Source organism: Geobacter sp. PheSNFMC (assembly GCF_059620965.1).
Genome location: NZ_JCAMRN010000004.1, coordinates 1 through 56,489 on the forward strand (window position 1 = coordinate 1; position 56,489 = coordinate 56,489).

The following is a 56,489-nucleotide window of genomic DNA, read 5'->3' on the forward strand; positions in this document are numbered from 1 at the left end:
CGGCAAAGGAGATCAGGTCGTCCCGGCATTCCCGGTAGCTCTCGGTCTGCCACGGCTTCACGGCCCCGTCCGCCAGGGACCTGGATTCGTCCGGAATCACCAGCCCCAGGTCGATGCCGATCACCCGGCCGAACCCCCGGCAGGTGGCGCAGGCCCCCACCGGCGAGTTGAAGGAGAAGAGGTGAGGCGCCGGGTCCTGGTAGGAGATGTCGCAGTCCGGGCAGTGGAGGTCGCTGGAAAAGCGCCACGGTTCCGCCACGGAACCTTCGCCGGCGGGACGAACGAACACCCGCCCGTGCCCGACGCGCAGCGCCGCCTCCATCCCCTCCACCAGGCGGGAACGGTTCGCCGGTGCCAGGCGGGTGCGGTCCTGGATCACCTCCAGGATGCCTTCCTCCTCCCGGTGGATGCGGGTGTATCCCTGACCGGCCAGAAACCCCTTCACCTCGTCGGTGGAAAAATTGGCCGGCACCGGCACCGGGAAGGTAACCAGCACAACGGTCCCGGCGCCGGCATCCCGCGCCAGCAGCTCATCCGCGATGCTCTCGGGCGTGTCCCGCCGCACCGACCGGCCGCAGCCGCGGCAGAAGAGCCGCGCGGCCCGGGCGAACAGGAGCTTCAGGTGGTCGTTCAGCTCCGTCATGGTCCCCACGGTGGAGCGGGAGGTGCGCACCGGGTTGGTCTGGTCGATGGCGATGGCCGGAGGAATCCCGTCGATCCGGTCCACGGCCGGGCGGTCCATCCGCTCCAGGAACTGACGGGCATAGGGGGAAAAGGTCTCCACGTAGCGGCGCTGCCCCTCGGCGTAGACCGTATCGAAGGCGAGCGACGACTTCCCCGAACCGGAAACGCCGGTGACGACAATCAACTCGCCCAGGGGAAGGTCGAGATCGAGATTCTTCAGGTTATTCTGGCAGGCGTTGCGGATGGAGATCGATTCGTGGGCCATGGGGAGAGAGTATAACAGGCAAACGGGTGCAACGCGATGGAAACGATGGGGACACCGAATACCGACGCGACGGTGTCAGGACGGTGCCTCCCCTTCTGCCGCCGTGACCGGCGTGCGCGTGCCCCAGGCGTGGTCATGATGCGCATGGTTGGCGGTGCGGTCGCCGGCCAGCAACTGCTCCTGGAGCCCGGTCGCGTCCCCGTAGAAAACCTTGAACCCCAGCCGGCACGGGTTCAGGCTACGGGGTACCGCGCCGGCGCGAAAGCTCCGTTCCCGGTTCGGGCAAAAGGGGCCTCACTCTGGCAGGTAGCCCCCGGCCAACGTGGTGAACGCGGCAACCTGCGCCGCCTGCCAGGCGCTGTCCCGCCCCAGCTCGCGGGCCATCAGCTCCGCCACCCGCGGGGCCGCGGCCACGGCGGCGCGGGCATCCAGCAGCAGCGCCCTGGTGCGGCGGGCCAGGACATCCTCCACCGTGCGGGCCCACTCGTGGCGCACCCCCCAGACGACCTCCCCGGCTCGGTAGGGGAGCGCCGGATGCAGGGGCTCACGCCAGGCGGAGTTTTCAGCCAGGAGCTGCTCCAGGGCTGCGGCATCGCAGCCGTAGACCTGCAACGGCCCGTCCGCCGTACCCTCCTGCCAGCCATGAATCCGCAGCGTCTCCGTGACCGACGGCCGATGATCCAGGCCGGCCACCTGGGCAGCGGCGGTAACCGTGTCCTCCCCCATCTTCCGGTAGGTGGTCCACTTGCCGCCGGCAATGGTGACCAGGCCGCTTCCCTCCACCAGCAGGGTGTGGTCCCGGGAAAGGGAGGCGGTGGTGCCGCCGCCGTCGCTACGGACCAGGGGCCGGATGCCGGCGAAGGTGCTCAGCACGTCCCGGCGCTCGGGATGGCGGGTCAGGTAGCGGGCCGCATGGGACAGGAGAAAGTCGATCTCTTCCGGCAGGGGGCGCGGCTCCAGCCCGGCCGCCGGGATGGGCGTATCGGTGGTGCCCACCACGGTCCGGCCGTGCCAGGGGACCGCGAACAGGACGCGCCCGTCATCGGTGTGGGGAACCATGATCGCGCTGTCGCCGGGCAGGAACGAGCCGTCCAGCACCAGGTGCACCCCCTGGCTCGGGGCAATGAGGTCCCGGGCCGCCGGGTCGGCAAGCCGCCGCACCCCGTCCACGAACGGACCGGCGGCATTGATCACCGCCCGCCCCATGATCCTGAAGGCGCGGCCGGTCTCCCGGTCCCGCGCCTCCACCCCGGCCACGAGACCGTCATGGCTGATGATGCCGGTCACCGGGAAGTGATTGAGCGCCACCCCGCCCAGGTCGGCTAGGGTCAGGGCCAGGCTGATCGCGAGGCGCGCGTCGTCGAACTGGCCGTCGTGGTAAATCACCCCGCCGCGCAGGCCACGGGGCTCCACGGTGGGGATGTGATCCAGGGTTTCTTCCCGGGACAGCAGGCGGGACGGCCCCAGCCCCAGCGTGCCGGCCAGGACGTCGTACAGCTTGAGCCCGATCCCGTAGAAGGGCCCCTCCCACCAGTCGTAGAGCGGCACCACAAAGGAGAGGTTGTGCACCAGATGCGGGGCGTTGCGGATGAGCAGACCCCGCTCCCGCAGTGCCTCCAGCACCAGCGAAAGGTTCCCCTGCTGCAGGTAGCGAACCCCGCCGTGGATCAGCTTGGTGCTCCGGCTGGAGGTCCCCTGGGCAAAATCCCCCTGCTCCAGAAGAAAGGTCCGGTAGCCGCGGCCGGCCGCCTCCACCGCCGTGCCGAGGCCCGTGGCGCCCCCGCCGATCACGATCATGTCCCAGACCTCGGTCTCGGTCAGGTATCGCAGCAGATCCTCGCGCTTCATGGCTGAACCCACCCTTGGGACCGCTCCAGGGCCCTGCTCCAGGTGGAGCGCAGCTCAGCCGCCCGGCCCCGATCCATGGCCGGCTCAAAGGTGTGCTCCGCCTGCCAGAGCCGGCCGATCTCGGCCCGGTCCCGCCAGTAGCCCGCCGCCAGCCCGGCCAGGTAGGCCGCCCCCAGGGCCGTGGTTTCGCGCACCCGGGGCCGCACCACCGGCACGCCAAGGAGGTCGGCCTGGAACTGCATCAGCATGTTGTTGGCCGTGGCGCCGCCGTCCACCCGCAGCTCGGCCAGGGGGGTAGCCGCATCGGCCTCCATGGCCTCCAGCAGATCGGCCGTCTGGAAGGCGATGCTCTCCAGGGTGGCCCGGGCGATGTGACCGGCGGTGGTGCCGCGGGTGATGCCCAGCAGGGCGCCCCGGGCGTAGGGATCCCAATGGGGAGCGCCCAGCCCCGCAAAGGCCGGCACCAGGTAGACCCCGCCATTGTCCGGGACCGAGGCGGCCAGGGTCTCCACCTCCGCCGAGGAACGGATGATGCCGAGCCCGTCCCGCAGCCACTGCACCGCCGCGCCGGCCACGAACACGCTCCCCTCCAGGGCGTACTCCGTGCGGCTGCCCAGGCGGCAGGCCACGGTGGTCAGGAGGTTCCGCCCCGAGAGCACCGGCCGCTCGCCGGTCTGCATCAGCATGAAGCAGCCGGTGCCGTACGTGTTTTTCACCATCCCGGGCCGGTCGCAGAGCTGGCCGAACAGCGCGGCCTGCTGGTCCCCCGCGATGCCGCAGATGGGGATGCGCGCCGCCAGGAAGCGGGCGGCAGTCTCGCCGTAGACCTCGCTGGAGGCCACCACTTCGGGCAGGATCGCGGGCGGGATCCGGAGCAACTCCAGCAGTTCCGGGTCCCAGGCGCCGTCGTGGATGTTGAACAGGAGCGTCCGGGAGGAGTTGCTGGCATCGGTCAGGTGCCGCTCACCGCCGGTCAGGTTCCAGACCAGCCAGGAATCGACCGTGCCGAAGGCCAGTTCACCCGCCTCGGCCCTGGCCCGGGCCCCGGGCACGTTATCGAGCAGCCAGGCCAGCTTGGTGCCTGAGAAATAAGGGTCCAGCACCAACCCGGTCCTGGTGCGGAAGGTCGGCTCCAGCCCCTTGGCCCTGAGCCGGTCGCACTCGCCGGCCGTGCGCCGGTCCTGCCAGACGATGGCGTGGTGGATCGGCCGACCGGTACGGCGGTCCCAGACCACCGTGGTCTCCCGCTGATTGGTGATGCCAATGGCGGCAATGTCCGCGGCGGTAATCCCGGCCCGGGCAATGGCCTCGACCACCACCCCCAACTGGGAGGCCCAGATCTCCTCGGCATCGTGCTCAACCAGCCCGGGCTGGGGAAATATCTGGCGGAACTCCTTTTGGGCGAGCCCGAGCACGTTCCCGTCATGGTCGAACACCAGGGCGCGGGAACTGGTCGTCCCCTGGTCGAGCGCAAGGATGAAGCTCATGGCAGGGCTCCTTTGCCGGATGAATGAGGCGGGGGCGCCGTCTCAGGCGTTGGGCTGACCCCTGTCCGCCAGCCGCCCGCGCAGCTCTTCGAGCATGGCGTGCACCTCGGCGATCGCGGCGTTCTGGGCGGCGAGGTTGTCGAGAATGGCCCTGATTTCCGCCTCGGCCTTCTGGTTGACTTCATAATCGTTGTGGGCCTCGATCCGGTCGCGGGCGGCCTGCCGGTTCTGGCTCATCATGATCATGGGCGCGGTGTAGGCCGCCTGCAGGGACAGGACGAGGTTCATCAGGATGAAGGGGTACGGGTCCCAGTGCCTGATCCACGCGGTGATGTTCAGGATCACCCACAGGGTGAGAAGCACCGACTGACCGATGATGAACTGCCAGGAGCCGACCCTGGATGCGATCCAGTCGGCCGCCCTCTGCCCTGCCGTCAACTGCTCCCGGACGACTTCATTGACGTTCTTTACCGGCGCGTGCTCGTGCCGATAGGGTGCCGGGAAAACGGGGCGGTGCATGGGGACCTCCTTGGGCGGGGATAACGGTTCTCAGGTACCTCTCGCAAGCCATGCGACGGCCTTGTCGATCGAGTCGAACGCACGGAGCTCAAACCCGCGATTGGCCGCAGCGGTTTTGAGGAACTCATCGTCTTCCGCAAAGTTCTGGCGCACGGCCTGCCCCATTTCATTGGGTCCGTGCCGCCCCATGCCCGCGGCGACCACCGGGAGAAGCCGCCGGTCCGCCCATGGGCCAGCCACACGGGATCCGCGGCAGCAGGCCTCTTGCGGCTCACACATTGTTCAGCTTCAATGCCCATTCTGCCTTGTCCGGAGCGGGTGGACGGCAGAGGCGCATCGTCTCCAGCAGTCCGGCCGGGTCCCGGTCCACCAGCAGTGCCTCGCGGCAGCGCGACCGGACAAACCCTTCTTCGGCCATGCGATCGAAAAAATCCAGCAACCGGTCATAGTAGCCGGCACTGTTCAGCAGGCCGCAGGGTTTGGCGTGAATGCCCAATTGCGACCAGGAGAGCACCTCCACGAACTCCTCAATGGTGCCGATCCCGCCGGGCAGGGCCATGAAGCCGTCCGACAGCTCCGCCATGAGAGCCTTGCGCTCATGCATGGTTTCCACCACGTGCAGGTCGCTCAGGCTGGTCAGGGCAACCTCTTTGTCCACCAGCAGCCGGGGGATGACGCCGGTGACCCGGCCGCCGCCCTCCAGCACGGTCCGGGCCAGGACCCCCATGAGGCCGATGCTTGCCCCGCCGTAGACCAGCTCGGTCCCCGTTGCCGCCAGCAGTCGCCCGAGCTCCCGCGCCGCCTCGGCATAAGCCGGCCGCGCGCCCGGACTGGAACCGCAAAACACGCAAATGCGCTTCATGTATCCTTCCTTTGCCCGTACCGCCCACTGTCACGCTGGCGCGGGCATGTAGATGTAGCGATCGCCACGGCATCGGCATTCGCGGGCCATCGGCCGGCTCTGCCCCGGTGGCGCACGTGCCGTCGGACTCGTTACCGCCCTGGTCCGCCGGGTAGCCGACTGGGCGTCCGGGGCACTCTTCCCAGCACGGCAAGGGCAACACAAAAAAACTTAGCACACGCCCGCTTGCCGGCAAAACGCTTTTTCAGCAAGTGATCCCGCTATCACAAAATATTGCCCCCATGGAAGCATCTGGTTTTTCTGCTACCGCAGCCGTTGCCGGCCTGTTTCACATAACCCGCGCTTGCAAGGGGCAGGCCGTTTACTTTCCACTGACAGGCATTATGCCTAGAGGCACGTACTGTCCGCACGGACTGGCAACCCGCGCTTCAGGTTCACGCCACCCCCAGCTCTTTCAAGGCAGCGAGAGTCAGTGCGCTCACCAGCACCCACAGGATAGCCGCCTGAACCAGAGGTCTTATTCCGACTGTTCTCAACACCTCCCTGCTCAGTCCCGCGCCAACCATAAAAAGGGTCATGACAAGGCATTGCCTTGCGATGGCAGCCAACTCTCCCCAGTAATGCTCATACATCGGCAACAGTGTCCTGAGTGTTGCCGCCGCCATAAACCCGACAATGAACAGGGGAATGCTGACTTTTTGCTCCCCGCCCTTGATCAGAGACACTACCATTACGACCGGTGCGATCCAGACGGCCCTGGTAAGCTTGACGGTAGTTCCGACAGTCAATGCCAGGGCGCCATATGCCGATGTAGCGCCAACGACGCTGCTGGTGTCGTGAATGGCAAGCCCCGACCAGACGCCGAACATGTTCTGGTCAAGTTGCAGCCAGCGCCCGATCAGCGGGAACAGCAGGAGAGCCACGGAGTTAAGGGTAAAGACCGTTGCCAAGGCTACCGCAATTTCGTCATCCTTTGCTTTCAGGACCGGTGCCATGGCTGCGATTGCGCTGCCGCCGCAGATTGCGGTGCCGAACGAGATAAGGGCGGATGTGTTTTTGTCTGTCCGGAACAGCTTACCAAGGACGCTCCCGAGGAGCAGGGTGCAAACGATGCCAACCGCGCTGTACCAAATGGAGTCCTTCCCGGTTTGTATCACCTCACCCAGGCCTAGCCCGAACCCAAGTCCGACGACTGAAATCTGCAGAAGCATTTTACTATAATGTGCGGTCTGTTGCGGCCACGGGTTCCCCACTGACAGGCTGAAAAGCACCCCCATGGCCAGAGCCGGGGCAGTACCAACCCAAGGGGTTGCACACAGTACCAGCAGGATGACGAATAGCGTCTTGCGTAACCGATCGATGTCCATGGCATACTCCTGTGATCAGAGGCTCTTGCAAAACTACTGCGGGGCCGGTCTCCGGTGGGGCCGGTCACTCGAAAGCCCACCGTACCGACGGCTACGCTTCGCGTCCTCGCTCGCTTGCGCCCGGCACCCCGGCCTCCCCATAACGTTTTTCAAGAGCCTCATCTACATAGTCAATTGCATCATACGCCACCTTGTATATAATAAAAAATGAGTAATATGCATTATTTTGTTCAATACACGTTATAAGGACTGACACAATGGCGATAACCCTGAGGCAACTGGAAATCTTTGAGAAAGTAGCAAAATGCGGACACGTGACCCAGGCAAGCAAGCAGCTCTTTATAACGCAGTCAGCAGTAAGTATGGCTATTGCCGAGCTGGAGCGATTGGCAGGGGCCCCCCTCTTTGAACGGCACGGAAAGCGTCTGATCCTGAATGATCGGGGGCGGAAAATACTGCCGGGAGCAGAAGAGGTGATCAGGAAAACCGGAGAGATAGAGCAGTTTTTGAATGATTCTGTCGGTGAGCCGAGGGGAACTCTTAATGTAGGGGCAAGTACCACCATTGGAAACTATATCCTGCCTGGCATCGTTGCAGAATTTTCGCGGGAATATCCCAAGGCAAAGGTATTGTTGACCATCGGGAATGCCCGGCAGATAGAGAACGCCCTGGAAAATGGCGACCTCGACCTTGGGTTGATTGAAGGGATTCCGCACTCCGGCGTTCTCGATACAACTGCCTGGAAACACGATGAGCTTGTCGTCGTGGTCGGCAAAGGACATCCATGGGCATGTGATAGGTCCGCGTCCGTGGAGATGCTGAGAACAGCCCCATGGATCATGCGGGAAAAGGGATCCGGAACGAGGGAAGTGTTTGAGGCCGCAATGGCCGGCAGAAACATCGAGTTCTCAATTTCTTTGGAACTGGGACACTCTGAAGCCATTAAAAAAGCGACTGAAGCAGGGTTGGGAGTGGGATGCCTTTCGAGAATCGCCGTCGGGAGAGAACTGGAACATGGCTGGCTGGTAGAGATCGAATGTCCACTGGACCTGAGAAGGACCCTTTCAATCCAGACAAGGACATGTGGATACAAGACGAGGTTGTTGCAGGAGTTTTGCTTGCTGCTGAGCCAACACCGGGATGCTGGCGCTGACATGTAGCTGTGCCCGCCTGCCGGGTGGCACAGATGACATGCACCCCACATGATGCTTGCGGGCGGGGGATTCACATTCATGTCTCATGGAAAACTGACCACTTGACTCAGCGCCCTGCTTCGATGGGCCACGGTTACCCTTTGCACGCCGGGGCTCTGCGGTACAATTGATCAGGTATGGCAGCCCCACAAAGGAGGTACCCCATGAAACAGATGTTCGCAGCCCTTGCCCTGACCCTGGCCGGCGCGGCCGTAAGCGGCGCCGGGGAGCTTCCGGTGGCGCCCAACGGGATCGCCTGTCTCACCGACTACCGCGCCTGGGAAGCGGTGGCCCCGTCCTGGCGCGACGACCGGGGACAGATCCGGGTGATCCTCGGCAACCCCACGGCCATGAAGGCCCTGCGGAGCGGAACCCGCCCCTTTCCGGACGGCTCGACCTTTGCCAAGCTGGCCTGGAGCGCGAAAAAACACCCGAAGTTCCCGCTTGCCACGGTGCCGGACGCCTTCGCGCAGGTTGAATTCATGGTAAAGGACGGGGAAAAGTTCAAGCCCACCGGCGGCTGGGGCTTTGCCCGTTTCGTGGGGCAGGAGCTGAAACCCTACGGCAAGGATGCCTCCTTTGTCCAGGAGTGCTTCGGCTGCCACACCCCCGTGAAAGACAACGACTTCGTCTTCACCCACCTGGCCACCATCCCCTGAACGCACGACGGGGGAGCCGCCGCAGCGGCCCCCCCGTCTCTCTTCCCTCTTGTTTCGAACTAGTGCCGTTACGCCCCCTCGATCCTGCCGATCAGCCGCAGCAGTCCGTCCAGGATGGTGGCCGGATGGGGCGGGCAGCCGGGGATGAAGAGGTCCACCGGCAGGATGTCGGCCACGCCGTTGTGGGCCTCGGGCGAGCCGGCGAACGGGCCGCCGCCGATGGCGCAGGCGCCGCAGGCCACGACGATCTTGGGCGCGGGGATCGCCTCCCAGGTCATGAGCAGGGCCTCGCGCATGTTTTCCGTGACCGGGCCGGTGACCCAGAGGCCGTCGGCGTGGCGGGGGGAGGCGACGAACTGGATGCCGAAGCGCCCCAGGTCCCAGCCGATGGTGGAGAGGACGTTGGTGTCGGCCTCGCAGGCGTTGCAGCCGCCGGCGCTCACCTCGCGGAACTTGAGGGAGCGGCCCAGCAGGGAGCGGAGCGACGGCTCCAGGGGCCGGGCCAGGTGGTGCTCGCCGCCGGGGCGGACGATCAGGTGCTCGCGTTTCGTGGCGGCCAGCCGGTGGTCGGTGGTGAAGCTGACGAGCCCGCCGGCGGCGCACTCGGGGCAGAAGAGGCAGCGGCCGGTGTCCAGGGCCATGCCGTTGTCGCAGACGATGGCGCCGTGGGGGCAGGCTGCGGCGCAGGCCTCGGCGTCGACGCGCCCCACCGTGGCGGGAAACGCCGGGTAGCCACGGAACCGTTGGGGAAGGCTCACCGGCTCCTTCGGATAGGCCATGGTCCGGTGTCCCTGCTTCAGCCGTGCGATGATCTCTCTCAACACATCGAATCCCTTTCGAACGCCTACAGATCGAACCCGCAGTACGACAGGTTGAAACTCTTGTTGCAGAGGGGGAAGTCGGAGATCTGCTCTCCCCGCAGTGCCATGGCGAGCCCCGGCCAGTTGTGGAAGGAGGGGTCGGTCACCTTGTAGCGCAGGAAGCGACCGTCAGCGCCGGTAATCGCCACGTGGCAGACCTCGCCCCGCCATCCTTCGGTGAGAGCCACGGCGATCCGGTCCGGCTGCAGGGGGCCCGCCTCGTTCCGGCAGCCGCCTCCGGGGAGTTGCTTGAGCTGCTCCCGGATGAAGTCGAGGGATTTCCCCGCCTCCAGCCAGCGCACCGTGGACCGGGCGCAGACGTCGCCATGGTGGGCGGTGACCACCGGGATCTGGGCCATGCGGTAGATGCCGTAGGGGTGGTCGCGCCGCACGTCGCGGTTGAGGCCGCAGGCCCTTGCCGCAGGTCCCACCAGCCCCAGCTCCCGGGCGGTGTCGGCCGGCACGGTGCCGGTGTTCTCCAGCCTGCTCATGACCGACGGCGCGTCCCAGAGGATTTCCACGGCACCCTGCAGGTCCGACTGGGCGGCGTCGAGGCGGGCCAGGAGGTCGTCGCGTTCGGCCGGCCCCAGGTCGAAGAGGACCCCGCCGGGACGCACCAGCCCCCGGCCGAAGCGGCTGCCGCAGAGGACCGCGCTCATGTTGAGGAAATCGCCCCTGATCCGGCCGCAGAAGGAGGCGGTGGGGAGGTAGCCCACGTCGCCGGCAATGGCCCCCAGGTCGCCGGTGTGGTTCGCCAGCCGCTCCAGCTCCAGGGCGATGCCGCGCAGGGCCTCGGCCCGGGCCGGAACCCGGGTGCCAGCCAGAGCTTCCAGGGCCATGCAGTATGCCTGCATGTGGCCGATGGTGGTATCGCCGGCAATGGTCTCCATGCGGAAGGGGGCGCGGGGGTCGGGACCGCCCATGAGCCCCTGCTCGATCCCCCGGTGCTGGTAGCCCAGGGAGATCTCCAGGTGAAAGACCTCCTCCCCGTGGCACTGGAACCGGAAGTGGCCCGGCTCGATGATCCCGGCGTGGACCGGGCCCACCGCCACCTCGTGGACCTCGTCCCCTTCCACCCGGTAGTACTCCATGACCCCCACGGGGATCGGCTCGCCAACGGCGCGCCCCCAGGCGTCCCGGCCGGGAACGAAGGAGCGGTGGAACCGGACCGGCTTGAACCAGGGGTGATCCTCGGCGGGAAGGCCGCACTGCTCGGCGATCTCCCGCTCGAAGAGCTGCACTTGGGGGCAGAACCGGGCGATGGACGGGAACGACCCGGCCGCGTCTGCCGTTGCCAGGGCGATGCTGCCGTCGGACGTGGAGGAAAGGGCGCAGCAGAGGGTGGCCCCGGCCTCCGTGGGGATGCCGAAGTAGGAGGAGACGCGCCAACCCCGGTCCACGGCGTCGATCATCTGCTGGAGGAAGGCGGTCAACTCCAGGCGCGGCACCTCGTGGAAGGGGACGGCTGAACCGTTGTGCAGGGTGAGGAACCGGGCGCTCATGGTTTGGCCTCCAGCAGGGCGGCCCCTTCGCCCAGAAGCCGCAGGAGCGGCTCAGGCAACCAGACCCCCAGCATCAGGATCAGCCCCAGCAGGGCCAGGGGCGGCCCCACGGTCAGGAGCCGGTCGCGGTAGTCGGTCCGCTCCGCATCGGCCGGGGGCTCGCCCATGACCAGGGGCAGCACCGTGAGGGCCATGCCGATGAAGATCACGGCCAGGAAGAAGAGGAACAGGCCCCCCACCAGGTAGCGCCCCTCCACGAAGGCGCTGCTCACGATGGAGAACTCACTCACGAAGGGGGAGAACGGCGGCGAGCCGGTTATGGCGATGAAACCGGCCAGGAAGAGCCCGGCGGACCAGGGGAGCCGGGCCAGGGCGCCGCGCACCACCTCGGTGCTCTTGCTGTTGAAGCTGCGGTGGATGTTGCCCGAGGAGAGGAAGAGGACCCCCTTGGTGAGGCCGTTGTTCAGCAGGTGGAAGAGCGCCCCGAACAGGGCCCCCTTGCCGAGCCCCAGGGCCACCGCCAGGATGCCCACGTGCTCCACGCTGGAATAGGCCAGCATCCGCTTGAAATCGGCCTGGCGCGCCATGAAGACCGCAGCCAGCCCCATGGAGATGAGCCCCATGGTCAGGAGTGCCTTCTGGAAGAAGAGGTATTCCCCGCCCGACGCGAGGCTGATCTGGTAGACCCGCAGGATGGCCAGAAACGCGCAGTTGACCAGCCCTCCGGCCAGGAGCGCCCCCACGAGCCCCGGAGCCTCGCCGTAGGCATCGGGCTTCCAGGAATGGAGCGGCGCGATCCCCATCTTGGAGCCGAATCCCACCAGCATGAAGATGAAGGAGGCGTGGAGCCAGCCCGGGTTCAGCTCCCGGGCCGAGGCAAGGATCGGCCCCAGGAGCAGGGTGGCGTCCCGGTGGGCGACAAGCGTCGCGTAGGCCAGGAAGAAAAGCCCCAGGAGCGCTAGGGCGATCCCCACGGAGCAGATCAGGAGATACTTCCAGGTGGCCTCGATGGAGCGGGCGTTGCGATTGAAGTAGATCAGGGGCGCCATGGTCACGGTGGTGGTCTCCACCGCCACCCAGAGGAGCCCCAGGTGCTGGGAGGCGGTCACCAGGGTCATGGCCGAGAGGCACGCCAGCAGCCCCATGCAGAGAACCCGGTTGGAGCGGTCCCGGCGGTAGGCCAGGTAGCCCACCGCGTAGACGGCGCAGACCAGGAACAGGGTGCTGATGCAGAGGAGCACGATCTTGCCGAGGGGGTCCAGGAAGATCCAGCCCTGGGGTGACGGCGGCGGGGTCCACACCATGAGCGCCAGGGTCAGGAGGAAATGCGGGACGGCCACGGCCGGCAACACCAGGGGGCGGAGCCGGTTGTCCGGGACGATCCAGGCCGCGAGGGCGCCCGCGAGCGGCAGGAGAACGGCGGCGGTCAGCATGGGCCTATTCCTCCTTCAGGGCGCTCAGGCGCGAGGTGTCGACGGAGGAGAACTCGCGGCTGATGTGGTTGATGACGATTCCCATGACAAAGATCCCCACCAGGAGGTCCAGGAGCACGCCGGCCTCCACCATGACCGGCATGGCGGTGGTCAGCAGCAGGCTGAAGATGAAGATGCCGTTTTCCAGAACCAGGTAGCCGATCACCTGGGAGATGGCCTTGCGCCGGGTGGTCAGGACCAGGAAGCCGGTCATCAGTGTGGCGATGGCCGCGGGCACGAAGAGCAGGTCCTGGTGCTCCGGGGCCAGGGGGAGCCGCTCTGAGAAGACAAAAGCCAGGGCCGTGGCCACGGCGCCCAGGATCAGGGTCGGTACGTAGCCGATGAAGGGCTCCACCTCCCGCTTGATCCGGGCCTTGCGCACGGCGTCGCTGATCAGCCAGGGGATCACCAGCCCCTTGGCCAGGATGATCCCGCCGGAGATGGCCACCAGGTGCCAGGAGAAGGAGTGGATGATGCCGGGGAGCACCCCCAGGATCACCCCCTGCACGGCGGCGGCCCGGATGCAGAAGGCCATCCGGCTCGACCCCAGGACGACGAAGTTGATCAGCATGACCAAGACCAGCAGTTGGTCGGCAAGGGAAACCATGGGTTACCTCAGGATCAGGAGCATGGCAAAGGCGGAGAGGATCGTCGCCGCCACCAGCAGTTGCGGGATGCGGATCAGGCGCAGCCGGGCCATGACCGATTCCACCACCCCCACGGCCACCGCCAGCACCAGCATGGATGCCACGAAGATCCCCCAGTCGGCCAGGGCGTTGCCGGTCCGCACGGGAAGGGCCACGTTCATGAAGAAGGCCCCGAGCACGAAAAGCTTGAGGGCCGCGCCGTAGAGGATCAGGCCGAAGGCCGGGCCGCTGTGGTCCAGCACCATCACCTCGTGGATCATGGTCAGTTCCAGGTGGGTGGTGGGATCGTCGAAGGGGATGCGGCAGTTCTCCACCAGGAGCACCAGGAACAGCGCCCCCACCAGGAGCAGCAGGGAGGCGCCGGCGGTGAGCCAGTCCGCCGCGGTGGCGTGGGTGAGCATGGGGGTGAGCGACAGGCTGCCGCTCATGCGGGCCAGGGTGATCAGGGCGAAGAAGAGGGTCGGCTCGGCCAGGCAGGAGAAGGTCACCTCCCGGGCCGCCCCCATCCCCTCGAAGCTGGAGCCGGTGTCCAGGGCGGCCGCGGTGGTGAAGAACCGGGCCAGGCCGAAGAGGTAGGCAAAGAGGATCATGTCCCCGGCAAAGGAGACCGGCGCCGGGTGGTTGCCCAGGGGAACCAGCAGCGCTGCCACGGCGGTGGCGGCCAGGGTCACCACCGGCCCGGCGCGGAACACCCAGGTGGTGGTATCGCTGAACACGCTCCCCTTGCGCAGCAGTCGGCCGATGTCATAGTATGGCTGCAGCAGCGGCGCCCCGACCCGGCCGGCAAAGGCGGCCTTGGTCTTGACGATCACCCCGAGGAGCAGGGGGGGCATCAGGATCGCCAGCAGCAGATGGATGATGATGTCGAGCATGGCGCGCCCTCCCCGTCAGTGGGCCCAGACCATCAGCAGAAAGAGCGTGGTCAGGATGTAGAGCATGTAGAGGTGCAGCCGGCCGTGCTGCAACCGCCGCAGGAAGGCGAAGGAAAAACCCGCGGCCCGGAACAACGGCATGATCACCCGCTCAAGGATCGTTTCGGTGGGCACGAACCGGAACAGAGCCGGTGCCGGGAAGAATCCCGCCACGGCCGGACCTTCCCGGCGGGGGGCGACGACCCCCTCGAACTGCCTCACCAGGGAACCGGCAAAGGAGACTCCCGTGTATTGCATCCGCGGCGACGGGACCGGATAGCCGCACCCCCAGGTAGTGCCCCGCGCGGCCGGGGTCCGTTTCAGCCGAAATGCCAGGATCAGCCCCACAAGAATCACCGCGGCGCCCAGCATGCCCGCCCCCAGGGTGAGCCATCCCAGGGGAACGAGGGTTTCGAGGGGGGCCGGGGGAACCATGCCGAAGGCCGCCACGGCCGGCTCCACCAGGCAGAGCACCGGCCCGGGCGCGATCCCCGCCGCCAGGCAGAGCAGGGCCAGCAGCCCCATGGGCACGCCCATCCGCCAGTCGGGCAGGTGAGGATGATGGTGCGCGCCGCACCGGGGAACCCCCAGGAAGACCACGCCGTAGAGCTTCACGAAGGAAACCGTCGCGATGCCCCCCACCACGGCCAGGAGCGGCGCCGGCAGGGCCAGGAGCGGCACCGGGTCAGCCACGGCCTCGCCGAAGAAGCCGGCATAGAGCAGAAATTCCCCCACGAAGCCGTTCAGGGGAGGCAGGCCGCAGATGGCCAGGGCCCCCACCAGGAAGAAGAGCGCGCTCCGGGGCATGAGGCGGGCGAGCCCCCCCATCCGGTCCATCTCCCGGGTGCCGGTGGCATGGATCACCGCGCCGGCCCCGAAAAAGAGGAGCGGCTTGAACAGGCTGTGGTTGAGCAGGTGGAGCAGCGCCCCGGTCATGCCGAGGGTGTAGAGGGGGACGTTGCCGGTGGCCTCCCCCACCAGGGCCGTGCCGATGCCCAGGGCGATGATGCCGATGTTCTCGATGCTGCTGCAGGCCAGCAGCCGTTTCAGGTCGCGCTGGGATGCCGCCAGGACGATGCCGGCCAGGGCCGAGACCACCCCGAGCACCAGGATGAGGCCGCCCCACCAGAGGGGCACCGGCGCGAAGAGCGAGATGGTCCGCACCAGCCCGTAGATACCCATCTTCAACATGACGCCCGACATGAGGGCCGAGATGTGGCTCGGCGCGCTGGCATGGGCCGCGGGCAGCCAGATGTGGAGCGGCATGATCCCGGCCTTGGCGCCGAACCCCGCAAGGGCGGCCAGGAACAGGACCGTGGCCGGCACCAGGGCCGGGTCGAGGCTGTGGGGCGCCGGAAACACGAAGGAGCCGGTGGCGCCCCGCAGGATGCAGAAGAGAACGAAGAGCGCCGCCGTGCCGGCATGGGTCGCCGCCAGATAGACGATCCCCGCCTGGCGCACGGCCGGGTCACGGTGCTCGGTGGCGAGGAGGAACCAGGCCGACAGGGCCATGGCCTCCCACGCCATGAGGAAGAGGACGCCGTTGCGGGCCACCACCAGGCCCGCCATGGCCGCGGCCAGAATCCCGTAGAAGAACGTAAGGGCCGGCTCGGTGGAACGGTTCTCGGCGGCGGGCCAGTAGCCGAGAGCGTAGAGGGAGCCGCAGCCGAAGACGAGGAAGACGGGGATCAGGAAGAGGGCCGACAGGGGGTCGACGGCCAGGTCGGCCGGGCCGAAGGGGAGGGTCCAGGCAAGGCTGAAGGCCGTTGTCCGGTGTTCCAGCAGCGTCCGCACCGCACCGGTCAAGCCCAGGAGAGACGCGGCCGCAGCCATGACGGCGGCCAGAATCTGACCCGGCACGAATTTGCGCGCCAGCACGCCCGGAACGCCGGAAAGGGCCGCCAGGACTATGGCGACGAGGATCTGAGAGGCGGGGTCCGCCCCTTCTAACGCGGATTCCATGGTTCTCCACCCACTAACGACACATAGAAACAGCAAAACACACAAAAAACGCTAACACCTTATAAAACTATATGGTACTATTTTTTATGCGTCAATAACATTTTATGACGTATAGAGGTCGAAAGACTTCTAAGGAGACGAAGATGCCGAACACCCGACTGAACATCTCGCTGCCGACCCACATCGTGGACGACATCAAGGCGCTCTACGGCCCCCGGGGGCTGAGCCAGTTCCTGGAGGAGGCGGCCCAGGAGAAGCTGGCCGCCGTGAAGCGGGAGGCCTTCAAGGGACTCATCGAGGGGTACCGCTCAACCGCGGACGAGACGGTGGAGGTCCTGAAAAAACTCGAAGCGGCAGTGACGGAGGAGCGGGATGTTTAAGCGGGGGGGGATCTATTCGGTCAACCTGGCCCAGGAGGGGAACGGCACGCCGGAAACCTGTCCCTGCGTAGTGGTGAGCAACAACATCAGCAACGAATTTTCGCCGGTGGTCACCATCATCCCCCTCTCCTTCCGGAACCTGGAGAAGATCTACGAATTCGAGACGTTTCTGCCGGCCGCCAAGACCGGTCTGGCCGCCGACGCCAAGCTCAGCTCCCACATTATCATCACCATCGACAAGGCCAAGGTGGTGGGGGAACGATTGGGGTTCCTGAGCAAGACGCTCATGGAGCAGGTGGAGAAGGCGCTCCGGTTTCAGTTGGAGCTCTAGCAGGACGGGGATTCCGCGGAGAACATATCCCGCAAGAAACCACCCGGCGGAACGATCGAAGGAACTGAACGCCCACGAGGTGAATCCATGTTGTTGAACGCCGCGGAAGCGGCCCGACTTCTTTCAACCGACGAAAAGACCGTCAAGCGCTGGATCAGGCGGGACGGGCTCCCGGCCACGCCGGTGGACGGCGAGCCCCGGATCAACCGTATCGACCTGCTGGAGTGGGCCACGGAGCGGGGAATCAAGGTCCTGCCCGAGGCCTATGCCGGCGCCGGAGACGAGCCGGGGCTCTTCCCGTCCCTCTCTTCGGCCCTGCAGGCAGGGGGCATCCATTGCAACGTGCCGGGGGACGACAAGCTGACCGTCCTGCGCAACGTGGTGGACCTCCTTCCCCTCCCCCCGCAGGTGGACCCCGAATTCGTGCTCCAGGTGCTCCTGGCCCGGGAAGCCCTGGGCACCACCGCCATCGGCGACGGCATCGCCATCCCCCATGTGCGCAACCCGATCCTGCTCCAGGTGGCCGGCTCGAGCATCACGCTCTGCCACCTGGCTGCGCCCGTGGACTTTGGCGCCCTGGACGGCAAGCCGGTGCAGATCCTCTTCACCCTCACCAGTCCCACCGTGAAGGCCCACCTTCACCTGCTGTCGAGGCTGGCCCATGCCCTGCGCGACCCGCGGCTGCGGGAGGCCCTGAAACGTCCCTGCGACCCGGCGGGCATCCTGGCCGCCGTGGCCGAAATCGAACGATCCCTGGGAGGATGAGCCGATGACTGATGGAGGGGGAATGGTCTCGCCCGGCATGCTCCTGCTCTGCGCCTCGGCCCTTGCCGCCCTGTCGGGGGTGCCGCTGCTCGTCAGAAGCCTTTCCCCTGCCGCCGGCCAGAAGATGGCCACGGCGCTCATGCTCCTGGCCGCCGCGACCGGCCTGGGCGGCGCCGCCACCACCCTCGTCGCCGGCCGGACCGATACCTTTCTCCTCTCCTGGGGACTCCCCTTCGGCCCCGCCGAAATGGCCGTGGATCCCCTCTCCGCCTTTTTCGCCCTGCCGATCCTCCTCGTTGCCGCCTGTTGTTCGGTCTATGGCCTCGGCTACTGGCCGGCACGGAACAATCCTCGCACGGTACGACGCCTGACCTTCTTCTTCGGCCTCCTCGTAGCCGCCCTGATCGGGGTGATCGTGGCGCGCAACGGAGTCCTCTTCCTCGTGGCGTGGGAGATCATGGCCCTCTCCGCCTATTTCGTCCTCACCGCCGACCACGGGAAGCCCGAGGTGCGGGATGCCGGCACCCTCTACCTGATCACCACCCACATCGGCACCCTGGCCCTGTTCGCCCTGTTCTCGCTCCTCAAGGGGACGGCGGGGTCATACCTCTTCCCGGCACCGGCTTCGCTGGCAACCGGCGGAGGGGTCGGCGCCGGCATCTTCCTGACCGCGCTCCTGGGCTTCGGCCTCAAGGCCGGGCTCATGCCGCTCCACGTCTGGCTCCCGTCGGCCCACGCCAACGCCCCGAGCCACATCTCGGCCATCATGTCCGGGGTAATCCTGAAGCTCGGCATCTACGGCATGGTCCGGACGGTTTCCTTCTTTGCCCAGATTCCGCTCTGGTGGGGGATCGTCCTGCTGGTGGCGGGAATGGCGTCGGGGATCGCCGGGGTAGCCTTCGCCCTGGGCCAGCATGACCTCAAGCGGCTCCTGGCCTACCACAGCATCGAAAACATCGGCATCATCGCCATGGGGCTCGGCACGGCCCTGGTGGGCGCGGCCACGGGGGTTCCCTCCCTGACGCTCCTCGGCATGGCAGGGGCGCTGCTCCACGTGCTGAACCACGCCACCTTCAAGGCGCTCCTCTTTCTCGGCGCCGGCACGGTGATCCATGCGGTGGGCACCCGGGAGATCGACCGGATGGGAGGCATTGCCCGCGCCATGCCCCGGACCGCCCTCCTCTTCCTGACCGGGGCCGTGGCAATCTGCGGGCTGCCGCCCCTGAACGGCTTCGTGAGCGAGTTCCTCATCTACCTGGGGGTCTTCCGGGAGGCGGTCCACGGCACCGGCGCGGCCGCGGCCGTCACATCACTGGCCGCGCCGGCCCTGGCCCTGGTGGGGGGGCTGGCGGTTGCCTGCTTCGTCAAGGTCTTCGGCGTGGTCTTCCTGGGGCTCCCCCGGAGCGAAGAGGCTGCCCGCGCCCACGAGGCAGGACGCCCCATGCTCGCGCCCATGGCCGTGCTGGGCGCGGTCTGCGTCGTGGTCGGCCTGGCACCGGCGGCCGTGGCGCCGCTGCTTGACGCCGCGGTGCACGCCTGGCGCCCGGAACTGGCCCTCACGGCCCCGGCCCTGGCCGACCTGGTGCCCCTGGGATGGCTCATGGCCGTTGCCGCCGGAGCCCTCGCGACCGTGGCCGTCATCGCCCTCCTCTACGCCCGGCGGTTGGCCGCCGCGCCCCGGGGCGCCTCGCCCACCTGGGGCTGCGGCTACCTGGCCCCCACCCCCCGGATGCAGTACACCGCGTCATCCTTTGCCGACATGTTGGTCCGGCTCTTCGGCGGCATCCTCCGCCCCCACGGCACCCGGCCCGGCATCCGCTCCTGTGCGCCGGCGCCGGCGGAGTTTCACACCCATGTCCCCGAAACGGTGCTCGAACACCTCTACCTCCCGTTCATCACGTGGGCGAACGGCAGGCTCGCCCCGATCCGGAGGCTCCAGCACGGCCGGTTGCACCTTTACATCCTCTACACCCTGATCACCCTGGTGACGCTCCTGCTGTTCGGCATGTGACCGCCCGGCTATCCCCGTTCGACTTTCCGGAGCACCCCCAGATAATCGAGTCCTGCGGCCGAGCCCCGGGCCACGCAGGAAAGGGGGTCGCGCACCCGCGTGACCGGCAGCAGCACCTCCCGCTCCAGGACCCGGTCCATGCCGCGCAGCAGGGACCCGCCGCCGCCCATCAGGATGCCCCGGTCCAGGAGATCCAGGGACACGGTCGATGGAATCCCGTCGAGGCATGATCGCACCGCCGCCGCAATGGCGGCCACCGGCTCCCGCAGGGCGGCGCACACCTCCCTGCTGCTCACCGAAATCTCCATCGGTAGCCCCCGCGCCACGCCGCGCCCGCGCACCCGGGCCCGTTCGGGAGGGCCGTCGTCCGCGGCCGCGCCGAGCCGGATCTTGAGATCCTCGGCTGTCCGCTCCCCCACGAGCACCCCCCGCTCCCGCTCCAGATAACCGGCAATGGCCGCATCCATGGCATCCCCCCCCACGGGCACCGTCCGGAGGCACTGGATGCCCCCGGACGCCACCAGGGCCACTTCGGTAGTACCGCCCCCCACATCCACCACGAGGGTTCCCCACAGGTCTGCCGCATCGGCACCGGCACCGATGGCCAGGGCCAGGGGCTCTTCCATCAGGTAAACCTCGTCGGCCCCGGCCATGCGGGCCACGGCACGGGCGTTGTCCCGGTCACGGACGCTCCCCCCCGCCGGCACCCCCATGATGATCCGCAGGGGGCCATGGGCGGAGCGGGAAATGCTGTCGAAAAACGAGCGCAGCATGCGCGCCCCGGCTGCCAGGTCCACGACCACCCCCTCGCGCAGGGGCCTGATCACGTCGATGCCCGCCGGGGTCCGGCCGAACATCCGGTGGGCGCCGCTCCCCGCGTCCAGCAACCGCGCCATGCCGCCGTCACCGCGCCGGAACGCCACCATGGAAGGCTGGGACAGCACAATGCCCGCCCCCCTCCGGTAAACCCTGGTGGTGGTCGTTCCCAGGTCAACGGCAAAGTCTCCGGACGCCTGCCCGAATATATCCTCTCTCAACGATGCCATCCTCTCCCCCCGGTCGGAACGCCGGGCCCCTTGAATCGAGCCGCGGATCACTGGCAGCCAGTGTACACGAAACGTTTTTTTATACAACATTACGTGCGGTTAAACCGTAACCATTGAATACTTGCCAGCGATGTGTATTATTGAAAGCATTTATCCGGAGGGGAACCGGACGTGCCCCTCTTACCGACCGGGAGTGACATCATGAAAAAGAAAGCGGAAGAGCGATCGATCTATATCACCGAATTCGATTTGACCAGGCTTGAAGAGCTGCTGGACAAAATCGACACGGAGAGTTCGCGGGACAGCAGGCACCTGCAGGAGCTGGAGGACGAGCTGTTGCGCGCCGAGGTGGTGGACCCGCGGCAGATTCCGGCCGACGTGGTCACCATGAATTCGCGGATTGCCCTGAAGGACCTGGCCACGGGAGAGGAGATGGTGTACGAGCTCGTCTTTCCCTCCGATGCGCGGCTGGAAGAGAACAGGATATCCATCCTGGCCCCTGTCGGCACTGCCCTGCTCGGGTACCGGGCCGGGGACACCATCTCCTGGAAAGTTCCGGGGGGCACCAGAAAGATCAAGATCACCAAGATTCTCTACCAGCCGGAAGCGGCGGGGGATTTTCATCGCTAACCGGCACGCCTGGTTTCCGAAACGAAAAAGCCCGCTCTTGGCGGGCTTTTTCGTTTTCCGGGCCGGTCAAACCGGCGCCGTCAGTAAATGGCGTAATTGTCGGGGTCGGCGAAAATCTCGCGCAGCAGCCGGTTGTTCAGGTAGTGGCCGGTCTTGTTTGCCTCCACCTTGCCCAGCATGCGGTAGCCGCAGGTAAACAGGTCGCCGATGAGGTCGAGTATCTTGTGGTTCACCAGCTCCTTCTTGTAGCGGAGACCGTTGGGGTTCAGGATCTCGTCGCCGCCGATGACCACGGCGTTGTCCAGGGACCCCCCCTTGGCAAGGCCCGCCTTACGGATCGCCTCGATCTCCTCGTGGAGGACAAAGGTGCGCGAGTTGATGATGGAGACGGCGTTCTCCACGTCCATGAGCCGCTTCCGCTGCTTCCCCACCGGCGGGCGGAACTCGATGGTCATGGTGATGTCGAGGGTGTTGAGGGGTTTCACCCGCACCCAGGCGTCGTTATGGCGCGCCTCCACGGGGCGGAGCACCTTCAGGTAGACCCCCGTTTCCGGAAACTCGTAGACCCCGGCCCGCCAGATCTCGTGGTAGAACTCCCAGGCCGAGCCGTCCATGATCGGCACCTCGGGGCCGTCGATGTAGACGAGGCAGTTGGTGATCCCCGAGTAGTAGAAGGCCGCCATCAGGTGCTCGATGGTGGATACCGACTTCCCGTCCGCCGCGATCTGGGTCGAAAGCCGGGTATCCGCCACCATGTCGTAGCGGGCCGGGATAAGTTGTCCCTGGTAGACGAAGGCGATGCCGAACTCCCGGCGGGGAATGAATTCCAGGGTTACTTCCCGTCCCGTATGGAGACCGATGCCGCTCAGCTTGAAAATCCGGTTGATGGTTGTTTGTCGTTTGTTCATGGTCCCTTGTGCGTATCACAAATTCTGCGCCGGAAAAAGAAAAAAGAAGTGCCGCAAGACAACCTAAATATTAAAATATAATATATTTAATATATATTATTGACAGAATACGCGGGCGGCACTATGATGACAATGAATTCTGACGCAGGCACGGAGGACGACAATCCCATGGAGCACATGAACGGCGCCATCTCCCTTCCCTTTCAGAAACCGGTTGCAGCCACCCATCGCTGGGTGCTGGCCCTGATCATGGTCCTCACCATCGCCGTCGGCTGGCGCTATCCCCTCGCGGGATTCGTCGTTCCCGCTGCCATGGCGGCCTCCATCGCCGGCAGCTTCTTCAGGGGGCGGTACGTGTGCGGCAATTTCTGCCCGCGGGGCAGTTTCTTCGACACCCTGTTCCGGCTGGTGGGGGGCCCCCGCGACGTCCCGGCGCTCCTGCGCGGCTCAGCCTTCCGCTGGGCCTTTCTCGCGCTCCTCATGGGATTCCTTGGGTGGCAGATCTCCCGCAACCCCGCCGACCCGGCCCACTGGGGCTTCGTCTTCTGGATGGCCTGTGCCCTGACTACCGGCATCGGCATCGTCCTGGGCCTTGCCTTCAGGGCCCGCACCTGGTGCCTGGTCTGCCCGGTGGGCACCATGGCGAATGCCATCGGCGGCGGGATATGGCAGATGACCATCGCGGAATCATGCGCCGGCTGCGGCTCCTGCGAGCGCCACTGCCCCATGGGGCTGACCATCGCGGCCCACCGGCAGGAGGGGACTCTCCCCCACCGGGACTGTCTCAAGTGCTCTTCCTGCGTGGACGCCTGTCCCCAAAACGCCCTCGACTGGCCGTCCTGAAAAGGGGATGGCCGCTATAAAACCGCCTCGATCCGCTCGCAGAGCGTCCGCAGCACCTTGATCCGGGCATACAGCTTGTTCTCGGCCTCCACAAGGGTCCAGGGCGCGATTTCCGTGCTCGTGCGGTCGATCATGTCGCAGGCGGCCGCCTCGTACTCGCCCCATTTTTCCCGGTTGCGCCAATCGTCCTCCGTTAGCTTGAAGCGCTTGAACCCGGTCTCCTCCCGTTCCCTGAAGCGCCGCAACTGTTCCTCCGGGCTGATGGCCAGCCAGAACTTGGCCACCACGATCCTGCTCTCCACCAGTTGCTCCTCGAAATCATTGATCTCGCTGTAGGCCCGCATCCAGTCCCCACTGGAGCAGAGGCCCTCCACCCGCTCCACCAGCACCCGGCCGTACCAGGAACGATCGAAGATCGCGAAACGCCCCAGGCGTGGGACATTACGCCAGAAGCGCCACAGGTAGGGCTGGGCCAGTTCGTCCTCCGAGGGGGCGGCAATGGGCACCACCCGGTAAATCTTGGCGTCGAGGGCCTGGGTGATCCGCCGGATGGCGCCCCCCTTGCCGGCCGCGTCGCTCCCCTCGAACACCGCCACCACCGCCCGCTTGCTGAACTTGGGCTCGCGGGTCAGCAGGCTGAGCCGCCCCTGGAGCTCCTCCAGCTCTTCTTCGTAGCGCTTCTTCGTTATCGTGCGGGAGAGGTCCAGGGAGCGGAGCAGCATTACCGCGTCCGTTGCGGGGGAGGCGGGGAGCGCCGTGCGGGGCTGATGGGGCGTTTCGGGGGTGTCGAGCCGGGCGCGCAGGGCGGAGAGAATCGCGCTCCCCACCGTCAGGGAGCGGTAGCGGGGATCGACGCCCGACACCACGGTCCAGGGAGCCTCGGCAGTGCTCGTTGCCCTCAGGACATGGGTGGCGAGGTCGCGGAACCGCTCGTACACCTTGAAATTCTTCCAGTCCCGGGCCGTGACCCGCCAGCGGGTCCGGGGGTTTTTCTCCAGGGCCTTGAGACGCCGCTCCTGCTGGTCCCGGGACAGATGGAGCCAGAACTTGAGAACCAGGGCCCCCTCGTCCGCCAGCATCCGCTCGAAGCGCCTGATCCGCTCCAGGGCCTGGTCGAGCTTCGCCTGTTTGCTCCGTCCCTCCATGTGGGCCGAAAGCGCCCCGCTGTACCAGGACCCGAAAAAGATGCCGATCTTCCCCCGCGGCGGGAGGGAGCGCCAGAACCGCCACATGGGGGGACGCTCCCGCTCCTCGTCAGAGGCGTCGCCAGGCGCGTTGGTTTCCACATGGCGCGGATCGAGCCACTCGTTCAGGATGTTGACCGTCTCCCCCTTGCCGGCGCCGTCCACGCCGCTGATGAGGATCACGACCGGAAAACCGCGGGCTTCGAGCAGATCGTACTGGGCATCGAGCAGGGCCTCCCGCAGGGGAGGAACCCGGGCCCTCCAGGTTTTCTTGTCCATGGCATGGTCCAGTTCGGCCGATTCGAACATTGCGCCCTCCCCTGTCGGGTGTACATCCGGAAAAAAGGATACCACAGGAAAGACGGGACCGGAACGGTAGCCTCGCCGGGTCTGCTCCCCGGGACAACGCCCCCCCTGCGCCCCGGAAACGACCCGACATCGGGTCGCATGCCCTGCGATGTCGATGGCTTCGCGGCCCGGTTCCCCCTAGAGTGGAGACATGCGGAACATTTCGGGATGCAACGGGAGGGAACCATGGAACGGATGAAACGGACGGCGGGAGCTCTGCTTCTGGGTCTGGCACTGCTGCTCGGGGGATGTGGCGGGGGGGAGGTCCGCATCTCGGCGGAAATCCCCGTGGCGTACCCGGTCGACTACGCCCCTTCCATCACCTGGCTCAGTTTCTGGAAGGATGCGGACCGCTACTTCGTGCTGGGGTCCATCGACTTCACCGACCCGGACGCGGACACCGGTACCATGACCATCGTCGTGAGCGACAGCCTCGGTCGGGTCGTGGCGCGGACGGTTGCCGGCCTGGATGACTACGTGGGCTACACCGGCGGCACGGTTTCGTTCTCGATCGACTACCTCACCTATCCGCCGGGGACCTACACCTTTACCATCTATCTCACCGACCGTTACGGCAACCTGTCGAACCCGGTCTACGGCACGTTCCCGGCATGGTGAGGCCTCGACCTACCCCGGCAGCCAGAGGTCGACCGAGGCCGGTTCCTCATCATGGGCACGGACCCCGTGCTCCCACACGCTCCGGTCGCGCTTGGCCACCACGAGACTCCGCTGGAACCGGATCTTGCGGACGAACACGGAAAAATCCGCTGTATCGAAATAGATCACACGGCCCCGCTCCCCTTCCAAGTCGGCCGAGAGGAGCGGAATCCCCTCATTGGCGAGAAACTCCCGGACGAACCGGGCATTGACGCTGCCGACGCAGGAAAAGTTGCCAACCTCGGCGCGATTGACCAGAATTGAGGCACCGCCGAAGGCCTTGGCGCGGAGGTTCTCCCGCCGTGCGCCGTGGCGCATGAGGGAGTTGATGAGTAACTCCATGGAGTGGATGCCGTAGCGCCCCGCCTCGGTGAAGCAGAACGGCATGGTGCGGGAGTAGCGGCGATTGCTGAGCAGAAAATGGTTCATCCCTGCCACGCCGTTTTCCGGGTCGAACAGGCAGGCGGCCACGCACGAACCGAGGAGCGTCGAAATGACTCCCCCGCCTGTGGTGACGTGATATTCGCCGGGAGCGATGCGGACAATGTGACGGCCTTCAAGGCGTTGATGACGCATTGTTACAGTATAGCAGAATAGGTGTATCCCGTATGCCCGCAACCTGTGCTCAGGCCAAGATTTCCTGCGTAGCCGGCAGCAGAAGGCACAGACGGGCGGTGCCGAGTCCGCGGGCCGCATCGTGAATCAGCGCCATGCCATTCGCTTTCATGGCATGACCTCCCGTTGATGTCTCTCTGCCCCTGCGGCCTCATGTCCCGTGCCAACGCGCAGGCCGGTGGAGACTCCTTTCCATGTCACGGGTTGCGTGCCCCCTTTGTCCACGCGCCCCGCCCGACGTCCGCCCTTTGACACCTTTTTGTTCTCGTTTAAAATTAGAGCCTGAGGCAGGCGCCCTGCCGTGATTGAGCCGGAGGCTTCGGACCATGGTGGACAACGTTCTGGCAATCCTGCGCATGGGTGAAGAGCTGGCTGACCTGGCAGCCGTCCAGTTCGACGGGGTCACGGACCCGGCCGGCATCGCCCCGGCCACAACCCGCATCGTGGCCCGCGCCGAAGCACTCCTCTCGGCACGGCCTAACGGGGGCCACGACGTCCGGATCGCCTGCGGCCCCGGCTGCATGACCTGCTGCATCGTAAACGTGTCGGTTCTCGTGCCCGAGGCATGGACCATCGCCGCCTGGCTTCGGCAGCGCCTCGGCACCGGGGAGGCGGACCGCCTGGCGGAGCGGCTCGCTGCTGCGGCACGCGCCATCCGCTGGCTCGACGATGCCGACCGGATCAGGGGCGCAGTGACGTGCCCCTTCCTCGACGGGCGGGGCTGGTGCTCCATCCATCCGGTCCGGCCCCTCATGTGCCGCGCCCTCACCTCCATAGACGCGGCCCAGTGCCGCCGTGCCCTGGAGTCGCGCACCTCGGACGAAGACGTGGCGCTGGAGTGCAACCTGTTCCAGAAGTACCTCATGGAACAGGCCTACCGGGCCGTCGCCGCCGCCCTTGAACGGCGGGGGATGGACTCGGCGGGACGTGAGCTGGTGGGCACGGTTGCCCGTTTCCTGAACGAGCCGCGGCTCGCTGACGAATTCCTGGCTGGCAGATTGATCACCCTCCCGGAATCCTGAAGCTTTCCCCCTCGTCGTGCTCACCGGGGCAGATTTTTTTCGGGCGCACGGGGTCACGGAGCCGGAGAATCCGCTGGCGGCTTCCTGCCATTCATGTGGCGCAGACGTGACTGTCCCAGAAGGGGGCGAGAAACGACAACCCCGGAGGAACACTCCGGGGCTCTGGTCGGCAAGAGGGGGACGGCAGTGCCACCGCACGCGCCGGTTGTGCTGCGATAGGTATCGCGGCCGGCATTGCCCTGCAGGCGGTGGAGCCGGTCGAGCTCCCCAGGGCCAGCACCATCCGCGGAACCATTTGGTTTACCTCACAACCTCCAGCGCTTTTGATATGGCTGCATTCTTGGATGGGTTAACGCGTGGCGGCATCGCCGGTTGCCCTCTCCCGCAAAAACTCCTGCCGCTGCTCGTCAGTCATGGTGCGCCACCGCTCCTTGAGCTGCCGCCTCTCCTCCGGCGGCAGCGAACGCCACTTCCCCTTGATGGCTTCGCGCTCCTGGGGAGGGAGGTTCTGGAACCGGTTGAACGTCCGCCGGATGCGCTCCTGTTCGGCGGGGTCAAGGCTGTGAAACTCCCTGATCCGCCTGAGGATCTGTTCGCGCTGCTCCGGGGCCAAGTCACGCCAGTGACGGTAACGCTCACGGGCGACCCGGCGCTCGTCAGGAGCCATGGCGCGCCACCGTTCGGCGCTTTGCAGCAGGCGTTCCTGGCGGTCCGAGGGAAAGGAGTTCCAGCGCTCGGCAAAGGAGTGGAGGACCTCGCGCTGCTCGGGGGTCAACCTTTCCCACGACACCCCGTCTCCCTCGCCCCATGCGGGCGTGCCCGCCATGCCCAGCACCATGCAGACCACCACCACTCGCCAGCTACCCATCACGCTCCCCCATATTCGGCCCTGACCGTCTGACGTCACTGTTTCTCCTGGGCTGCCAACCAATGATAGAATTCGATATCCTCGTACAGTTGGATATGGTCATTGGCGGCAATCATCTCCATCTGTTCCGGGTCGTCCTGGACGGCCACGGGCACCGGTTCGACCGAAGGCGGTGCAAACCAGATGATGCCGGCCACCGCCGCCGCAGCCAGGGTGGCGATGCCGCCGACCGTCATCCAACGGGGGATGAACGGGAAGTGCCGGCGTCCCGCCTCCGCCACGGCCCTGCCCCGGATCTCCGCCAGCCGGCCCGCAATGGCGCCATCCAGGTCGCCGGTGCTCCGGTCGAGTTCGCGCCTGACCGATTGAATCATCCGCTCGTCACGCTCGTCCTGTCTCATGGTCCGTACTCCTCAAGCATGCCGCGAAGCGCATGCACCGCCCGCGAAAGATGGGTCTTGACGCTCCCCTCGGAGCATCCCATGGCAAAGGCGGTTTCCGCCGTATCGAGCCCTTCCCAGTTGCGCAGGAGGAACGCCTGCCGCTGTCGCGTCGGCAGCTTGCGCAGGGCCGTTTCAATGGCGCTCCCCAGGTCCCGGCGCAACAACTGCCGTGCCGGATCGGGCGAATTCACGTCCGCGATCTCGTCCAGGGGATCGCCGCCGTCTTTGTCATCGTTTCTGCCGAGCCAGGCCCGGAACCGACTCCGCAGGGTCGAGCGCCGGTGCCAGTCCACAATCCGGCTCTGGAGCGTCCGGTGGAACAGCGGCGGCCACTCCGCCTCGGGCTTCCGCGCATAGTTTCTGACAAAGCCGAGCATGGCGTCCTGGACCACGTCCAGGGCCTCGTCATCGTCGGAGGTGGCGAGCCGCGCCATGCGGAACGCCCTGCGCTCTACGCCGGCCAGGAATCGGTTCAATGCGTCTGTTGTATCCAGCGTCACTTCTCCTTGCCCGCGACATTTGTTCTTTATAACGTCCGGACCGCTTCCCGGTTGACAGAGGATGGTTCCGTTGGTCGCGTTGACATTCACGGCACCGGCTTTACACTTGAGAGCACGCGTTTCTCTCACCCGCTCCGGTCCCCAGGAACGGAGCTATGGTACCACAGGAGGGGCCATGGATCGAAGAACCTTTCTGAAGACCGCCGCACTTGGCGCCGTGGCGGCCGGCATCGCCCGCGAGGCGGTCGCGGCCGGCAGATACTACCCGGTCAAGGCGGACCAATCCCTGTTCGAGACCATTAACCGCGCCAAGGATCCGGCCAAGAAGAGCCCCCTGGAGCAGAAGCACGTTCCGGTCATCACTGCCCCCAAAACGGTCAAGGCGGGCGAACCGTTCACCGTGGAGGTGGCGGTGGGCGAGGTGATCCACCCCATGGGACCTACCCACTGGATTCAGGTCATCGAACTCAACGTGGGCAACGAGCCGGCAGGCAGGGTGGATATGCAGCCGCGCGGGTTCCTGTCGCCCAAGGCGACCTTCACCGTGACCATCCCCAAGGAGGCGGCGCCGGAGGGGAAAATCACCCTGGTGGTCAATGAACGGTGCAATCTTCATGGTTACTGGGAGGGAAGCATCGACATCGCCGTGACCGGCTGAGAAGCGGCCCCATGGCGCGGATGGCGGTGCTGCCGGCCCTCATCCTCTGCCTGTGGGGATGCTCGATGCCGCGCGGCTGGGAAGCGGTCCTGGTCCTGACCGACCTGACGGCGGGCCGGGGCCCATCCGGCCTCACGGAGCAGACCCCGCCTCCCCGACGGCTGATGGTTCCCTATGCGGTGGAGGGGCGGAACTACCGGGGCGATCTCTATCTGCCCGGCGAACGGATCAGGGCGGGGCTCGTGCTCCTGCCCGGAGCAGCCGGGGAGGGCACTGACGATCCGCGGTTGCAGGCCTTCGCCGCCACCCTGGCCCGGGCACGCTTCGCCGTCCTCGTCCCCGACCTGGCGGGTTTCCGGAGCCTGCGGGCGGGGAGTCGCGACATCGGTGAAACCGCCGATGCCATCGTCTGGCTTTCTTCCCGCCCCGAACTTTCGCCCGGCGGGAAATGCGGCGTGGCAGCCCTGAGCTACGCCGCCGGCCCGGCGCTGCTGGCGGCGCTGGAGCCGCGGGCCGGGCAGCGGGTCCGGTTCCTGGTTACGGTGGGGGGATACTACGATCTGCGGAACGTCCTGACTTTTTTCACCACCGGCTGGTACCGGGACGGGGAGCGGTGGCGGCGGGGCACGCCCAACGACTACGGCAAATGGGTGTTCGTCCTGGCCAACGCGGGCCGGATCGAAAACGCCCGGGACCGGGCGGCCCTTGAAAAACTGGCGCGTCGCAAGATGGACGACCCTGCGGCCCGGACCGACGATCTGGCCCGGGGGCTCGGCCCCGAGGGGAAAAGCCTCTACGATTTCTTCGCCAACACCGATCCCCGGCAGGTGCCGGCACTCATGGCGAGGCTGCCGGAGCCGATCCGCCGGGACATGGCGGACCTTGATCCCTCACGTCATGATCTGCGCGGACTCGCGACCCGGCTGATCATCATCCACGGCCGGGATGACGACATCATCCCCGCCGCCGAGAGCGAGGCCCTGGCCCGGGCTGTGCCCCGCGACCGGCGACGGCTCTTCGTTCTGGACGACCTCATGCACGTGGAGCTGAAGCCGAAGCTGTCGGACGCCTTCCGGCTCTGGCGGGCGGTGTCGGCGATCCTGCAGGAGCGGGACCGGACCTGAGAGACGGACACTACTCCCGCCCCTGCCGGGCCTGAATCTCGCCGAGGCACTCCATGAGCTTAGTGAAGTCAATGGGCTTGGAAAGATAACCATCCATACCGGCGGCGAGACATCGGTCCTCATCCTTGCGCAGGGCATGGGCGGTGAGGGCGATGATGGGAGTGCGCCGCCCCCGGTCGCGCTCCCTCTCGCGGATCAGGCCCGTGGCCTCGTAGCCGTCGAGACGGGGCATCTGCACATCCATGAGCACCACGTCGAACTCCCCCGCTTCCCACTTTTCAACCGCGTCATGGCCGTCGCTCGCGGATACGAATTCGAAGTTGCGCCGCTCCAGCATGATCTCCATGAACTTGCGGGTAATGGGGTCGTCCTCGGCAAGAAGAATCTTCACGTTCCGTGCCTCCTCGGATGAAATCGGAATTTATGGCGGGAACAGGCGCGCTTCAGCGCACTGGGTGTCAGCGGTGCGCCGGCTGCTCCTGCCCGCAGTATCTGCAGGCCGTCTCGCGCCAGGGGATGAACTCGCCGCAACCGCCGCAGCGGCGGAATTTGCCCTCAACCTCCCGCAGGGGCTTGTGGAAGTAAATGACCAGCAGGAAGATGGGGAAGACGGCGCTCAGCAGGCTCCACACAATGACGCTTCTCGCCCGGTTCGCGGCCAGAATCCCCCCCGTTACCCCAGGCACGACGAACACCAGGAGAAAAAAGAGGTAGACCGGCTTCATCATCGGCAGACTCCTTTCGCGGGGGTACCATCCCGGCGTCCTGATGAGTATACCAGAAACGGGGACTGTCTCACCCGGGACAAATCCGCTGGCCGACAAGCAGGACCTGGCACATGCCCGCAGAGACATAACACTAGTCATTACGGCCTGTTGCACGATGTGATTTTTTTCATAACGGCTTGCATACGGTAACTATCGGGATATACTTGGTGGAAATCGATCACTGGTGTCATGAGTTCCGACTGCCCGGGCAGGACCTGCCCACGGGCAAACGGCATTATGAACACCACAGCGGCACCCTCTTGGGGAGAAAGCCGCGCAGGGACGCGCCACGCGAGCCAGGGAGGGCTCCATGTCTCCGTCTCCAGTATCCGCATATCTTCCGGAAACACCCCCTCCACGGCACAATGTCCCCCGACTGCGCCGGCAGCACTGTCATGCCACGCCCCATTCCCATACCGTAAACGACCGCGCCCCGCATTCCGCACCAACCAGCGTCCCCGCTGGAAGCAATGCCCATGATCGCCGCGCGCGTCGGTGCGGAGTTGGAGAAAACCCCCGGGGGCCGCTCCATGGCTCCGTCTCTGGAACAGGCCGGACACCGGCCCGTCATCCGCCCCTATTCACTTTCAAGAAACGAATGATGGCCGGGGGGATGACCCGCCAGAAGAGGAGATGCTCCCGGAAAACGGCGCGACCGATGGTTCCGCGGGTCAGGAACGTTTAGACGGTTGCTTAAACCACATGTTCAGGAGAAAGAAACATGGCAGACCAGCAGTGGATATCCGTGAGAAAAGGAGCAAAGGAAGATGCCCCCTCAGCCAAGAAGGTCCAGAAGTCGGGCATCGCGGCGGTGCGGGACCGGACGGTGGCCCGGGCGCGGCGTGGCTCGACGAAGGTGGTGTACGAGTTGGGCGGGGCGTGGAAAGGGACCTTTGCGGCGGGATCGAAACAATACGACACCCTGTACGTGCCGGGTGCCGGCAGCGCGGCCCAGGAGGGATACCCCGAAATACCCCAGGAGGGGATCTTCGTGGCGGTCCCCCTGGGGGCGAAAAACATCACGGTGACCGTGGTCAAAAAGACCATGCAGGAGGTCCCGGGCACCTGGAATCTGCGGCCAGCGCCCAAGCCAGTGACAGAGGAAGAGCACCTGGCGGGCAAGGACGAGTTCAAGCCGAAGGCTGAGGTCTACGGCTCGGACAAGGAGTTTCCGGGCAAAGACGTTGAGTTTTTGGGACTCAGGAGCGTCGAGGGGGTGCCGGTGGCCCACGTGCTGGTCTACCTGGCCCAGTACAAGCCAAAATCGGGCAGGATATCCCTCGTGAAGAGCATGACCATAGAGGTGAGCTACGACATCCCCGCCACCCGCGACGCGGTCCCCCGCTCCCGGGCCGTCACCCCCCTGCTCTCGGACATGATCCTTGATATCGAGAACGTGGGAGGAGAGTTTCGGGGACTGAACGCCTCGGTCTTCCGCGAGGAACCGCCGGAGCCGGGCGGAATCGTCGGCGGTCTCACCCCCGAGCCTGCCATGGGGAGCCGGGGCCCCACCGATGCCGGTCCGGTGCTGAAGCAGACCGGCATCGTCTGCGAGTACCTCATCATCACCACTCAGGCCCTTTCCACGGCAGTGCAGCCCCTGCTCGCCGCCAAGACCGGCTGGCCCCACTACGCCCGGGTGGCCACCACCCAGACCATCACCGCAGAATTCCCTGCCGCCGACATCAAGGAATCGATCCGGGCCTGCCTCTCCTGGGCCTGGGACAACTGGAGCTGCCCGCCCCGCTTCGTGGTCCTGGCGGGCGACGTGGACGCCATCCCCACACACTCCTGGACCATCGGCGGCGGCACCTACGCCTCCGACCACTACTACGCCGACATCCGCGGCAACCTGAGCCCCGAGATCGTGGTTTCCCGCCTCCCTACTTCCGACGCCGTCAAGATGCAGCAGATCTGCCAGAACCTGGCCGCCTATGCTGTCCGCCGGGGTCCCGACTGGGGAGGCTGGCCCAATCAGGTGGCGCTGGTGGCCTACGAGGACGGGGTCTACAAGACCTGCTCCGACGAGATCGCCACCATGATCGCTCCCCGCTTCACCGTTGCCAAGCTCTACGGCGACAGCAGCACCCGCCAGCAGGTGGTGAACAAGATGAACGCCGGAGTACTGGTCGCCAACTATCGGGGCCACGGCTCCAAGACTGCCTGGTCATCGGCCAACGGACTGCGCGTGGCCGAGATCAAGGCCCTCAATAACGGAGCCATGCCGCCACTGGTCTTCTGCATCTGCTGTCAGAACGCCTGGATCGACGATCAGGCCACCGAAACGGTGGTGGAGGCCTTCCTGCGCGACGGCAAGTGCGTGGCGGTCCTGGGTGCATCGCGCAACTCCCCCACCTACGCCAACAACGACTTCGACAAATACCTCTGGAGGGCGATCATTGACCACGGCGAGGTGACCCCCGGCGGCATCTTCCAGCGGGCCAAGGCCCTCATGGTTCAGAACCACGGCACCTCCACCTCCCACCAGCAGGACGTGGTCATGTACATGCTCTTCGGCGACCCCACCGCCAGGGTGGCGAGCACCGCGGAATTCCTGCGCGGCACCTGGGACATGGACCACGACGGTTGGAAGGGGACTCTGGTCATCAACCGGATCTGGCAGTCGCGGGTCGTCAAGGTCGGCTCCTGCGGCTACCCGGTCTGGAGCATCTCCGGCACCTACACCGGCCAGGACGGCAAGGCCTACGCCATGACCGGAACCATCGGCGGCCAGGATGCCAACAACGGCAACCCCGGCTGCAAGCGCTCGGACCACAGGGTGAGCTTCACCATCGCCTTCCCGGGGAACAGCCAGCAGTTCACCGGCTATGTCACCACCTGGACCCGCAACGTCATGGGCGGCTACACCTGGTGGTCCAAGATACCGTTCGGCTGGTATGCGAAAAAACGCTGACACTTCACTAAAAAGGAGATCATCACCCATGCCAAAGGGAATAGCACTCGCCATTGGACTCAACGCCGTTGACCCGAAACACTACGGCGGCTGGTCCGGCAAGCTCAACGCCTGCGAGGCCGACGCCGAGGACATGGCGGCCGTCGCTGCGGACAAGGGCTTTGCCGTCACGACCCTCATGACCAAGGCAGCCACCCGGGCCAAGGTCATCGAAGCCATCGGCAAAGCCGCCAAGGCGCTCGGCAAGGGCGACATATTCATGCTCAGCTACTCGGGCCACGGGGGGCAGGTGCCGGACACGTCCAACGACGAGCCGGACGGCGTCGACGAAACCTGGTGCCTCTTCGACGGCGAACTGATCGACGACGAGCTCTACGCCCTGCTCGGCACGTTCACCGCCGGGGTCAGGGTCCTGGTCTTTTCCGACAGTTGCCACAGCGGAACCGTGGTCAAGATGGCCTACTACAACGGTACCACCGCAGCCCGTTCCATCGGTCCGGACGAGGGAGAAATCCGCTACCGGGCCATGCCCCAGAGCGTAGCCATGCGGACCTACCGGGCCAACAGGGAGTTCTACGACAGGATCCAAAAGGAGACGAAACAGGTGGATCTGGCCGACGTGAAAGCGTCCATCCTGCTCATCTCCGGCTGCCAGGACAACCAGCTCTCCCAGGACGGGGCCTTCAACGGCGCCTTCACGGGCCAACTGCTCCGGGTCTGGAAAAACGGCCTCTACAAGGGGAGCTACCGCTCCTTCCACAAGGCAATCGTCAAGCGGATGCCGCCGGACCAGACCCCCAACTTCTTCACCGCGGGGACGCCCGATCCGGCGTTTCTCAAGCAGCGGCCGTTCACCATCTGAGGGAGGAGACCCCATGAAGAAGAAGGGCAAGTTCCTCCTCTTCACCATGGACGAGTTCGACCAGTGGCTGTTGGAGACCCGGTTCAGCCGCTCCGTCAAGCTTGTCCAGAACCACCACACCTACCTGCCCGGCTACGCCCAGTTCACGGGGGGCAACCACTTCGGCCTGCTGGAAGGGATGGAGCATTTCCACATGGCCGAACGGGGATTCTCGGAGATTGCCCAGAACCTGACCTCGTTCCCCGACGGCACCGTGGCGGCCTGCCGCTCCATCGACAAGGTCCCCTGCGGCGTCAAGGGGGCAAACCAGGAGGGGATCTGCCTGGAGAACCTGGGCAACTTCGATGCGGGCGGAGACGCCATGACCCCGGCCCACCGGGACGCCATCGTGAAGATCAACGCCCTGCTCTGCAGGGAGTTCAACCTGACGCCCGACACCGACTCCATCGTGTATCACCACTGGTATGATCTGAACTCCGGCAAGCGCACGGGCGGATCCGGCACCACAAAGACCTGCCCGGGCACCGCCTTCTTCGGCGGCAACTCCATGGATGCGGCCACGGCCGGCTTCATCCCCCTGGTGGCCCAGACCCTGGCCCAGCTCACGGGGGGGACCGCGCCCAGTGCGCCGGTTCCGCTCAAGAGCGGCGAGGTTGTGGCCTCGAGCCTCAACGTCCGGGCCGGCAGGGGGACGGAGTTCCCCGTGGTCAAGGGGCTTAAGCGGGGGGTACGGGTCAACGTATTCGAAACGGCTGACGGCTGGGTCCGTATCCACCCCGCCGAGCAGCAGTGGGTGGCAGAGCGGTACCTGCGGTACGCCTGACGCGCCGGATGCGCGTATGTCCGCACGGATGCGGATGGAAGGAGAGTCCACGGATGGAAAAGGACACGAAACTGACGGCGGAGACCGTCAAGGCGCTCCTGAACGGGGACATTAACCGGGAGGACTTCCAGTTCGTCCTCCAACAACTCCTGGACGCCTGGCGTCCCATTCTCGAAGAAGAACTCAAACTGAGCGAATCCGCCGAGCGGCTCGTGGCCGTGGCGGAAAAGCAACCCCACAGCTGCGAGGACGAGCAGCTTCTCGCCGACCGGCTTTTCGCCCCCCTGGCCACCGCCGACGTGGCCCTGCGCACCCTCACCCCCCAGGCCCGGGAGGCCCTGGGACCCATCGACCAGTGGCAGTGGTGCCTGCGCAAGATCCTCTGCTGCCTCCGCTTCGGCTGGCTTCTCTCCCGCTCCCGCACCTTCCCGGTGTCGGTCTATTACCTCTACCGTTACTGGCTCTGCATCCGCCGCCTCTTCCAGAACGATCCCACCGGCCGCCAGCCCACGCCGGAGGAGCGGGCCGACTTCCGCAAGCTCACGGCAGGCTTTGCCGAGGTCTTCAGGCCCTGGCTGGAGCAGGAGGCCAAGGCCATGGATCACTCCATGGAACTGGCCGACGGGGCCGTGTCGGGCCAGGTTGACTGCCACTCGGGGGGCGACGCGGCCGAGGCCCTGTTCGAGAAGTTCCTCACGGTGGACAACGCCCGGCTCCTCATGGGGGCCGAACTCTTCGAGAAATTGAGCAAGGACCCGCGCTTCTGGCTCTGCCGCTGCTGGTGCATCTGCGCCTTCCGCTTCGGCTGGTGCCTGGGGCGCTCCCGTTCGCTCATCGACCTGGTCCGCTGCCTGGTGGCCTACTTCCGCTGCCTGCGCCGCTGCTTCCAGCCCCTGGTCTGCGAGCTGACCGACCCCGCCGGCTGCGTGGCCGAAGAGGTCAACGCGGACCTGAAGGCTCTGGTGGTGGCCGTGAAGGGGACGGCCACGGGGGGCGGGTTCCTGCGCTACGTGCTGGAGTGGTCCCGCGACGGCATTGCCTGGCACGCTTCGGACTTCCACTATCCCCCGATCCCCCCGGGCGGCGGCACCCAGGGGAACTCCCCCGTGGCGGGCGGGCTCCTGGCCTATTTCGACACCACGGCACGGGACGAGGGGGTCTACACCATCCGCCTCACCGTGTACGGGGTCCAGGGAACCACCTGCGTCAGGACCATCACCTTCTCCCTGTTCAAGCAGGATGTCCGCATCCTGGGCTTTGACGGAGCCTTCACCCTTGACACCACAGCCTACGACCCCGCGGCCATGTTCGTGGAAACCGTGCCGGCTCTCTGCACGCGCCCCTCGGGGGTCCACGAGATATCCTTCGGCGAATGCCTCTCCATCTGGGGAAGCGCCTTCGTGGGCGGGTGCGAAGGGCGGAAGATCAAGCGCTACCTCATCGACTACAAGCCCGGCTTCGAGACCGACCCCACCACCGGCGGCTGGATCAACATCTGGAAGGTGGAGTACAACACGGTCTGGCAGTACCGGGACATGAACATGCGCAAGGACACCTCGGTGCTGACCGCCTCCTGGGTCACCGACTGCGTGGTGCCGGTCCCCTTCCCCCCCTACTGCCTGATGAACGTCCCCGAGGCACGGCTCGCACCCTCCTGCTGGCAGACCCACGTCTCCACCTGCGGCCTGAGCGGGCTGGTCACCCTGCGCCTTGTGGTGGAGGACACGGGGGGCACCCTCTACTACGACACCCAGAAGGTCTGGATCGACAACAAGCCCATCTGCGCCATGATCCGGATCGACGCGGTGCCCCGCTGCGCCGATATCCGCGTCAGCAGCTTCGCCACCCCGCCCGACTGCGGAGTCCCCTGGAACCTGCCGCTCTCGGGCATCGCATGGGACGAGTACATTGACCCTGCCCTCCCCCTCACCCGGCCCAACGACAACTTCGACTTCTACTGGGTCAAGGTGAGCAAGCAGGGGGGAACCGAAGTCCAGATCCCCGTTTCCTGGAGCATGGGAAGCCCCTGCTTCTTCGGCACGAACCGCGTAGGCGATCCGGGCACCTCCTGCACCCCCTGCGACCCTGCCAACCCGCTCCCCGCTGCGGTCTTCGGCACCCTGGCCCAGTTCGACCTGCGGGCAATCGATCCGCTCTGCAGCGCATCGGTGGGCTACCCGGTCCCGGCCGACCTGCTCCTGCCCCGGGGCGAGTGCTGCGTGTACGTCTTCAAGCTCCGCGTCCAGGACAGGACCTACACGCCGGGCGGCCCCCACTGGCGCGAAGCCCTGTGGCCGGTGAGGATATGCAACGACCTGAAGCCGGCTTGAACCGCCGGGCGCCCCTCCGGCAACTTAGTGGGGGCGCCCGGCATTCCGGTGCAATACGAGCATGCCCATGCACTGAAAGACGCAACAGTCAGACCAAACTTCCCCACGGGTCGACCTGACCGCCATTCTTGAAGTACTGAAGAGCGTCGGCCTTGTGGTTGGGGCGATTCCGCTCCTGGTTTCCGCTGAGCCAAAGCACTGAAGGAAAGGAGTCAGCCATGAACAAACAATCTCTGATCGTAGCCGTTGTGGGGGGGGCACTGTCGCTTTCCGCCGGTGTGGCGCCGGCAACGGACCAGGAGCGCGTCCGGGAGCGGATCAAGGAGAACGTCCGGACCGAGGCAAAGGAGCAGGAACGGATTTACGGCAGCCAGCTCATGACCAAGAAGGAACGGGCCGAGTACCGGGCCCGGGTGCACGCCGCAAAGACCGCGGAGGAGCGCGAAAAGATCCGGAAAGAGCACCATGAGCGGATGAAAGAGCGGGCCAGGGAGCGGGGACTGACCCTTCCCGACGAGCCGCCGGTGCCGGGCGGCGGCATGGGCCCGGCGGGCATGGGACCTGCCGGCAAGGGGATGGGAGCCGGCGGCGGCAGGAATCGCTGACCTCGACCGGCACCGCTAAAGCGTCCCATGGACAGGCCCGAATCAGCCTCTCTGACGCCGTTCCCTCCCAGTGCGACCTACGAACCGTCCCTTGACCGGCTCATGCGCCTTGCCGCATGGGCCGGCGCCATCAGGGGGGACGGCACGCCGGTGAACTTCACGTCCATCCTCGTGGGGGCCATCCTGGTGGAGGACGAAACCGGCGCCTGGTTCTCGCGCTACGCCCGGGAGACGGGGGAACGGGCCGAGGCCATCGCCGACCTGGTACGCACCGCCGAGGAGGTGCGCCCCAAGATTGAGGAGCAGGCAGCCACCGGCACCCTGCCCGAAGCAAGGGAGTTCTACTCCTCGTCGGTGCGCGACATCCTCGCGTCGGCGCTGGGCATCGCCACCCGCGACGGCGCCGAGCCCCGCCGGATGGGCACGCGCCACCTGCTGGCGGCCCTCGCCTTCCGCCTCTCCGACGACCACAGAAAGCAGCTCATCGGCTGGGGAGCCGACATCGCCGCCTGGCAGCGCAGCACCCTCGACTTCCTCCAGCGGACCTTCCCGTCCGAAGATTCCACCTGGGTCTCCCTGGCCCTGGAACAGGCAACGGAGGCGCCTTCCTCGGAGCCGCCCCCCGCCGGCACCACCTTCAAGAGCTTTGCCGCCGCGGCCCCCGTCCCGCCCGTCAGCGCCGGACCCGACGTCCTCATCGCCCGGTTCACTGCCGACGACCCCACCTCGGCCACGGACCTCATGGACGTGCGGCAGGAGGCCCGGGCCTTTGCCCGCCTCGCCGCGGGCCGCGCCATCCGCCCGCCCCTCTCCATCGGGGTATTCGGCGAATGGGGCTCGGGCAAAACCTTCTTCATGAAGCTGATGCACGAGCACGTGGCCCGGATTTCCCGGGACGCGGACAGCGACGGACCTTTCCACGGCAACATCGTCCAGATCCGCTTCAATGCCTGGCACTACGTGGAATCCAACCTGTGGGCCAGCCTGGTGGACTACATCTTCACCGAACTGGATCGCTGGCTCAAGGAACGCCCCGAAAACCCCAACGAGACCGTGGACCTCCTCTTCGACCACCTCTCCACCTCCCGCACCCTCAGGCTGGAGGCCATGGACGAACTGGTGCTCCGCCGCCGCCAGCGCCAGGAGGCCGAAGAAAACCTTAAAACCGTCCGGGCCCGATTCGAGACGGCCCTGGCCCGCCAGGCCGTGGCAACGACAGGCGAATTCTGGACCGCCGTGGGCGCGACCCTGGGCAGGGACCCGGAGACGCGCGAGACCATCGACCGCGCCGGCAAGGCCCTGGGAGTGCCGGAACTCTCCGCTTCGGCCCGGCAGTTGAGCGAAGTGCTCCAGGAAACCGCCACCCAGGCCGGACGGGCCCGGACCCTGGGGCGGAACGCCGTGGCCATGCTCGGCCGTCCCCGGTGGCTGGCGGCCCTGGCCCTGATCCTCGTTGCGGCGCCGGTCAGCGTGGTCTGGTTCCGGGACATCCTGGGGCGGACAGAGGTGCTCTCCTGGCTGAAAGAGGTGAACAGCGCCGTTCTGGGACTCTCCTCGGTCATGGCCTCCGTGGCCGGGTTCGCGGGCACGGCCCTCAAACGGACCGCCACCGCCCTGGACACCCTTGAAGGCTTCCGCGCCAACCTGGAAACGGCCATTGCCGAACGGACCGAGGAATTCAGGAAGAACAGCAATGAAGCGGCCCTGCTCACCGATGCCGAGCGCGAGGCAGCCCGGCTCAGGAGCGATGTGGAGCAGGCCGAGCGCCGTCTGGCCGAGGCCGACCGCCGCGCCGCCGACGCGGCCCGCGACTTCCAGGGGGCCACGGCCCGGGGGCGGCTCAATGCCTTTATCCGCGACAAGGTCGTCAGCGGGGACTACGCCAAGCACCTGGGGATCATCGCCACCATCCGCAAGGACTTCGGCCAACTGGCCCAGCTCATGGCCGACGCCGAGCACGACCGGGAGCTGGCCGAGGAATACGAGCGCGCCCGGCTCGACTACGTCCGCAGGGTGGAAGAACTCATCGCCCGCTCCGGCGACGTGCTGACCGATGAGGAAACCGCTGCCCTCCGGGCCTCCACCACCTTCGACGTCGAATCCCTGCGCCTGTTCGAGCGGATCATCCTCTACATCGACGACCTGGACCGCTGCCCCCCCGAAAAGGTCGTGGAGGTTCTCCAGGCCATCCACCTGCTCCTCTGCTTCCCCCTCTTCGTGGTGGTCGTGGCCGTGGATGCCCGCTGGGTCTCCCGCTCCCTCAAGGAGGTCTACCCGGAGCTCCTGGCCGAAACCGTCATCATCCCCGGCACCGGCGCCACGGCCCCCGTCCGTGCCGGCGCTCCCGCCGGCGAGGCGCGGCACGACACCGCCGACCGGCGCACCGCCCCCAACAACTCCGACCGGGAACGGGCCGCCTCGTCCCAGGATTACCTGGAAAAGATCTTCCAGCTCCCCTACTGGGTGCGCGCCATGGATGCCGACGCCTGCCGGAACTATATCAAGGGGATCGTGGCGGCCGAGTCCGCAGCCCAGGCCGACCGGGCAGCCGTGCCGCCCGAACCGGCCTCGGACGCCGCCCCGCCGGCGTCTTCGCCCCAACCATCGACAGAGCAGACGCCCGCCGTGACTGAAGCAACCACCACCGCGGCACCGGTGGAAACTCCGCTCCCCGAAGCGACATTGCAGCCCGACACCGGCGAGGAGTCCTTCCACGAGCACGAGGCCCGCACCATGGCCCTCACCTCCCACGAAACCGCCTTCATGGCCGAACTGGCCCCCCATGCCGGCGCCACCCCGCGCCGGGGGCTGCGCTTCGTCAACGTCTACCGCCTCATCCGCACCAGCCTGCCGCTCCACGAGCACGAGACCCTGGTGGGCGGAGAGGGGGAACAGACCGCCTACCGGGCCCTCCTGACCCAGTTGGCCATCGTCACGGGCGCACCGGCCATCGCCCCCGTCTACTTCGACCACCTGGCCGCCCTGGCCGCTGGCAACCTCGCCGAAGCCAGGGAGTACAAGGGACTGGCCGACCTGATCGCCGCCCTGGGCGAAGACGACCGCGTGACTGCCAGCACCGAAGCCGCCCCGCTCCTGGGTGCGCTCCAGATCCTGCGCGACAGCGTCGCACCCCAGGGGCTCGGCAACGACCCCGCGCTCCTGGCCACCCTCCACAACACCGCCTCCGTGGCCCGGCGCTACTCCTTCACCGCGCGCCCCCACTGAAAAAAGCCGTGACAGGCAGCACAACAAGCCCTTCCCGCCGCCGGGGGACCGGAGCCTTGCGGCACGCCGGAGGGTGTGCTACAAGGTGTTCAGCGTGAGAGGGCCGGCGGCTCATATTTCTATCGACATGGCAGGTGGCCGCAGGAAGCACTAGCGCACTCCGGGAGGCCCGCCATGGCCCCGCCAGTCCTTCCCTGAACCATGAGAAAGAGGTCTCGACCCCATGCACAAATGGCTGTATCTGCTGGTGGCGATCATCAGTGAGGTTGCCGGGACATCCGCGCTCAAGTCGGCCGAAGGGTTCACCAGGCTCTGGCCGTCGTGCGTGGTTGTCGCGGGATATGCCTCTGCCTTCTACTTCCTGTCGCTCACGCTGAAATCAATCCCGGTCGGCATTGCCTATGCGATCTGGTCCGGCCTGGGAACGGCGCTGGTCGCTGTGGTTGCCTGGGCTTTCATGGGGCAGCGGCTCGATCTGCCGGCGGTCTTCGGCATTCTGCTGATCATTGCCGGCGTGCTGGTCCTCAATCTCTGCTCCACATCGGCGACGCACTGACTGACCGGCGGCGGGGACGGCCCCGCCGCCCGAACATCCACGGGGACGACCCCACGAATCGGAAAGGACGACATCATGACGTGGGTAATCCTTGTTCTCGCTGGGCTGCTGGAGGTGGGCTGGGCCATCGGGCTGAAATTCACGGAGGGGTTCACCCGGCTCTGGCCGACGGTGCTGACGGTGCTGGCAATGGTCGCCAGTTTCTGGCTGCTGGAAATCGCCATGAGGACGCTACCGGTGGGCACGGCGTACAGCGTCTGGGTGGGGGTGGGCGCCGTTGGCACCGTGCTCCTGGGGATCGTGCTGTTCGGGGAACCGGCCAACCCGGCCCGATTGATCAGTGTTGCACTGATCGTCGCCGGCATCATCGGGCTCAAGCTCTCTTCGCCGGCCTGAGGATGCCCGCGGCGGCGGCCCCCCAGCCAACCGTTGCTCCCCTACTGAAAATACTCGGAATGGATGGAGGTCCCCATGTGGGACGAGGCGAACTGGGCGACCACGGCCACGGCAAAACCGAAGATGAAAAACCAGGCCGCCATCCGGCCGCTCATGCGGAAAAACCGACGCAGGTGCAGATAGGTCCCGAAGATCAGCCAGGTCATGAGTGACCACGTCTCCACCGGATCCCACCCCCAGTACCGCCCCCACGACCGGTAGGCCCAGATGGACCCGGCCAGCATGCCGATCGCCCAGAAGATGAAGCCGAAGCCGGCAAAGCGGTAGGCGTGGAGGTCGAGATCCTCCAGGTCCGGCAGGCGCTTGAGCCAGTCCGGAGGGGTGGGCCGGGCCTTGAGCAGGTAGAAAATGGAAAAGGCCAGGGCGATGATCAGGGCGCCGAGGGCGATTTTGTAGAACGAGATGTGCAGTACGAGCCAGATGCTGCTGAAGGTGGGCGGCAGCGAGCGGATGCCGGGGTTGTAGAAATTGGCCAACGCCACCATCAGGAACACCAGCGGCACGACAATGAGGCTGGCCGGCCGGATGCGCGGGAAAGCCCGCTGGAAGCCCAGGAACAGCACCATGGCGATCCATGCGTCCGACAGCAGCACCTCGCTGGGGGCCATGTAGGGGCCGTGACCGACAACCCGCCACCAGTAGACCAGTGAGGCCGAATGCAGGGCCAGCCCCAGCCACAGGGGCCAGTAGCTGCGGCGCTCCACCACGGCCTTCCGGAAGATGATGCCGCTTGCATTGAGGACGGTCGCCGCCACGTAGCAGCAGACCGCCAGCCAGTTCATTGCCACGTATACCGATGCCTGGTCAGCCATGCGCTCCCCCGCCGTTCACCATCCGTTTCAACGAATCCGGTTCATCCCGGTAGAATCCGGAAAATCTCGCCGCCCGCCAGGACACCGCCGTGCCGCCGGCGGCCCCTCCTGCAAGCGATACCTGGCGGGGCGGGGTGAAATAGTGGAGGACACCGCCCAGACAGATGACAAAGAAACCCGCAAATATCAGGGGCATTCCGGTTACGTTCACCATGATCAGCCGCGACCAGGGGGCGAAGCCCAGCAACCGGAAGCGATACTGCCCGATGGCCCCCTCACCGCCCGGCTGCAGGGGAAGCCGGCCCACCTCCCGTCCGTCCCGGTCCAGGCGCAGGGTGAGCAGGGGGCTGACCCGGTCGAAGCCCTTTCCCTCCCCATCCACCAGGTACTTGGCCCGCACCAGGAAACCGTCGCCCAGCAGGTTCCGGAAATCGTTATAGCTCGGCAGGTCAGGCGTGTCGGGATGCATGAACTGGAGCTGGAACACCTTCTGCTCTCCTGTCGGCCCGGTCACCTCCACGAAAAAGGCATGGCCGAACTCCACCCCTTGATAGAAGCGGATGCCCCGGTGGTTGAGAATACGGTTGATGGCAACGGTCTCTGTTTCGGCAACGCCGTTATCGGACAGAAAGGTCAGGGTCGAGGCCAGCTCCCGTACGGCGAGGTCCGGGCCGAAGCGGTACGCGACCCGGTCGAGCCGCACGGCGTCCGGCAGGTGCAGCGGACCGGCCAGGAGCCCATGCTCCTCTCGCAGCAGGGGCTGGGACGGGTAGTGGATGGCTCCCTCGGCCAGATGTATCACTCCCTGCTGCTGGGTCAGGGCGATGCACAGCGAAGCGACAATGGTGAGCACCATGCCGAAATGGAGCAGGGTATTGCCCCAGTACCCCCAGGGATGGCGCACCAGCCGGATTTCCCCATCGAATGTGCCCTGGCCGATGAACCCGTTGGCCATGAGGAGGCGGGAAACCTCCTCCGGCGTACGGGCAACGGAAAAGCGCCGGTCCCCGGCCATGCCGCCGGCGGGAAGCACGGTGCGCTGCCATGCGGCGAGCGCCTGATGCCGGGTGGACAGGGCAAGGGAGATCGTTCCGCCGGCAAGGATAAGGGCGAAGCCGGGATGCGTGTAGATGCGGTGCAGGCCCAGCAGGTTGCTCCAACGGCAGAGCAGCGGGTGGGCCGACTGCCACGCCTGCATTTCTTCGGGCGGGGTCAGAAAGCGCTGAGGAATGAACGCTGCCAGGGCAATGGCGCAGAGCGCCAGGAGAATGAGGCTGATGACGGTGCCGCGTGCCAGGAAAAACCGCTCGATCCGCTCCATGGTCAGGGGTGCCGTCCCTGGGCGCCGCCGGGCGCCTGATTGACGACCCTCCCCTTGCGGTCCAGCACCGGCCAGGGGACCACATTATTGGTGCTGGTGCCGCTGGTGGTGTTCACCCCGGTGATGAGCCAGCGGCCGTTCTCTTTGTTCAGGACATATCCCATGCGGTAGATGAAATCCTTTTCCTCGGCGTATTTTTCGTTGGTGGCCATCCGGTAATGGGTGAAGTCCCAGGTTTCCTCCGTTTCCACCATTGTCTCGGAACTGCCGCGCCGTTCGACATTCAGGAACCTGATTCTCTTGAGCTTCGACTCCATCCGCAACTGGCCCTCGCCGAGGGCGGCCATGTGGTGATAGAGCTTCAGCGCGTGCTCGTGGGTGGTGACTTCCATGAGGAGATTCATGTTCTGGGTCCGGTAGCCCTGGACCAGCAGGTCATTGTAGCGGCGGATGGCCGCCTCGATCTCGCCGGTATCGCCCATGGTGCAGGCAGAGCAAACTGCCAGCACAACCGCCAGCAGGACCATGCCGGGACGCACCCGCCCGGAGCTGGCGGCGCTCCTGCCGCGCGCCCCGGACGTTGCCCCGCCGGGGTATCCGCCGAACCCACTCCCCATCACCAGGAATAGGCCTTTGTGCTGTTGTCGGTGTGCTTGCCCCCGCAGATGGAGGAACAGCTGACATTGTTGGCCCCCATATAACCACTGGCCGGCAGGACGGCGCTGGTCAGGTAGGAGCCGGAGAAGGCGCCGCCGTTGCCGTCGGGCTTGTACCGCGAGGGAGCGTTGCCCCCGGTCAGGAGACGCGGCACCTTGCCCCCGTGGGGGACCCTGATGTGGCAGTTGACGCAGGGCCTGCTGTGTCCGCCCAACGACTTGGTGTGACCGTAGCCGCCCGCGGCCCAGGTGTGGCAGTTGAAGCAGAAGTTGTTGGCCGGTGGCGTGGCGGTGCCCGTTCCGGCCAGCAGGGTCCCGCCGGAGGAGGTGCCGTTGGCCGCCGCAGACGTGAAGGGCCAGTTCTGGTACATGCCCGTCAACAGCCACTTGACGGTCGAACCGTGGGGGCCCTGGGCCGTGGCCGAGGTGCTGGTATCCCTGCCGTGGCAGTCGGAGCAGGTCATCACCTCGCCCGGCTGCCAGCCGCCGGTCAGGGCTGCCGTCGTCAGCCGCCGGTTGCCGGTGGACGGCAATGGCTGGATCACCGGATGGTACGAGGCGTTGTTGGGATTGAACTCCAGGCCGATGTTGGTCCAGCGGGCCGCCCCCAGCGACGGCGACGTCACGTTCCAGTAGCGCAGGGTATTGGTGGCCGGATCGGTGGCGGCGTGGCACTTGAAGCAGATCTGGTACTCGTAGGCGGCCTCGCTCACCATGGTATAGGTGCCGTTGGTCCAGCTCCCGGAATAGCTGACACTGGCGCCGGACACGCCGCGCTGGCTCCGGGACACGGCATTGTTGTTGGTGATGATCCGGTAGACGCTGCCGCTGGCCGGCGCGGTCCACCCGGACACGGTGATGGTGGTGGCGGTATTGCCGCTGATGGTGACCGTCTGGCCGGCGCCGGAGCCCGAGATGATATTGATGTAGGCATCGACCCACTGGTTGGGCACCCAGTTCTTGTCGCTGTTGACCAGGGTAGTGGAACTTCCGCCCGTGGCAATGCCGTAATCGCCGTGGAGCCCGTTGCGGGTCGCGTGGGGATTGTGGCAGTCCACGCACTCGATGTGCCTGTTCCGGGCGATGTAGGCCAGGGTTTCATTCTGGCGCGAGGGAAGATGGATGCCGGAATAGTGCTGGGTCGCGTGGCCGTAGCCAGGGGCGCCGGGGTCGGCGTAGCTCCAGGCCACGCTGCCGGGCAGCGTCAGCTCGCTGGGCGCGTGACTGCCGAAGTAAAATGAGGCGGTGTAGCCGTTGGTGCTCGTGGTTGTCGTCTCCAACGAAAGATCGACCACGATCTTCTCCCCTGCGTTGAGGGTGAGGGCGCCCACGTTCACCGGTATCTGGCGCACGGTGCCGGGGGCTCTGGCAGTGGAAAGCTCGGTGGCATAGGTCCCCCTGGCGATGATGGTGGCTCCCATGGTATCGGCAGGGTTGTTCCACTTGTAGACCATGTACCTGATCCTGGCGTTCTGGGCCGTGGATGACTCGCGGCAGTAGAGGTTGATGATCCAGGTGCCGGCGGGGACGGTGGTGGTGCTGTAGACCGCGGGCGAGGTAAAGGTGACCATGCGCCAGTAGCTGGTGCCCTCCAGGGTGGTGCCCTGGTCCTTGGTTTCGTAGGCGACCGTGGTTTCCCAGGGGGACATGGCGCGGCCGATCCAGGTGCCTCCGCTGAAGGAATCGCCGGTATTGTGCTGATTCGGCATGGCCTCAGCAGGCGTCTCGGCCGCGGCCGGCTTGAAGTACAGCTTGCTGGTGAGGCTGTAGGTCGGGTTCGCGGCCCGGAAATCGCGGTTGGCGGCAAAGATGTCCTGGGACGCCAGGCTCATGGACGCCACCCCGTAGTAGTCCTTGTCGGCAACCGCCTTGGGAGGACCACCCCCCGGGTCGGCATCGCCGGACAGGCTGTGGCAGCGGTAGCAGATCTGCTCTTCGGCCACCTCGCCCCCTGTTGCGCCGAGGGAGCCCTGGAGCCGCCGGATGCCGCTGTTGTGATTGCCGAAGGAATCGCCGGAGCCGGTATAGCTCATGAATACCGACGTCTCGTTGACCAGGGCGTTGTGGCACTTGGAGCAGTTGCCCTGGAACCGGCTGCCGTCGCTGAAAAAGCTGGCCGGTACGTTGTACTGGTGGGCTGACCCGGAGTAGTTGGCCAGGGTGACGGGCGGCGTTCTGGTGGCATTGGTTTCCTGCTTGCGCCGAACCGTGGACTTGGTTCGCTCCGTGGCATGGCAACTGATGCAGATACCGCCGCCGGAGGCGCTGTAGTCGGAATTGGTGAAGTTTGCCGTCGTGGTGGGCGTTGAGCCGATGGCGGTCCTCAGGTTGTAGGACCGGCCGGCACTGTTGGTGTTGAGATCGGGGCTGAAGATCGTGTGATCCACATGGCACATGGTGCAGGTCCGGCTGGTGTAGTTGGTGCCGCCGGTGGCGCTGCCGTCGGGGATGGTGGTCGGATAGGTCCGGCCGTAATCATACATGGCATGATGGTAGGTATCGGTATCCTGCATGGGGATGTTGTGGCAGTCGGTGCATTTGTAGGAAGTGTTCCACGTGACCGTGCTGGTGGCCCGCTCCAGCGGCGTGGACGGCGTGGTGGTCACGTCGAGTCCCACCGGATGGCAGGAGACGTTGGAGCATCTGCTCCCCGCGGCGTTGTAACTGTAGGCGACAGTGACCACTGTCGAGTTGGCGGTGTTGTCACCGTCCCGGAAGGTGCCGCCGGGAGACACATCGTAGGATTTGTTCAGGTGTTTGCGCTTGTCGGAGATCGAGGTACTGGAGGCGGTCGTGGCCGCGTGGCAGTTGGCGCACTGCATGGAGACGGCAGGGAGGCTGGTCTTTGCGGTGATGTGGACGCCATGGGCGTTCCCCTTTGCCTGTCCCCTGTAGGTGATGGAGCCGGAGGCATAGAGGGGGGCGCCGCGCCGCCAGTCATTGGCGGGCGCAGCGGCATTGCCGTGGCACAGGTTGCAACTGTAGGAACTCTTGTTGGCGGTGCTCCAGGCAACTGCCGAACGGCCGGCCTGGCCGGCGCCGCCGGAGTGACAGTAGGTGGCGGTGCAGCCGGAGGAACCGGCGGTCCAGTTGAACCCGTTGTCATTGCTGTAGACCGTGCCGGTTCCCGAGTAGCTGCCGCGCACGCCTGCCGCGGAATAGCCGAAATAGACCTGGGCCGCCTGGCTTGCCGCCAGAGCGCCGCCTGCATGGGCCGAGCCGCCGGCGGGGGAATGGCAGGACGAGCAGGCAAACCGGTAGGTGGCCGCGTCGCCGGTGCCGTTGCCGGGCGCCATGGCATAGGAAGAGGGCAGATTGGCCCCCTCCCAGTGGATCTTGTGGGCGGAATTGGCTGCCCAGTGGGCATCGGTGGCCCGGGCGCTGTGGCAGGAATTGCAGGCGGTGGATCCCCCCCAGGCCGGCGACGGGGAGGTACCGTGGCAGTAGGTGGCCGAACAGGTCTTGGCGGTGCTGTCATAGGTGCCGGACTTGCCGTTGATGGCCTTCATGGCCACGTTGCGCGCCTGGTTCAGGTGCAGGGTCGAGTAGTTGCGCAGCTTGTTGGCAACGGCTGCGTCCACGGTCCGGCAGTGGCAGGCGGCGCAGCCCGTGGTGGCGGTAATGCCGAGGCTTGCCACGTGGCGCTGGTGGCTGTTGGCCGTGGCCGTTCCGGCGCCGCCGTTGGCGTAGTTGGGCTCGCCTGCCGCTGCCGCGAAGGCGCTGTCGGCTCCGTGGCAGCCGTTGCAGCCGTAGCCGGTGGCGCTGGTCCAGGCGGCCACGGCCCGGTAGACCGGTGTGGCCTGGCCCGAACTGTGGCAGTACACGTTACTGCAGACCTTTGTGCCGGAGTTGTAGCTGCCGGCCATGGTCCCATAGTAGTCGCGGGTCTTGTTGACATGGTACTGGGTGCCGGTGGTCCCATGGAGCGTGCTGTTGCCGCTGACGGTCCTGTTGTGGCACTTGACGCACCCCAGGCTGTTATTGGTGCCAAAGATCGCCGCATTGTTCACGTGGGCGGCATGCTTGCCCGACAGGGTGGTGCCGCCGCTGCCGTCCTGGGGTGCCGTGGCGCTTCCGTGGCAGCCGGTGCAGCCCAGGGACGCGCCGCCCCAGGCCAGGGGGGTCTGGGCGTAGTGGGGGGTGTCCCGGCCATCGCTGTGACAGTAGATATTCGTGCACGAGCCGTAGCCGTCACCCGGCTTCGGTGTGCCGCCGTAGGCAGCGGTGGCGCCGTAGTAGTCGGGGAATCCCACATTGACTTCATAATTGGCGTGTTTCTGGCTGATCCGGTTGTGGCAGACCGCTGAACTGCAGGCCGTGGGGTTGAATCCGGTCAGGGTGGTGGCGTGACAGGCCGCGCAGCGGGTTTCGCTGCTGGCAATGCCAAAGGTATAGGCCAAGTGCCTGCTGTGGCTGCCCGAGTTCATGATGGTCGGCGTGCCGTAACCGCTGTGGGTTGCGCCGTTGATGCCGTGACAGGTGCCGCACTGCCCCGTCGCGGCGGATCCCCAGGTGGGAGTCGTATAGGTCGGCGGCCAGGTGCCGCTGTTTCCCTGGCCGCTGGAGTGGCAGTAGACGTTGGTGCAACTGCCGTAGGCGCTGCCCGGGGCCTTGGCCATGGGAGACGGCACCCCGCCGTAGGTGCCGTTCACCGCCGTTGTGGTGCTGTCGAACGCCACGTTGACCAGCTTGTTCACATGATTGCCGTAGGTGCCGATGGCCATGGCCGGGGTGACGGTGGCAGCGTGACACCTGACGCACCTGACCGTGGTATAGCCCAGCCCGAAGCCGTCCACATGGGCCCGGTGGCTGCCGCTGGCCATGGCCGAGCCCGAAGAGCGGTCGGACTTGTGGCATCCGTTGCAGGCAAGGTTTCCCCCCCAGGCTGCGGCCTGGTTCGGGGCGTCGAATGCCGACGACTTGGTGCCGGGGCTGTGACAGTATGTGCCGGAGCAGGTGCCGAAGACAGTGCTCTGACTCGGCAGGTAATCGTTTACCGGCCCGGAATAGCTGCCGCTGCCATTGTTCGGCGCGGCAGCGAAGCTGACCTGCAGGTCCCGGCCGGCGCTGGTGGCATGGGCAAAACGGGCCGCCCCCTCCTTGGCCCCATGGTCGGGATGGCATTTACCACATGAAGAGGTACCGGTACCGTAATAGGCCCCGTGCCTGCTCCCCCCGACGGGATGGCTGCCGGTGGCCGGCGCACTTCCGTGGCACGTGCCGCAATCGGCGGTGGAGGCAAGGGGCGGGCTGCCCCAGACCGGCGTTACGGTTTCAAAATGGCAGTTGACGTTGCTGCAGGTGCCCGGCACCGCCGAGGCGCTCTGGGCGAAGGACGTGCCGCGGCTGTAGGTGCCGACGGCCGGTGACGCATTAATGTTGGAAGCGATGGCAATGGTACCGTCGCGATGGCTTGCCTGGTAGCCGCTCGTGCCGTGGCAGACCGTGCAACTGTCTGCCGTGGCGCTGCTTGCCATGTGAGTCCGGTGATTTCCCTTGAATCCTCCGGTGGAGATAGTCCGGAACGCGCTGTCTTCCGGGCGATAGTCACTGGTTGCCGCAGTTCCGTGGCACTGGTAGCATTGGATGGCGGCCCGGACTTCGCCCACGCCGGTCAGGACCGGTGAAATACCCGCAAACACCACCGAGCACCACATCATCGCTATTTTCCAAGATCGCGTATTCACAGTAACCTCACTACCCACAACTACCGTAATACTATGTGAACGCTACGCTAAATAACTGACACCTACTGCACGGAAAGTCAAAATTACGACAATATACCGATTGACAATAACTTTCAAACGCAGGGACTTGAGCAAAATCAATGCGTTACACGACACCCCCTTTGCCAACACCCCACGCACGCAGTAAGGTCATTCATAAAATAGCAAATTGGATACCAACATGTGATAAAAATTTAATAATAACCAAATAACCGCAAACACTGTAGTTTAATATCCATCTCGCTTCAATTGCACTGGCTTTGTTTATTTCCCTTGCACGTTAAACAGATACGGGGGAACGGAGGGTTCAGAAGGAGGGTCGGACAGGAGGGAAAGGCCACCTTCCGGAGGTGCGCCAGCGACAGAAAAAGGGGCCGGCCATTACTGGCCAGCCCCTTGACTCAACCGCTTTCGCGTTTTCCAGTGTGGTGCGGACACTCAATATCAGTCCCTGGCGTGGCACTTGTTGCAGAGCACACGCTGGTAGGGGGAGAACGCCTGCGGATGCCTCCCGTAGTATGCCTGCCGGGTCTCGGCCACGGTCCGGCCCTGGGCCTGGGAGGGGTTCATGACCGGATCGGGCCAGATGGCATTGCCGGAGGCATCGGCCACGGTAATGTGGTTGGAGTCGATGGCGAACCGCGTCATATGGCTGAAGCCGGAGGCATGGGCACGGTGGCAGGAAAGACACGACACCTTGTCCGTGGCGGCCGGGCCGGCGGTGGTGGCGGTTGCCTCCTTGAGGGCCGTGAGGTCGGTCACATCCCCCAGCTCGAACGGGACGAGGGAGAGATAGGCCGTGGCAACGGTGCCGTCCAGACTGCCCGTCTTGCGGTAGGCGTTGTAGGTCTGGGCCACGTCGCCGAGCTGCTTGTCGGCCGGGTGAAGCGAAGAACCGGGGGCAGAATGCATGAGGGCATGGCAGTTGGTGCACCAGGCAGAGGTCCCCTTGCCGTAGGAAACGCGGGTGTCGCTGGATTCTTCGGACCGGTTGTAATCGACGGGCGCCACCGCAAAAGGCGCTGCGTGGGCAAAGGCCGGGCCGCCGGCCAGGGATTTGGGTTTGTAGCCGACCCCCGCCAGGAGCCGGTAGGTACCCACGGCGGACCCCGCGTCGGGGAGGGAACCGTAGGAGCCGGACCCCCTGATCGGCTTGCCGCTCGTGGCCTGGACCCCGTTCTCCACTATGCGGTACGCGCCGTGCGGATCGTGGCAACTGGAACAGTGGAGGCTGTCGGACGGATAGGGGGTGGAGCTTCCCGGAGCGTTGATATTGGTGGTGTCCGCCACATAGTTGAAGTCGAGGGCGACAATGTTGTGGCCATGCTGTTCGCCGCGAATCCCCACCGAGGCTGAGCCCGGCGCGGGAGCCCAGGAATAGGATTTTTTCAGCCAGCCGAAATCGCCACCCGGGGTGAGCTGCAGCGGCGGCGACCCCACGGGCATGTCGTTCTCGGCAGTGGAGACGTGATAGGAGGTGGGACCGGTGTCTCCGGCCTGCTGATGGCAGTTGAGGCAGGCAGAGCTCTGGTCCGATCCCCTGAGAAGGAACGGGCCGCTCTGAAAGCGGGCGCTCGAACCGGTCATGGCGGCGCCTTCGCTCGTGTTGTGCATGGTGTGGCACCCCTCGCACTGGGCCGCACCGCCCGAATGGAAGGCTCCGGCCGGCGTCGCAATGCAGATGGCTGCCAGTACCGCAGATACACACCCCGCCTGCAATGATTTCATGATGTTCTCCAATGCCGATAACATAGTCTCAACTCATGTAACTCTTTTCGGCACAACGGAAATTTTCTTGAACGCATTTGTGGTGGCACTGATTATTTTTGCCCGTCGACGCCCCCTTGCCCCCCCTGCAACCCGTAGTACACTATGAAACCGGGACCTTATCTCCGGGACAGGGCACCAGGAGGCGCGCCATGGGCATTCCACTCCGCGTTCTGATCATCGAAGACTCCGAAGACGACATGCTGTTGGTGCTGCGGGAACTCCGCAAGGGGGGATACGAGCCCGATCATGTGCGGGTGGAGACCGCCGCCGAGATGGTTGCGGCCATGGCGGCGCGGGACTGGGATCTGGCCCTCTCGGACTACGTCCTCCCCCGCTTCAGCGGCATGGACGCGCTGCGGCTCTGGCGCGAGCGGGAGGAGGATCTGCCGTTCATCGTGGTGTCGGGCAAGATCGGCGAGGAAACGGCGGTGGCCGCCATGAAGGCGGGGGCCAACGACTATCTCATCAAGGGAAGCACCTCCCGGCTGGTGCCGGCCATCGCCCGCGAGCTGCAGGAGGCGGAAGTGCGCCGCAAACGCCGGGAGGCCGAACAGGCCCTGGCCCGGAGCGAGGAGCGCTACCGGCGGCTGGTGGCTGCCGTGTCCAACTACACCTACACCGTGGAACTGGCGGAGGGGCACGTGACCCGCACCTCCCACGGCCAGGGATGCCTGCCCGTGACCGGCTACACGTGCGACGAATACGATACCCGCCCCACCCTCTGGTACGAGATGATCCACGATGAGGACCGGGACCGGGTGCTGGCCAGCATCGCCCGACTGGAGGCCAGGAAGGGAGTGGTGACCCTCGAGCACCGGATCGTCCGCAAAGACGGCGAAGTCCGCTGGGTGCGCAACACCATCGTCCCCACCTGGGACGACGCGGGCCGGCTCACGGCTTACGACGGACTCATCGCCGACATAACCGAGCGCAAGGAAGGGGAACTGACCCGCCAGATCCAGACCGTGGCCCTGAAGGCGGCTGCCAATGCCATCGTCATCTGCGACCCGGAGGGGAGGATCATCTGGGCCAACCCCGCCTTTACCCGCCTGACCGGCTACCTTCTGGACGAGGTGGCGGGCCGCGGCATCGGCATCCTCAACTCCGGCGTGCACGGCGAGGAGTTCTACCGCGACCTGTGGCACACCATCCGCGCGGGCACGGTCTGGCACGGCGAGATGATCAACCGGCGCCGGGACGGCTCCCTCTACCCGGAAGAACAGACCATCACGCCGGTGCGGGACGAGCGGGGAGCCATCCGCTGCTTCATTGCCATCAAGCAGGACATTGCCGAGCGGAAACAGGCCCAGGAGGCGCTGCTGGAGAACGCCCGCCTCGCCTGCGACATGCAGTTGGCCCGCCAGATCCAGCGGTCGCTGCTGCCGGAGATACCGCCGCCCGTGCCGGGCTGCCGGTGCGCGGGGCGCTGGGTGCCGGCAGCCCACGTGGGGGGCGACTACTACGACTTCTTTCCCCGGGAGGACGGCTCCCTCGACCTGGTCATCGCCGACGTGTCCGGCCACAGCGTCGGCGCGGCCCTCATCATGACCGAACTGCGGAGCGTCATCCGCTCCCTGGTCCATGCGGGGGGAACACCCGCCCGGATCGTCGGCTCGCTCAACGCGCTGCTCCATGAAGACCTGTCCCGGGCAGAGCTCATCATCACCCTCTTCTATGCCTCCTACTCCCCCGCCACCCGCACCCTCGCCTTTGCCAGCGCCGGCCACAGCCCTCCCCTGGTCTGCCGCCGCCGGGGGGAATGCCGCCAGATCGACGCGGAGGGTCTGATCCTCGGCGTCCACCCCCTTGTGGAGTACGAGCAGCAGGAAGTCCCCATGGCCGCCGGAGACATCCTGCTGCTCTACACCGACGGCATCACCGAGGCGACCGGTCCGGGCGGGGAATTATTCGGCACGGCCAGACTCGCCCGGGCAGTGGAGGAGGAACGCGAACGCGAGCCGGAGGAGTTCCTCGACGCCATCCTGGCACGGCTGCGGATGTTCACGGGGGGGGTGCCGTCCGGCGACGACATCTGCATGGCGCTGCTGAAGGTGGGGGATTAGCCGGCAAGCCGGCTCAGGACCAGCAGAAAGTTGCGGGTGAGGAGGGGATGGAACTCCCGGCCCCGCTTCTCCAGCAGGAGGCCGGCTATCTGACGGAGTTCCATGGAATCGCGGTAGGCGCGGCGGGTGCGCAGGGCATCGAAAAAGTCCGAAAGGGTCGTCATCTCGCTGCAGAGGCTCTGGCGCCAGCCGTCTGCAACGGACGGATAGCCGGAGAGGTCGTGCTTCAGGTGGTGCTCGAAGGTGGCAACCACCGCAAGCCGCGGCACACCGGGTGTTTCAGCCAGACAGCGGGCCCCCATGAGGGGATGGCGGCGCATGACGGCCCACTCGTCATCATCCAGTTGTCCCGGCTTGGTGAGTATCTCGGGGGGGACGAACATCTTGCCGATGTCGTGGAGCAGGCCGGCAATGCCGATTTCCTGCAGAAGCGGCCCGTCGATGCCCAGGGCCATGGCCTGAGCCAGGTTGAGGACGCAGACGTTCACCGAGTGGGTGAAGGTATATTCGTCAACGTCCCGCAAAGGGGCCAGGGCCGCCAGGGGGCTGGCCTGCTCGCGCAGGGCGGTGATGAAGCCCGCCACCAGGTCGGCCAGGCCGGCCACATGACTGCGCCGGTGGCGGACGACCCCTTCGTACAGTTCCATGAAACGGCCGATCTCCAAGGCGGGCAGGCCCGAGACGGAGCCGTCGCCGTCCGTGCCCCCGGAATAACGGACCTCGACCCGGCCGAACCGCACGTGGGGGGACGAACGGAGTTCGCCGCCCGCAGCCCCCGCCCCGGCGAGAACCGCTGCCAGGACCGCCAGTTCCTCTTCAGTCACGCCGCGCAGGAACTTGAGGTGCCCGATCCCCCGGGACGTGAGCATCCCTGCGAGGCGCTGCAGAAACAGCCCCCCATCGAGGGGCGTTCCCTCCATCAGGATCTCGCCGTCAATGACCACCAGCGACAGGGACTCCTCCGCTTCGAGGGCCGCTGACAGTTCTGCGAACGCCTCGGAGCGCAGAAGGGTGACGCGGGGATGCTGCGCC

Annotated in this window: 48 protein-coding genes and 1 pseudogene (1 of these 49 running past the window's edge); 21 read left to right on the forward strand and 28 right to left on the reverse strand. The window is 66.0% G+C overall.

All coding sequences use genetic code 11. The annotated features are described in order from the left end of the window. From AC6CDK_RS01350 to AC6CDK_RS01380, 7 genes and pseudogenes are all read right to left on the reverse strand, one after another. Positions 1-949: pseudogene (locus AC6CDK_RS01350) on the reverse strand (excinuclease ABC subunit UvrA); the annotation flags it as partial. 294 nt (positions 950-1,243) lie between these two features. After that, complete coding sequence (locus AC6CDK_RS01355) at positions 1,244-2,797, reverse strand: glycerol-3-phosphate dehydrogenase/oxidase (protein WP_192905563.1); 1,554 nt, start codon at positions 2,795-2,797, stop codon at positions 1,244-1,246. Continuing rightward, a complete protein-coding gene (glpK, locus tag AC6CDK_RS01360) occupies positions 2,794-4,284 on the reverse strand; it encodes a glycerol kinase GlpK (protein WP_192905564.1) in 1,491 nt (496 codons plus the stop codon). Before glpK ends, AC6CDK_RS01355 begins: the two co-directional genes overlap by 4 nt. A gap of 42 nt (positions 4,285-4,326) precedes the next feature. Then, entirely contained in the window at positions 4,327-4,803 is a 477-nt protein-coding gene (locus tag AC6CDK_RS01365) for a DUF1003 domain-containing protein (protein WP_039643167.1), read from the reverse strand. Between the two features lie 30 nt (positions 4,804-4,833). Next, positions 4,834-5,043 carry a hypothetical protein gene (locus AC6CDK_RS01370; RefSeq protein WP_039643164.1) on the reverse strand — a complete coding sequence of 70 codons (210 nt, stop codon included), beginning with the start codon at positions 5,041-5,043 and terminating at the stop codon, positions 4,834-4,836. A gap of 31 nt (positions 5,044-5,074) precedes the next feature. Beyond that, positions 5,075-5,665 (reverse strand): LOG family protein, encoded by a 591-nt coding sequence (locus AC6CDK_RS01375; protein ID WP_039643162.1) that lies wholly within the window; start codon positions 5,663-5,665, stop codon positions 5,075-5,077. 434 nt (positions 5,666-6,099) lie between these two features. Continuing rightward, positions 6,100-7,032 carry a YeiH family protein gene (locus tag AC6CDK_RS01380; protein ID WP_039643159.1) on the reverse strand — a complete coding sequence of 311 codons (933 nt, stop codon included), beginning with the start codon at positions 7,030-7,032 and terminating at the stop codon, positions 6,100-6,102. 257 nt (positions 7,033-7,289) lie between these two features. Between AC6CDK_RS01380 and AC6CDK_RS01385 the strand changes: the two genes are divergently transcribed. Beyond that, positions 7,290-8,192: a LysR substrate-binding domain-containing protein gene (locus AC6CDK_RS01385; RefSeq protein ID WP_039643157.1), complete on the forward strand. Its 903-nt coding sequence runs from the start codon at positions 7,290-7,292 to the stop codon at positions 8,190-8,192. Between the two features lie 197 nt (positions 8,193-8,389). Beyond that, complete coding sequence (locus tag AC6CDK_RS01390) at positions 8,390-8,884, forward strand: cytochrome P460 family protein (RefSeq protein ID WP_039643155.1); 495 nt, start codon at positions 8,390-8,392, stop codon at positions 8,882-8,884. Positions 8,885-8,952: 68 nt separating this feature from the next. On the opposite strand, the gene AC6CDK_RS01395 is transcribed toward AC6CDK_RS01390, so the two are convergent. Genes AC6CDK_RS01395 through AC6CDK_RS01420 form a run of 6 tightly spaced genes read right to left on the reverse strand, consistent with a single transcriptional unit; the run spans position 8,953 to position 16,238 of the window. Further along, entirely contained in the window at positions 8,953-9,708 is a 756-nt protein-coding gene (locus AC6CDK_RS01395) for an NADH-quinone oxidoreductase subunit B family protein (RefSeq protein ID WP_192905565.1), read from the reverse strand. Positions 9,709-9,728: 20 nt separating this feature from the next. After that, positions 9,729-11,246, reverse strand: a complete 1,518-nt coding sequence (locus tag AC6CDK_RS01400; protein WP_192905566.1) for a hydrogenase large subunit — start codon at positions 11,244-11,246, stop codon at positions 9,729-9,731. Next, complete coding sequence (locus AC6CDK_RS01405) at positions 11,243-12,679, reverse strand: proton-conducting transporter transmembrane domain-containing protein (protein WP_045668010.1); 1,437 nt, start codon at positions 12,677-12,679, stop codon at positions 11,243-11,245. Before AC6CDK_RS01405 ends, AC6CDK_RS01400 begins: the two co-directional genes overlap by 4 nt. Positions 12,680-12,683: 4 nt before the next feature. Next, positions 12,684-13,325 (reverse strand): hydrogenase, encoded by a 642-nt coding sequence (locus AC6CDK_RS01410; protein ID WP_010941401.1) that lies wholly within the window; start codon positions 13,323-13,325, stop codon positions 12,684-12,686. A 3-nt stretch (positions 13,326-13,328) separates the two neighbouring features. Next, positions 13,329-14,237, reverse strand: a complete 909-nt coding sequence (locus tag AC6CDK_RS01415; RefSeq protein ID WP_192905567.1) for a respiratory chain complex I subunit 1 family protein — start codon at positions 14,235-14,237, stop codon at positions 13,329-13,331. A gap of 15 nt (positions 14,238-14,252) precedes the next feature. Then, positions 14,253-16,238 (reverse strand): proton-conducting transporter transmembrane domain-containing protein, encoded by a 1,986-nt coding sequence (locus AC6CDK_RS01420; RefSeq protein ID WP_192905568.1) that lies wholly within the window; start codon positions 16,236-16,238, stop codon positions 14,253-14,255. Positions 16,239-16,381: 143 nt separating this feature from the next. On the opposite strand from AC6CDK_RS01420, the gene AC6CDK_RS01425 reads away from it, so the two are divergent. The 4 genes from AC6CDK_RS01425 (at position 16,382) to AC6CDK_RS01440 (ending at position 19,725) form a co-directional block, all read left to right on the forward strand. Further along, the gene (locus AC6CDK_RS01425; RefSeq protein WP_039643143.1) at positions 16,382-16,618 is read left to right on the forward strand and encodes a hypothetical protein; all 237 of its coding nucleotides are present in this window, start codon (positions 16,382-16,384) and stop codon (positions 16,616-16,618) included. Further along, positions 16,611-16,949, forward strand: a complete 339-nt coding sequence (locus AC6CDK_RS01430) for a type II toxin-antitoxin system PemK/MazF family toxin (protein WP_039643141.1) — start codon at positions 16,611-16,613, stop codon at positions 16,947-16,949. Before AC6CDK_RS01425 ends, AC6CDK_RS01430 begins: the two co-directional genes overlap by 8 nt. Before the next feature lie 87 nt (positions 16,950-17,036). Further along, complete coding sequence (locus tag AC6CDK_RS01435; RefSeq protein ID WP_066357066.1) at positions 17,037-17,714, forward strand: PTS sugar transporter subunit IIA; 678 nt, start codon at positions 17,037-17,039, stop codon at positions 17,712-17,714. 4 nt (positions 17,715-17,718) lie between these two features. Next, the gene (locus AC6CDK_RS01440; protein ID WP_192905569.1) at positions 17,719-19,725 is read left to right on the forward strand and encodes a proton-conducting transporter transmembrane domain-containing protein; all 2,007 of its coding nucleotides are present in this window, start codon (positions 17,719-17,721) and stop codon (positions 19,723-19,725) included. Between the two features lie 8 nt (positions 19,726-19,733). Here the strand turns inward: AC6CDK_RS01440 and AC6CDK_RS01445 are convergent, their stop codons facing one another. Further along, the gene (locus AC6CDK_RS01445; protein WP_039643134.1) at positions 19,734-20,771 is read right to left on the reverse strand and encodes a rod shape-determining protein; all 1,038 of its coding nucleotides are present in this window, start codon (positions 20,769-20,771) and stop codon (positions 19,734-19,736) included. 201 nt (positions 20,772-20,972) lie between these two features. On the opposite strand from AC6CDK_RS01445, the gene rnk reads away from it, so the two are divergent. Next, on the forward strand, positions 20,973-21,401 hold the full coding sequence (gene rnk / locus AC6CDK_RS01450) for a nucleoside diphosphate kinase regulator (protein WP_039643133.1): 429 nt from the start codon (positions 20,973-20,975) through the stop codon (positions 21,399-21,401). Positions 21,402-21,481: 80 nt separating this feature from the next. Here the strand turns inward: rnk and lpxC are convergent, their stop codons facing one another. Further along, complete coding sequence (gene lpxC / locus AC6CDK_RS01455; protein ID WP_039643131.1) at positions 21,482-22,309, reverse strand: UDP-3-O-acyl-N-acetylglucosamine deacetylase; 828 nt, start codon at positions 22,307-22,309, stop codon at positions 21,482-21,484. Positions 22,310-22,441: 132 nt separating this feature from the next. On the opposite strand from lpxC, the gene AC6CDK_RS01460 reads away from it, so the two are divergent. After that, complete coding sequence (locus AC6CDK_RS01460) at positions 22,442-23,152, forward strand: 4Fe-4S binding protein (protein WP_226048391.1); 711 nt, start codon at positions 22,442-22,444, stop codon at positions 23,150-23,152. 14 nt (positions 23,153-23,166) lie between these two features. Here the strand turns inward: AC6CDK_RS01460 and pap are convergent, their stop codons facing one another. After that, positions 23,167-24,645 (reverse strand): polyphosphate:AMP phosphotransferase, encoded by a 1,479-nt coding sequence (pap, locus tag AC6CDK_RS01465; RefSeq protein WP_039643127.1) that lies wholly within the window; start codon positions 24,643-24,645, stop codon positions 23,167-23,169. Between the two features lie 225 nt (positions 24,646-24,870). Between pap and AC6CDK_RS01470 the strand changes: the two genes are divergently transcribed. Continuing rightward, on the forward strand, positions 24,871-25,302 hold the full coding sequence (locus tag AC6CDK_RS01470; protein WP_039643125.1) for a T9SS type B sorting domain-containing protein: 432 nt from the start codon (positions 24,871-24,873) through the stop codon (positions 25,300-25,302). 9 nt (positions 25,303-25,311) lie between these two features. Here the strand turns inward: AC6CDK_RS01470 and AC6CDK_RS01475 are convergent, their stop codons facing one another. After that, entirely contained in the window at positions 25,312-25,917 is a 606-nt protein-coding gene (locus AC6CDK_RS01475) for a chemotaxis protein CheD (protein ID WP_039643123.1), read from the reverse strand. A 365-nt stretch (positions 25,918-26,282) separates the two neighbouring features. On the opposite strand from AC6CDK_RS01475, the gene AC6CDK_RS01480 reads away from it, so the two are divergent. Beyond that, complete coding sequence (locus tag AC6CDK_RS01480) at positions 26,283-26,978, forward strand: YkgJ family cysteine cluster protein (RefSeq protein WP_039643121.1); 696 nt, start codon at positions 26,283-26,285, stop codon at positions 26,976-26,978. Between the two features lie 349 nt (positions 26,979-27,327). Here the strand turns inward: AC6CDK_RS01480 and AC6CDK_RS01485 are convergent, their stop codons facing one another. The 3 genes from AC6CDK_RS01485 to AC6CDK_RS01495 are packed head-to-tail and all read right to left on the reverse strand — an operon-like array spanning position 27,328 to position 28,789. Beyond that, a complete protein-coding gene (locus AC6CDK_RS01485; protein ID WP_152609717.1) occupies positions 27,328-27,846 on the reverse strand; it encodes a DUF3106 domain-containing protein in 519 nt (172 codons plus the stop codon). A gap of 35 nt (positions 27,847-27,881) precedes the next feature. Then, complete coding sequence (locus AC6CDK_RS01490; RefSeq protein WP_039643117.1) at positions 27,882-28,247, reverse strand: hypothetical protein; 366 nt, start codon at positions 28,245-28,247, stop codon at positions 27,882-27,884. Next, entirely contained in the window at positions 28,244-28,789 is a 546-nt protein-coding gene (locus AC6CDK_RS01495; RefSeq protein WP_039643114.1) for an RNA polymerase sigma factor, read from the reverse strand. The genes AC6CDK_RS01490 and AC6CDK_RS01495 overlap by 4 nt, the downstream gene beginning before the upstream one ends. Before the next feature lie 175 nt (positions 28,790-28,964). On the opposite strand from AC6CDK_RS01495, the gene AC6CDK_RS01500 reads away from it, so the two are divergent. Together AC6CDK_RS01500 and AC6CDK_RS01505 are read left to right on the forward strand one after the other, a co-directional pair. Continuing rightward, positions 28,965-29,447, forward strand: a complete 483-nt coding sequence (locus tag AC6CDK_RS01500) for a class II SORL domain-containing protein (RefSeq protein ID WP_039643113.1) — start codon at positions 28,965-28,967, stop codon at positions 29,445-29,447. An 11-nt stretch (positions 29,448-29,458) separates the two neighbouring features. Further along, a complete protein-coding gene (locus AC6CDK_RS01505) occupies positions 29,459-30,571 on the forward strand; it encodes an alpha/beta hydrolase family protein (RefSeq protein ID WP_039643111.1) in 1,113 nt (370 codons plus the stop codon). Between the two features lie 10 nt (positions 30,572-30,581). Here the strand turns inward: AC6CDK_RS01505 and AC6CDK_RS01510 are convergent, their stop codons facing one another. Next, complete coding sequence (locus AC6CDK_RS01510; protein WP_039643109.1) at positions 30,582-30,962, reverse strand: response regulator; 381 nt, start codon at positions 30,960-30,962, stop codon at positions 30,582-30,584. Between the two features lie 67 nt (positions 30,963-31,029). After that, complete coding sequence (locus tag AC6CDK_RS01515; protein WP_066357060.1) at positions 31,030-31,299, reverse strand: hypothetical protein; 270 nt, start codon at positions 31,297-31,299, stop codon at positions 31,030-31,032. A gap of 760 nt (positions 31,300-32,059) precedes the next feature. Here AC6CDK_RS01515 and AC6CDK_RS01520 point away from each other — a divergent pair. The 8 genes from AC6CDK_RS01520 to sugE all read left to right on the forward strand — a co-directional run bounded on the left by AC6CDK_RS01520 (position 32,060) and on the right by sugE (position 43,049). Continuing rightward, the gene (locus tag AC6CDK_RS01520; RefSeq protein ID WP_192905570.1) at positions 32,060-34,252 is read left to right on the forward strand and encodes a C25 family cysteine peptidase; all 2,193 of its coding nucleotides are present in this window, start codon (positions 32,060-32,062) and stop codon (positions 34,250-34,252) included. 28 nt (positions 34,253-34,280) lie between these two features. Continuing rightward, positions 34,281-35,114: a caspase family protein gene (locus AC6CDK_RS01525; RefSeq protein WP_039643101.1), complete on the forward strand. Its 834-nt coding sequence runs from the start codon at positions 34,281-34,283 to the stop codon at positions 35,112-35,114. Between the two features lie 13 nt (positions 35,115-35,127). Beyond that, complete coding sequence (locus AC6CDK_RS01530) at positions 35,128-35,937, forward strand: amidase (RefSeq protein ID WP_039643099.1); 810 nt, start codon at positions 35,128-35,130, stop codon at positions 35,935-35,937. Between the two features lie 53 nt (positions 35,938-35,990). Continuing rightward, on the forward strand, positions 35,991-38,267 hold the full coding sequence (locus tag AC6CDK_RS01535) for a hypothetical protein (protein ID WP_039643097.1): 2,277 nt from the start codon (positions 35,991-35,993) through the stop codon (positions 38,265-38,267). 218 nt (positions 38,268-38,485) lie between these two features. Beyond that, positions 38,486-38,872 carry a hypothetical protein gene (locus AC6CDK_RS01540; RefSeq protein ID WP_192905571.1) on the forward strand — a complete coding sequence of 129 codons (387 nt, stop codon included), beginning with the start codon at positions 38,486-38,488 and terminating at the stop codon, positions 38,870-38,872. Between the two features lie 27 nt (positions 38,873-38,899). Next, positions 38,900-42,097: a P-loop NTPase fold protein gene (locus tag AC6CDK_RS01545; RefSeq protein WP_039643093.1), complete on the forward strand. Its 3,198-nt coding sequence runs from the start codon at positions 38,900-38,902 to the stop codon at positions 42,095-42,097. A 223-nt stretch (positions 42,098-42,320) separates the two neighbouring features. Further along, positions 42,321-42,653 (forward strand): DMT family transporter, encoded by a 333-nt coding sequence (locus tag AC6CDK_RS01550; protein WP_039643092.1) that lies wholly within the window; start codon positions 42,321-42,323, stop codon positions 42,651-42,653. 75 nt (positions 42,654-42,728) lie between these two features. Next, positions 42,729-43,049 carry a quaternary ammonium compound efflux SMR transporter SugE gene (gene sugE / locus AC6CDK_RS01555; RefSeq protein WP_039643090.1) on the forward strand — a complete coding sequence of 107 codons (321 nt, stop codon included), beginning with the start codon at positions 42,729-42,731 and terminating at the stop codon, positions 43,047-43,049. 41 nt (positions 43,050-43,090) lie between these two features. Here the strand turns inward: sugE and AC6CDK_RS01560 are convergent, their stop codons facing one another. The 5 genes from AC6CDK_RS01560 to AC6CDK_RS01580 form a co-directional block, all read right to left on the reverse strand. Next, complete coding sequence (locus tag AC6CDK_RS01560; RefSeq protein ID WP_039643088.1) at positions 43,091-43,921, reverse strand: cytochrome c biogenesis protein; 831 nt, start codon at positions 43,919-43,921, stop codon at positions 43,091-43,093. Next, on the reverse strand, positions 43,914-45,242 hold the full coding sequence (locus tag AC6CDK_RS01565; RefSeq protein ID WP_039643086.1) for a cytochrome c biogenesis ResB family protein: 1,329 nt from the start codon (positions 45,240-45,242) through the stop codon (positions 43,914-43,916). Before AC6CDK_RS01565 ends, AC6CDK_RS01560 begins: the two co-directional genes overlap by 8 nt. Positions 45,243-45,244: 2 nt before the next feature. Continuing rightward, complete coding sequence (locus AC6CDK_RS01570; protein ID WP_192905572.1) at positions 45,245-45,769, reverse strand: hypothetical protein; 525 nt, start codon at positions 45,767-45,769, stop codon at positions 45,245-45,247. Between the two features lie 89 nt (positions 45,770-45,858). Continuing rightward, positions 45,859-51,558 carry a CxxxxCH/CxxCH domain c-type cytochrome gene (locus tag AC6CDK_RS01575; protein ID WP_192905573.1) on the reverse strand — a complete coding sequence of 1,900 codons (5,700 nt, stop codon included), beginning with the start codon at positions 51,556-51,558 and terminating at the stop codon, positions 45,859-45,861. 510 nt (positions 51,559-52,068) lie between these two features. Beyond that, the gene (locus AC6CDK_RS01580) at positions 52,069-53,352 is read right to left on the reverse strand and encodes a cytochrome C (RefSeq protein ID WP_192905574.1); all 1,284 of its coding nucleotides are present in this window, start codon (positions 53,350-53,352) and stop codon (positions 52,069-52,071) included. 191 nt (positions 53,353-53,543) lie between these two features. Between AC6CDK_RS01580 and AC6CDK_RS01585 the strand changes: the two genes are divergently transcribed. Further along, positions 53,544-55,457, forward strand: a complete 1,914-nt coding sequence (locus AC6CDK_RS01585) for a SpoIIE family protein phosphatase (RefSeq protein WP_192905575.1) — start codon at positions 53,544-53,546, stop codon at positions 55,455-55,457. Here the strand turns inward: AC6CDK_RS01585 and AC6CDK_RS01590 are convergent. Continuing rightward, positions 55,454-56,489: the 3' portion of an HD-GYP domain-containing protein gene (locus AC6CDK_RS01590; protein WP_039643079.1), read on the reverse strand. 80 nt of this gene lie beyond the right edge of the window; the window shows 1,036 of its 1,116 coding nt (coding positions 81-1,116); its start codon lies off the right edge, out of view — the gene reads right to left on this strand; it ends in the stop codon at positions 55,454-55,456. The two genes, AC6CDK_RS01585 and AC6CDK_RS01590, sit on opposite strands and share 4 nt — an antisense overlap.

What these genes read in the sequence shown, in the direction of transcription:
- AC6CDK_RS01355 (WP_192905563.1), bottom strand. Translation starts at nt 2,797, where the DNA reads ATGAAGCGCGAGGATCTGCTGCGATACCTGACCGAGACCGAGGTCTGG.
- glpK (WP_192905564.1), bottom strand. Translation starts at nt 4,284, where the DNA reads ATGAGCTTCATCCTTGCGCTCGACCAGGGGACGACCAGTTCCCGCGCC.
- AC6CDK_RS01365 (WP_039643167.1), bottom strand. Translation starts at nt 4,803, where the DNA reads ATGCACCGCCCCGTTTTCCCGGCACCCTATCGGCACGAGCACGCGCCG.
- AC6CDK_RS01375 (WP_039643162.1), bottom strand. Translation starts at nt 5,665, where the DNA reads ATGAAGCGCATTTGCGTGTTTTGCGGTTCCAGTCCGGGCGCGCGGCCG.
- AC6CDK_RS01380 (WP_039643159.1), bottom strand. Translation starts at nt 7,032, where the DNA reads ATGGACATCGATCGGTTACGCAAGACGCTATTCGTCATCCTGCTGGTA.
- AC6CDK_RS01385 (WP_039643157.1), top strand. Translation starts at nt 7,290, where the DNA reads ATGGCGATAACCCTGAGGCAACTGGAAATCTTTGAGAAAGTAGCAAAA.
- AC6CDK_RS01390 (WP_039643155.1), top strand. Translation starts at nt 8,390, where the DNA reads ATGAAACAGATGTTCGCAGCCCTTGCCCTGACCCTGGCCGGCGCGGCC.
- AC6CDK_RS01400 (WP_192905566.1), bottom strand. Translation starts at nt 11,246, where the DNA reads ATGAGCGCCCGGTTCCTCACCCTGCACAACGGTTCAGCCGTCCCCTTC.
- AC6CDK_RS01405 (WP_045668010.1), bottom strand. Translation starts at nt 12,679, where the DNA reads ATGCTGACCGCCGCCGTTCTCCTGCCGCTCGCGGGCGCCCTCGCGGCC.
- AC6CDK_RS01410 (WP_010941401.1), bottom strand. Translation starts at nt 13,325, where the DNA reads ATGGTTTCCCTTGCCGACCAACTGCTGGTCTTGGTCATGCTGATCAAC.
- AC6CDK_RS01415 (WP_192905567.1), bottom strand. Translation starts at nt 14,237, where the DNA reads ATGCTCGACATCATCATCCATCTGCTGCTGGCGATCCTGATGCCCCCC.
- AC6CDK_RS01420 (WP_192905568.1), bottom strand. Translation starts at nt 16,238, where the DNA reads ATGGAATCCGCGTTAGAAGGGGCGGACCCCGCCTCTCAGATCCTCGTC.
- AC6CDK_RS01425 (WP_039643143.1), top strand. Translation starts at nt 16,382, where the DNA reads ATGCCGAACACCCGACTGAACATCTCGCTGCCGACCCACATCGTGGAC.
- AC6CDK_RS01430 (WP_039643141.1), top strand. Translation starts at nt 16,611, where the DNA reads ATGTTTAAGCGGGGGGGGATCTATTCGGTCAACCTGGCCCAGGAGGGG.
- AC6CDK_RS01435 (WP_066357066.1), top strand. Translation starts at nt 17,037, where the DNA reads ATGTTGTTGAACGCCGCGGAAGCGGCCCGACTTCTTTCAACCGACGAA.
- AC6CDK_RS01440 (WP_192905569.1), top strand. Translation starts at nt 17,719, where the DNA reads ATGACTGATGGAGGGGGAATGGTCTCGCCCGGCATGCTCCTGCTCTGC.
- AC6CDK_RS01445 (WP_039643134.1), bottom strand. Translation starts at nt 20,771, where the DNA reads ATGGCATCGTTGAGAGAGGATATATTCGGGCAGGCGTCCGGAGACTTT.
- rnk (WP_039643133.1), top strand. Translation starts at nt 20,973, where the DNA reads ATGAAAAAGAAAGCGGAAGAGCGATCGATCTATATCACCGAATTCGAT.
- lpxC (WP_039643131.1), bottom strand. Translation starts at nt 22,309, where the DNA reads ATGAACAAACGACAAACAACCATCAACCGGATTTTCAAGCTGAGCGGC.
- AC6CDK_RS01460 (WP_226048391.1), top strand. Translation starts at nt 22,442, where the DNA reads ATGAATTCTGACGCAGGCACGGAGGACGACAATCCCATGGAGCACATG.
- pap (WP_039643127.1), bottom strand. Translation starts at nt 24,645, where the DNA reads ATGTTCGAATCGGCCGAACTGGACCATGCCATGGACAAGAAAACCTGG.
- AC6CDK_RS01470 (WP_039643125.1), top strand. Translation starts at nt 24,871, where the DNA reads ATGGAACGGATGAAACGGACGGCGGGAGCTCTGCTTCTGGGTCTGGCA.
- AC6CDK_RS01475 (WP_039643123.1), bottom strand. Translation starts at nt 25,917, where the DNA reads ATGCGTCATCAACGCCTTGAAGGCCGTCACATTGTCCGCATCGCTCCC.
- AC6CDK_RS01480 (WP_039643121.1), top strand. Translation starts at nt 26,283, where the DNA reads ATGGTGGACAACGTTCTGGCAATCCTGCGCATGGGTGAAGAGCTGGCT.
- AC6CDK_RS01485 (WP_152609717.1), bottom strand. Translation starts at nt 27,846, where the DNA reads ATGGGTAGCTGGCGAGTGGTGGTGGTCTGCATGGTGCTGGGCATGGCG.
- AC6CDK_RS01490 (WP_039643117.1), bottom strand. Translation starts at nt 28,247, where the DNA reads ATGAGACAGGACGAGCGTGACGAGCGGATGATTCAATCGGTCAGGCGC.
- AC6CDK_RS01500 (WP_039643113.1), top strand. Translation starts at nt 28,965, where the DNA reads ATGGATCGAAGAACCTTTCTGAAGACCGCCGCACTTGGCGCCGTGGCG.
- AC6CDK_RS01505 (WP_039643111.1), top strand. Translation starts at nt 29,459, where the DNA reads ATGGCGCGGATGGCGGTGCTGCCGGCCCTCATCCTCTGCCTGTGGGGA.
- AC6CDK_RS01515 (WP_066357060.1), bottom strand. Translation starts at nt 31,299, where the DNA reads ATGATGAAGCCGGTCTACCTCTTTTTTCTCCTGGTGTTCGTCGTGCCT.
- AC6CDK_RS01520 (WP_192905570.1), top strand. Translation starts at nt 32,060, where the DNA reads ATGGCAGACCAGCAGTGGATATCCGTGAGAAAAGGAGCAAAGGAAGAT.
- AC6CDK_RS01525 (WP_039643101.1), top strand. Translation starts at nt 34,281, where the DNA reads ATGCCAAAGGGAATAGCACTCGCCATTGGACTCAACGCCGTTGACCCG.
- AC6CDK_RS01530 (WP_039643099.1), top strand. Translation starts at nt 35,128, where the DNA reads ATGAAGAAGAAGGGCAAGTTCCTCCTCTTCACCATGGACGAGTTCGAC.
- AC6CDK_RS01535 (WP_039643097.1), top strand. Translation starts at nt 35,991, where the DNA reads ATGGAAAAGGACACGAAACTGACGGCGGAGACCGTCAAGGCGCTCCTG.
- AC6CDK_RS01540 (WP_192905571.1), top strand. Translation starts at nt 38,486, where the DNA reads ATGAACAAACAATCTCTGATCGTAGCCGTTGTGGGGGGGGCACTGTCG.
- AC6CDK_RS01545 (WP_039643093.1), top strand. Translation starts at nt 38,900, where the DNA reads ATGGACAGGCCCGAATCAGCCTCTCTGACGCCGTTCCCTCCCAGTGCG.
- AC6CDK_RS01550 (WP_039643092.1), top strand. Translation starts at nt 42,321, where the DNA reads ATGCACAAATGGCTGTATCTGCTGGTGGCGATCATCAGTGAGGTTGCC.
- sugE (WP_039643090.1), top strand. Translation starts at nt 42,729, where the DNA reads ATGACGTGGGTAATCCTTGTTCTCGCTGGGCTGCTGGAGGTGGGCTGG.
- AC6CDK_RS01560 (WP_039643088.1), bottom strand. Translation starts at nt 43,921, where the DNA reads ATGGCTGACCAGGCATCGGTATACGTGGCAATGAACTGGCTGGCGGTC.
- AC6CDK_RS01565 (WP_039643086.1), bottom strand. Translation starts at nt 45,242, where the DNA reads ATGGAGCGGATCGAGCGGTTTTTCCTGGCACGCGGCACCGTCATCAGC.
- AC6CDK_RS01570 (WP_192905572.1), bottom strand. Translation starts at nt 45,769, where the DNA reads ATGGTCCTGCTGGCGGTTGTGCTGGCAGTTTGCTCTGCCTGCACCATG.
- AC6CDK_RS01575 (WP_192905573.1), bottom strand. Translation starts at nt 51,558, where the DNA reads ATGATGTGGTGCTCGGTGGTGTTTGCGGGTATTTCACCGGTCCTGACC.
- AC6CDK_RS01580 (WP_192905574.1), bottom strand. Translation starts at nt 53,352, where the DNA reads ATGAAATCATTGCAGGCGGGGTGTGTATCTGCGGTACTGGCAGCCATC.
- AC6CDK_RS01585 (WP_192905575.1), top strand. Translation starts at nt 53,544, where the DNA reads ATGGGCATTCCACTCCGCGTTCTGATCATCGAAGACTCCGAAGACGAC.